45 protein-coding genes (2 of these 45 only partly in view) are annotated in these 57,671 nt (G+C 52.1%); 8 read left to right on the forward strand and 37 right to left on the reverse strand.

The genetic code is table 11. The features are described from left to right. The 33 genes from Q5705_03670 to Q5705_03830 form a co-directional block, all read right to left on the reverse strand. A protein-coding gene (locus Q5705_03670) for a glycosyltransferase family 2 protein (GenBank protein WLI77668.1) crosses the window boundary here: on the reverse strand, positions 1 to 424 show its 5' end (the start). The gene continues 467 nt to the left of window position 1, outside the view; the window shows 424 of its 891 coding nt (coding positions 1-424); the start codon lies at positions 422 to 424; its stop codon lies beyond the left edge, outside the window. Further along, complete coding sequence (locus Q5705_03675; GenBank protein ID WLI77669.1) at positions 387 to 1,475, reverse strand: hypothetical protein; 1,089 nt, start codon at positions 1,473 to 1,475, stop codon at positions 387 to 389. Before Q5705_03675 ends, Q5705_03670 begins: the two co-directional genes overlap by 38 nt. Positions 1,476 to 2,094: 619 nt before the next feature. Further along, positions 2,095 to 3,381: a hypothetical protein gene (locus Q5705_03680; protein WLI77670.1), complete on the reverse strand. Its 1,287-nt coding sequence runs from the start codon at positions 3,379 to 3,381 to the stop codon at positions 2,095 to 2,097. Between the two features lie 92 nt (positions 3,382 to 3,473). Then, positions 3,474 to 4,745, reverse strand: coding sequence for an oligosaccharide flippase family protein (locus tag Q5705_03685; GenBank protein WLI77671.1), 1,272 nt, complete (start codon positions 4,743 to 4,745; stop codon positions 3,474 to 3,476). Further along, complete coding sequence (locus Q5705_03690; GenBank protein ID WLI77672.1) at positions 4,742 to 5,842, reverse strand: DegT/DnrJ/EryC1/StrS family aminotransferase; 1,101 nt, start codon at positions 5,840 to 5,842, stop codon at positions 4,742 to 4,744. The genes Q5705_03685 and Q5705_03690 overlap by 4 nt, the downstream gene beginning before the upstream one ends. Before the next feature lie 3 nt (positions 5,843 to 5,845). Further along, entirely contained in the window at positions 5,846 to 6,424 is a 579-nt protein-coding gene (locus Q5705_03695) for a DapH/DapD/GlmU-related protein (protein WLI77673.1), read from the reverse strand. Positions 6,425 to 6,461: 37 nt separating this feature from the next. Beyond that, complete coding sequence (locus tag Q5705_03700) at positions 6,462 to 7,514, reverse strand: Gfo/Idh/MocA family oxidoreductase (GenBank protein ID WLI77674.1); 1,053 nt, start codon at positions 7,512 to 7,514, stop codon at positions 6,462 to 6,464. A gap of 1 nt (position 7,515) precedes the next feature. Continuing rightward, positions 7,516 to 8,820: a nucleotide sugar dehydrogenase gene (locus Q5705_03705; protein ID WLI77675.1), complete on the reverse strand. Its 1,305-nt coding sequence runs from the start codon at positions 8,818 to 8,820 to the stop codon at positions 7,516 to 7,518. A 58-nt stretch (positions 8,821 to 8,878) separates the two neighbouring features. Further along, on the reverse strand, positions 8,879 to 9,415 hold the full coding sequence (gene rfbC / locus Q5705_03710) for a dTDP-4-dehydrorhamnose 3,5-epimerase (GenBank protein ID WLI77676.1): 537 nt from the start codon (positions 9,413 to 9,415) through the stop codon (positions 8,879 to 8,881). Between the two features lie 2 nt (positions 9,416 to 9,417). Beyond that, positions 9,418 to 10,296, reverse strand: a complete 879-nt coding sequence (gene rfbA / locus Q5705_03715; GenBank protein WLI77677.1) for a glucose-1-phosphate thymidylyltransferase RfbA — start codon at positions 10,294 to 10,296, stop codon at positions 9,418 to 9,420. Between the two features lie 49 nt (positions 10,297 to 10,345). Further along, positions 10,346 to 11,245 carry a dTDP-4-dehydrorhamnose reductase gene (gene rfbD, locus Q5705_03720; GenBank protein WLI77678.1) on the reverse strand — a complete coding sequence of 300 codons (900 nt, stop codon included), beginning with the start codon at positions 11,243 to 11,245 and terminating at the stop codon, positions 10,346 to 10,348. A gap of 2 nt (positions 11,246 to 11,247) precedes the next feature. Continuing rightward, a complete protein-coding gene (rfbB, locus tag Q5705_03725; GenBank protein ID WLI77679.1) occupies positions 11,248 to 12,330 on the reverse strand; it encodes a dTDP-glucose 4,6-dehydratase in 1,083 nt (360 codons plus the stop codon). Between the two features lie 401 nt (positions 12,331 to 12,731). Then, on the reverse strand, positions 12,732 to 13,625 hold the full coding sequence (gene galF / locus Q5705_03730; protein WLI77680.1) for a GalU regulator GalF: 894 nt from the start codon (positions 13,623 to 13,625) through the stop codon (positions 12,732 to 12,734). A gap of 177 nt (positions 13,626 to 13,802) precedes the next feature. Then, entirely contained in the window at positions 13,803 to 15,218 is a 1,416-nt protein-coding gene (wcaM, locus tag Q5705_03735) for a colanic acid biosynthesis protein WcaM (GenBank protein ID WLI77681.1), read from the reverse strand. 11 nt (positions 15,219 to 15,229) lie between these two features. Continuing rightward, a complete protein-coding gene (gene wcaL, locus Q5705_03740) occupies positions 15,230 to 16,450 on the reverse strand; it encodes a colanic acid biosynthesis glycosyltransferase WcaL (GenBank protein WLI77682.1) in 1,221 nt (406 codons plus the stop codon). After that, entirely contained in the window at positions 16,447 to 17,727 is a 1,281-nt protein-coding gene (gene wcaK, locus Q5705_03745) for a colanic acid biosynthesis pyruvyl transferase WcaK (GenBank protein ID WLI77683.1), read from the reverse strand. Before wcaK ends, wcaL begins: the two co-directional genes overlap by 4 nt. 33 nt (positions 17,728 to 17,760) lie before the next feature. Next, positions 17,761 to 19,239, reverse strand: a complete 1,479-nt coding sequence (wzxC, locus tag Q5705_03750; GenBank protein ID WLI77684.1) for a colanic acid undecaprenyl disphosphate flippase WzxC — start codon at positions 19,237 to 19,239, stop codon at positions 17,761 to 17,763. Between the two features lie 9 nt (positions 19,240 to 19,248). Continuing rightward, positions 19,249 to 20,643, reverse strand: coding sequence for an undecaprenyl-phosphate glucose phosphotransferase (gene wcaJ, locus Q5705_03755; GenBank protein WLI77685.1), 1,395 nt, complete (start codon positions 20,641 to 20,643; stop codon positions 19,249 to 19,251). Positions 20,644 to 20,700: 57 nt separating this feature from the next. Further along, the gene (gene cpsG / locus Q5705_03760) at positions 20,701 to 22,071 is read right to left on the reverse strand and encodes a colanic acid biosynthesis phosphomannomutase CpsG (GenBank protein ID WLI78960.1); all 1,371 of its coding nucleotides are present in this window, start codon (positions 22,069 to 22,071) and stop codon (positions 20,701 to 20,703) included. A 107-nt stretch (positions 22,072 to 22,178) separates the two neighbouring features. Continuing rightward, the gene (cpsB, locus tag Q5705_03765) at positions 22,179 to 23,615 is read right to left on the reverse strand and encodes a mannose-1-phosphate guanyltransferase (GenBank protein ID WLI77686.1); all 1,437 of its coding nucleotides are present in this window, start codon (positions 23,613 to 23,615) and stop codon (positions 22,179 to 22,181) included. After that, complete coding sequence (wcaI, locus tag Q5705_03770; GenBank protein WLI77687.1) at positions 23,612 to 24,919, reverse strand: colanic acid biosynthesis fucosyltransferase WcaI; 1,308 nt, start codon at positions 24,917 to 24,919, stop codon at positions 23,612 to 23,614. The genes cpsB and wcaI overlap by 4 nt, the downstream gene beginning before the upstream one ends. Next, complete coding sequence (locus Q5705_03775; protein ID WLI77688.1) at positions 24,916 to 25,389, reverse strand: GDP-mannose mannosyl hydrolase; 474 nt, start codon at positions 25,387 to 25,389, stop codon at positions 24,916 to 24,918. The genes wcaI and Q5705_03775 overlap by 4 nt, the downstream gene beginning before the upstream one ends. 2 nt (positions 25,390 to 25,391) lie before the next feature. Next, positions 25,392 to 26,357, reverse strand: a complete 966-nt coding sequence (locus tag Q5705_03780) for a GDP-L-fucose synthase (protein ID WLI77689.1) — start codon at positions 26,355 to 26,357, stop codon at positions 25,392 to 25,394. Between the two features lie 2 nt (positions 26,358 to 26,359). Beyond that, complete coding sequence (gene gmd, locus Q5705_03785) at positions 26,360 to 27,481, reverse strand: GDP-mannose 4,6-dehydratase (GenBank protein ID WLI77690.1); 1,122 nt, start codon at positions 27,479 to 27,481, stop codon at positions 26,360 to 26,362. A 25-nt stretch (positions 27,482 to 27,506) separates the two neighbouring features. Next, the gene (wcaF, locus tag Q5705_03790) at positions 27,507 to 28,061 is read right to left on the reverse strand and encodes a colanic acid biosynthesis acetyltransferase WcaF (GenBank protein WLI77691.1); all 555 of its coding nucleotides are present in this window, start codon (positions 28,059 to 28,061) and stop codon (positions 27,507 to 27,509) included. A 22-nt stretch (positions 28,062 to 28,083) separates the two neighbouring features. Next, positions 28,084 to 28,830, reverse strand: coding sequence for a colanic acid biosynthesis glycosyltransferase WcaE (gene wcaE / locus Q5705_03795; GenBank protein ID WLI78961.1), 747 nt, complete (start codon positions 28,828 to 28,830; stop codon positions 28,084 to 28,086). Between the two features lie 13 nt (positions 28,831 to 28,843). Next, a complete protein-coding gene (gene wcaD, locus Q5705_03800) occupies positions 28,844 to 30,064 on the reverse strand; it encodes a colanic acid polymerase WcaD (GenBank protein WLI77692.1) in 1,221 nt (406 codons plus the stop codon). Beyond that, entirely contained in the window at positions 30,039 to 31,256 is a 1,218-nt protein-coding gene (wcaC, locus tag Q5705_03805; GenBank protein WLI77693.1) for a colanic acid biosynthesis glycosyltransferase WcaC, read from the reverse strand. Before wcaC ends, wcaD begins: the two co-directional genes overlap by 26 nt. Beyond that, on the reverse strand, positions 31,253 to 31,744 hold the full coding sequence (wcaB, locus tag Q5705_03810) for a colanic acid biosynthesis acetyltransferase WcaB (GenBank protein WLI77694.1): 492 nt from the start codon (positions 31,742 to 31,744) through the stop codon (positions 31,253 to 31,255). The genes wcaC and wcaB overlap by 4 nt, the downstream gene beginning before the upstream one ends. Next, positions 31,744 to 32,589: a colanic acid biosynthesis glycosyltransferase WcaA gene (gene wcaA, locus Q5705_03815; GenBank protein WLI77695.1), complete on the reverse strand. Its 846-nt coding sequence runs from the start codon at positions 32,587 to 32,589 to the stop codon at positions 31,744 to 31,746. Before wcaA ends, wcaB begins: the two co-directional genes overlap by 1 nt. 104 nt (positions 32,590 to 32,693) lie before the next feature. Further along, positions 32,694 to 34,853, reverse strand: a complete 2,160-nt coding sequence (wzc, locus tag Q5705_03820) for a tyrosine-protein kinase Wzc (protein ID WLI77696.1) — start codon at positions 34,851 to 34,853, stop codon at positions 32,694 to 32,696. A 2-nt stretch (positions 34,854 to 34,855) separates the two neighbouring features. Further along, positions 34,856 to 35,299 carry a low molecular weight protein-tyrosine-phosphatase Wzb gene (wzb, locus tag Q5705_03825; GenBank protein WLI77697.1) on the reverse strand — a complete coding sequence of 148 codons (444 nt, stop codon included), beginning with the start codon at positions 35,297 to 35,299 and terminating at the stop codon, positions 34,856 to 34,858. Between the two features lie 5 nt (positions 35,300 to 35,304). Beyond that, a complete protein-coding gene (locus Q5705_03830; GenBank protein WLI77698.1) occupies positions 35,305 to 36,447 on the reverse strand; it encodes a polysaccharide export protein in 1,143 nt (380 codons plus the stop codon). 693 nt (positions 36,448 to 37,140) lie between these two features. On the opposite strand from Q5705_03830, the gene Q5705_03835 reads away from it, so the two are divergent. Further along, positions 37,141 to 38,724 (forward strand): TerC family protein, encoded by a 1,584-nt coding sequence (locus Q5705_03835; GenBank protein WLI77699.1) that lies wholly within the window; start codon positions 37,141 to 37,143, stop codon positions 38,722 to 38,724. Positions 38,725 to 38,772: 48 nt separating this feature from the next. On the opposite strand, the gene asmA is transcribed toward Q5705_03835, so the two are convergent. The 3 genes from asmA to udk all read right to left on the reverse strand — a co-directional run bounded on the left by asmA (position 38,773) and on the right by udk (position 41,950). Then, positions 38,773 to 40,617: an outer membrane assembly protein AsmA gene (gene asmA / locus Q5705_03840; GenBank protein ID WLI77700.1), complete on the reverse strand. Its 1,845-nt coding sequence runs from the start codon at positions 40,615 to 40,617 to the stop codon at positions 38,773 to 38,775. A gap of 25 nt (positions 40,618 to 40,642) precedes the next feature. Further along, positions 40,643 to 41,224 carry a dCTP deaminase gene (dcd, locus tag Q5705_03845; protein ID WLI77701.1) on the reverse strand — a complete coding sequence of 194 codons (582 nt, stop codon included), beginning with the start codon at positions 41,222 to 41,224 and terminating at the stop codon, positions 40,643 to 40,645. Positions 41,225 to 41,308: 84 nt separating this feature from the next. Continuing rightward, the gene (gene udk / locus Q5705_03850; protein ID WLI77702.1) at positions 41,309 to 41,950 is read right to left on the reverse strand and encodes a uridine kinase; all 642 of its coding nucleotides are present in this window, start codon (positions 41,948 to 41,950) and stop codon (positions 41,309 to 41,311) included. Between the two features lie 353 nt (positions 41,951 to 42,303). On the opposite strand from udk, the gene Q5705_03855 reads away from it, so the two are divergent. Further along, on the forward strand, positions 42,304 to 45,633 hold the full coding sequence (locus tag Q5705_03855) for a diguanylate cyclase (protein ID WLI77703.1): 3,330 nt from the start codon (positions 42,304 to 42,306) through the stop codon (positions 45,631 to 45,633). A 31-nt stretch (positions 45,634 to 45,664) separates the two neighbouring features. Here the strand turns inward: Q5705_03855 and alkA are convergent, their stop codons facing one another. Next, positions 45,665 to 46,510 (reverse strand): DNA-3-methyladenine glycosylase 2, encoded by an 846-nt coding sequence (alkA, locus tag Q5705_03860; protein ID WLI77704.1) that lies wholly within the window; start codon positions 46,508 to 46,510, stop codon positions 45,665 to 45,667. 133 nt (positions 46,511 to 46,643) lie between these two features. Here alkA and yegD point away from each other — a divergent pair, with 133 nt between their 5' ends. The 6 genes from yegD to baeS all read left to right on the forward strand — a co-directional run. Continuing rightward, a complete protein-coding gene (gene yegD, locus Q5705_03865) occupies positions 46,644 to 47,996 on the forward strand; it encodes a molecular chaperone (protein ID WLI77705.1) in 1,353 nt (450 codons plus the stop codon). 177 nt (positions 47,997 to 48,173) lie between these two features. Beyond that, a complete protein-coding gene (locus tag Q5705_03870; GenBank protein WLI77706.1) occupies positions 48,174 to 49,400 on the forward strand; it encodes an MdtA/MuxA family multidrug efflux RND transporter periplasmic adaptor subunit in 1,227 nt (408 codons plus the stop codon). Further along, positions 49,400 to 52,522, forward strand: a complete 3,123-nt coding sequence (locus Q5705_03875) for an MdtB/MuxB family multidrug efflux RND transporter permease subunit (GenBank protein ID WLI77707.1) — start codon at positions 49,400 to 49,402, stop codon at positions 52,520 to 52,522. Before Q5705_03870 ends, Q5705_03875 begins: the two co-directional genes overlap by 1 nt. Then, entirely contained in the window at positions 52,523 to 55,600 is a 3,078-nt protein-coding gene (gene mdtC, locus Q5705_03880) for a multidrug efflux RND transporter permease subunit MdtC (protein WLI77708.1), read from the forward strand. Further along, complete coding sequence (locus Q5705_03885) at positions 55,597 to 57,012, forward strand: MFS transporter (GenBank protein WLI77709.1); 1,416 nt, start codon at positions 55,597 to 55,599, stop codon at positions 57,010 to 57,012. Before mdtC ends, Q5705_03885 begins: the two co-directional genes overlap by 4 nt. After that, positions 57,009 to 57,671 carry the 5' portion of a two-component system sensor histidine kinase BaeS gene (gene baeS, locus Q5705_03890; GenBank protein ID WLI77710.1) on the forward strand. The gene runs 786 nt beyond the window's last position, so only the first 663 of its 1,449 coding nucleotides appear in the window; it begins with the start codon at positions 57,009 to 57,011; the stop codon falls past the right edge of the window. Before Q5705_03885 ends, baeS begins: the two co-directional genes overlap by 4 nt.

A 57,671-nucleotide genomic window follows, 5' to 3' on the forward strand; every position in this document is an offset into this window, starting at 1 on the left:
TACATCGGATGTCGGAAATAAAGAGTGTTTCATCCATAATTGCATTGACAGAATCAGCAACTTTATTTGGAAGCCACACGTCATCCTGGTCACAAAACATAACAAAATTTGCTGAAGTATATTTCAATAACTCAGCGAAACTCAAAGACGACCCTAAATTTGCCTCTCCTCGAAAATATATCACTTGTGTTGGATATCGTTGATAGTATTCATTGATGATATCAAGAGAATTATCATTTGACATATCATCACGTATCAGCACGCGGATGTCTTTATATGTTTGGTTAAAAATGGAATCAAGCTGTTCAGCCAAATATTTATGGCCATTATAGACAGGAAGAAGAATCTCTACTAGAAGATCATTGTTCAAAACTATTTCTCTCAAGTCATTTTTTATTTGCAAGAACATGGGAAAAGAATTCATAACGTTTCTTTTCGAGGAACTTTGTATCAAGGAATTCTATTTTACTTGTAGGAACAACCTTATTCTTATTATCTTCGATAAACCTTTTCAAGGCAGCAGCTGCTTCTGGGGTTATATCTTTAGAAGTATCAATAAAATGAACAAAATCTGGTTGCAACTGTTGTTCGATAAAGGCGGTATCCTGATATCCCAAGATAACAGGATAACCATAAGCCAAATACTCCCGTACTTTTAGAGGGCAGGCTTCTACCATGTTTTTGCGGTGAAGTCCTAAAGTACCGATGCAGACCGCGCATTTTGCTAGAATGGCTATATATTCCTGAGTATTTAGATAACCATGATAGTAAAGATTGGGTAAATTATCCCCTTCAATCCCAACCACATGAAAGTCCATTTCAGGTAATTGACGTGCTAACTGTTCAATAATATCAACACCATGCCATGGTTGCCCAGGCGTACCGATAAAAAACAGCCCGGTTCGCAAATTAGAATAAACACTTTGTTTTATTGTTTTGTATGTATCAAGTGCTATTCCGTTTGGAACTACAACGGACGGCTTACCATATTTACTGTTGCTTAGATCGTTTTTTATCTCGTAAGTAACAGAAACGATGCCTGATACTTTTTTAAGAACCAAGCCTCGAAAAAATTTATAAGCAACATAGCGAATTATTGATTTAATATTTTTTTCGAATTTTATTAGCGAATGAAATTCTGATAGGTCAAGGGTATTCAATTCAGCAATGGATGTATATCTGGACATTATCCTGCTGATAGTCGTACTCCACGTATCGTATCGAAAGTAAACAATATCAGGTGAGAATATATTCAGCTCAGATAACAATTCCATATCCGGGAGGATGCGACTTATAATTGCACCCTGCATAATATGCTGATGAGCAGGCAGCATAGAATTACCTTTTTTTGGAACATACGCAAAAATTTTGATGTCTGCGCCCATACGCTCCCATTCCCGAACTTGCCCAAGAATTTTTTTTGTTACACCATCGTTTTTTGTAATATCATGTCTGATTAAATATGCAATTTTCATTAATTACCCATAAAATATGATAAAAAACCAATAACCGCTTACTTCCTAACTTAACGGAGCCAGCAAAAAAGCATCAGAGAGTTGCCAAGAGACGCTATACAATAAACTCACAGGTTTTTCCATTGCCGCAGAAATTAGGCATTCGCTGTAGTTTTGAAAATAAATTAATTTTGTAACAAATATCTACATATACAAAAAATAAAGAAAGAATTTAAAACCAGACCTGTGGATGTTTGGGCAAACATCTATAAAAACCATACCTCATCTAATATCACATCAACACTGAACATGGCAGAAGCATTGGCTTGCGGATTACCAATTATTGACTTCTGTTACCACAGCAACTACAAGTTCGCATAGCTTATTAATATACAATATTTCATCTATTTTTTGCGTCTTAATACTACCAAGTATTGTTAATTATTTCTTAAAATGACACCTCGGCTTTTTTAGAAGAAAGATTTCACAACGGCTATCACTGATTTATTAAATTTAGTCCAAGCATCTGATATTAGTACCGATCCCATATAATAATAGCCATTAGAATTTTTAGCGAGCAAGCCTACAAAATTAAATATACTACTCTATAAAAGCATATGAAAATTTAGCAAATGATGCATCATCTGCCTGACGTAGGATAATGCTTCATCAATAACAGTCCCATGCCTACAGAAATCAAATAAAAAGCCAATAAAATAAAGATTAAAGCAAGCATTACTGAATTATAAAGGTATAAATTTAGTTGGGAGGAAAAATTAGTACCAAAACTGCAATATGTAATGAAAGCCAGGAGTAACGGGGTTTTCCTTTTCGCCATAGTATAATAATATACAACTCCCGTTATTAACCCTACATAGAATGGCGATAATATTACACCAAACCAACCAAAGTTAGCCCACGCTTCACCTATAAACAATGTGCTGAGTAAATTCATTTTACCCTCAGCAACAGCAACTGGAAACGCGTATTCCATAGCTAAGCGAGTCGACGGTTGAATCATATCATTACCAATAAGTTCAGAAATCGTACTTGATAACGAATCGAATCCAATAAATGAATAAATATCCGGAAACATCTGTAACATCAAGTACATACCTGAAACTTGATCAATAAACATTCTGTTTACTAAATAAGCAACCACATCTCCGACTGATTGTTCAGTAATCACAAAAAACATAATTATAAGTAGTATTAATAGCGCAACACTCAAGATAAAAAATCTTAGTACAGGGATCCGGCCAACCATATAAATATGCATAAATAAAAAGAAGGCTAGATAAACAACAAGTGTGGACTTAGAAAGCGAAAAAGTCACAACATAGATAGACATGACAAAAAGAAGAATGAAAATGCATCTATCATAATGTGCCTTCGTAAGTCGATAACATGCATAAGCAACTAATGATAACAACGGCGTTAACTGCTCGAAAAATATGGTCTTTATAAAAAGCAAACCTGGAAAAGCACGTGAATTCATAACCCGGATGCGCAGAATTTCTTCATGAGACAAATGCGACAACAATGAAAGTTGCGGGACGATACCTATCGAAAAAGTCACATAACACAAAGCCATAAAACATACGGTTGTAAGACCTGTAAGCGTCAGACGAGTCAATTTATTATGGCCTGGAATTAATCCTATGAGTGGTTTAGATTGGTAACGTTGGAGAAAACCTACATCACCGATGCGAAAGAATAATAGTTTCGCAATTAAGACGCCTATTGGGAAAGCAATCATTGTATATAAAATCAAATAGAGACCGAGAGTACGACTCTCATTATTGACTTTATCCAAAACAGGATTCGACACGTCTGTATAATATATAAAGATCCCGCCTAATAATGAATTCACTATAATATTATAATAAAATATTACAGATATAATATTAAGTTGTCCAAGCGACATTGATCCTGCCGCAAGCTTAAACAGAAAACAGGATAGCAACACCACTATCAAAATGATCAATATCATAGTATACCGTAATTACAAGTGATATTTTACCGATATTTTTTTGTAAAAAAACCGGCTAGTTTCATAGATATCATAAGGTGCATTATGTAATAAATCACATAGCTGGCAGATATACCAACCACTGCATCAGTAGCATTTGCCCCGTAAAGAAGAGAAAAAGTTACTCCACAGCACAATAAAATCATACAAATCAAATTCCATTTTTGCTTTTGAGCTATATAAATAATAAAACTTAGCGGGCTAACAACGAACCGCATATAAATAGCTGGAATCAAAATCTGACCAAAGACACCAGCTTCATACCATGACTTTCCAAAGAAAAATTTAAAAAGTACAGGAAGAAAAATAAAACCAATAATTGCAGGTATAGTTGATATTGAGAACAGGGCAACGAAAGTTTTTTTATAAATATTTTTTGCATGCCCAAAGCGACTAAATTCTTCGCTTGCCTTTTGTTTAAATACATCAAGAAAAGCTCCTGAAATTAATGTCACAGGTGCCTGCAAAACGCGTTGAGTTAAAAAATAAAAACCTGCATATGATGGTGAGAACAATATCGCAAATAAGATATTGGGCAATTGCGAAGAAAATACATTTAATAGACTTGTCGGGCCATCAATGAGTGGAAAGTTAACATATTCCCTCCCTTGGAATAATACACGGCGCATTGAAACATAGCCTATCAAGCTGCTCCAATCTTGCTTTGCTTTTGCTAATAACCAAATAAAGGAAAACATTTGCCCAATAACAACGCCTGCAACGAGTCCACCAATTCCAAATTGTAATATCCCGGCTAACAACTGAACTGTGCCAGTGATGATACTTTGAAAGACTCGACTAATCGCCAGAACTTTAAATCTCGCTTGCCGATTATGCCAATAATTAATTATTTGATAACCAGCATAAAAAAAAGCGAATATAGGCACCCACGTTAACCATGGCGCAACTAATTCATTCTTTATGGATTGTGCAACTTCCAGACGAAAATAAAGGAAAAAAAACAACCATAATAAGCTCACAAAGATAGTTATCGAAAACGAAAATATTACTATTGAGAGCGCTTTAGTTAGATTTCGTGGTAGCGTGATCGCAAGTTCATAACGACCAGTTGCAATAGTACCGATAATGGTAGCAAGAGTGGTAAAAGTGGCAAATACCCCAAACTCAGTTGGGGTATAAGCACGTGTCAAAACCGGACTAATCAAAATAGGAATAAGCTGCGCAATCGATGTTCCAAACATCAGCGTAAAAACATTCCTAAAAAAGACTGACTTCATTATGTATTGATAACGACTCATAATGCAGAAATGATCTTGGCAAATACTTCTTCTGTCATATATGGATGCATTGGCAGACTTAATACTTGTTTGCTTAATTTTTCAGCAACAGGAAAATTACCTTCCTTATATCCGAGATAGTGAAACGCTTTTTGCAAGTGAAGGCATTTAACATAGTAAACCATTGTTGGAATACCGGCCTCTTTGCATTTAGCCATTACAGCTTCACGATCTTCCAAACAGATAGTGTACTGCGCCCAAGAACTGTAATACCCATCGGCAATAGTAGGAACTTTATATTTATCTGCGAGCACTTTAGAATATCTAGCCGCTAATTTATTCCGAGCAATAAGTTCTTGTGGGAAAACTTTAATTTTTTCAAGAAGAATAGCGGCCTGAATTGTATCAAGCCTACTGTTCATACCAATATTGATATTGTCGTATTTATCATTACCTTTGCCATGAACGCGTAGTGATTGAATTAAAGTCGCGTATTCACTGTTATTCGTAAAAATAGCACCGCCATCACCATAGCAACCTAGCGGCTTCGCTGGGAAAAAACTTGTTGTGGCGATATGGCCAAAAGAACCTGCTTTTTTCGTTTTGAAAGTACCACCAAAGCCCTGAGCGGCATCCTCAATAACGAGTAAATTATATTTCTCTGCAATTGAGTTTATTGCATCGTAGTTAGCTGGCAAGCCAAATAAGTCAACAGAGATTATAACTTTGGGTTTTAGTTTACCTTCTGAGATGGTTTTTTGTATTTTGCTTTCCAGATCGACCGGACAAATATTAAAACTATCCTCTTCAGAGTCAACAAAAACTGGCGTTGCATTTTCAAATGCAATAGCTTCAGCCGTAGCAAAAAAAGTAAAAGTAGGACAAAAAACTGCATCACCCTCTTTTACTCCCATTGCCATCAAAGCTAGTGTTAAAGCATCTGTCCCATTCGCACAGGTAATAGAATGTTTAACACCAACATAACTACTCAATTCATGTTCAAGCCGACTAACTTGCTCACCAGAAATATAATTTCCCTTTCTCAGTACATCATTAATTGCCGAATCAATTTCAGACTTAAGATATTTGTACTGCGCACCTAAATCAATGAACTCCATAATTTACTCCACTAAAGCCACACAATCATCCGTTAACAGATATTTTTCACCTGTATCCGGACAAATAGCTTCTGCTTGGCCAGTCAAAGGAAGATCCAATTTAGCACCATGGCGGCTCATCCACCCAATCTGTCGGGCTGGTACTCCAACCATTATTGCGAAAGGCTTGACGTTTTTATTAACGACGCAACCAGCGCCTATGAATGCATATTCACCAACTTCATTACCACATACAACTGTGGCGTTCGCGCCAATCGTAGCACCTTTTCTAATAATGGTAGGCTTATACTCATTTTTTCTCAGTACATGCGAGCGCGGGTTATACACATTAGTGAATACCATACTCGGACCACAAAATACGTCGTCCTCAAGGTATACGGCATCATAGATAGAAACGTTATTTTGAACTTTAACGTTATTACCTATTTTTACGTCATTGCCTACAAATACATTTTGACCGAAGGAGCAATTTTCCCCAATATGCGCACCACCGCAAATATGAGTCCAATGCCAAACTCGGGTGCCTGCGCCAATAGTTGCACCAGGATCAATTATCGCTGTATCATGAACTGTATATGTCATATAAATCCCAATAAATACGTATGAGGTAAATAATTCATCAAAGATCCAGCGGCAGACCTACGCGTTTTCCATCGCGCGCCGAACGGTAAATTGCAGATAACACTTCCAAAGATTTTAAGCCTTGTCTTCCGTCCGTTTCCGGCTCTGCTGTACCGTTGAGGACATTGATGACGTTGTCATAATAAAGGGGATGCCCAAAACCATATACGCTTGTTGTTTGATAGCTTGCGTCTTTGATGCGTTCGTCCATTGGATGTGGTTCAGCGAATTCCCAATGCTGGATTTCATTGACCGCAACGCCACCAATGCGTACGCTACCTTTCTCACCCAGAATAGTAATAGAACCTTCAAGATTTTTCGGGTACGTAAGCATAGTAACGTTCATACTCCCCATCGCTCCAGAGCGCCATTTTACCGCCACTGATCCGGTATCTTCTGCCTCAATTTTACGCTCCAGTGTACCAGTATAAGCGAACAGGCTCTCAATCGGTCCTATCAACCATTCAAGTAAGTCGACATAGTGGCTTGCTTGATTCATAAAAGCGCCACCGTCATATTCCCAGGTTCCGCGCCAAGAGGAAGCATTGTAATATTCTTGTGGCCGTGTCCAAAATACATTCACATTCACCATATAGATACGGCCGAAACGTCCTTTTACAACTGCATCTTTTAGTAATTGGAGGGTTGCATTACGTCGGTTTTGTTTAACCACAAAGAGACGCCGATTAGCTTCATCCGCCGCCTTTACCATAGCAAGCCCATCTTCCATACGTGTTGCCATCGGCTTTTCAGAAATAACATGAAAACCTTCGGAAAAGGATTTAATTGCCTGTATAGAATGTAAACCTGACGGGGTAGTGAGAATAACCACATCAGCATCCGAGTTTACCAACATGGCATCAATATCTTGGTGCCCTTTAGCACCAGTACTCGACACTGCCTCACTAAGTGCTTTTTTATCAATATCGCAGACATCAACTAATTCGGCGCGATCAGCATGCTTCTCAAGCGATGCAAAGTGGTTTTTTGCGATACGTCCGCATCCAACTAGCGCAAATTTTATCTTTCTATCAGAAATAATATTATTCATTTTACGCCCTAACGACATTGTTGGTTTCTTTATTAAATTTACCACGAGTATCAACGATAAATTTCGAATACATCTGAATCAGCTCGTAGTTGAATTTATCGTGATCGGTAGCGATAACAACGCAATCGAATGTCTTTAAATTTTCTTCAGTAATAGGAAGGCTTTCGAGATCGAAATGATGTTCACGCATTGTAGGGAATGCAGGTACATGCGGATCGCTATAAGATATTTCAGCGCCCAAATCGCGAAGTTTTTCCATAATAAAAACTGATGGACTTTCACGCATATCATCCACATTTTTCTTATATGCAATACCCAAAATAAGTATCCGGCTACCGTTTACAGATTGTTTATTCATATTTAGTGCATGGACAACTTTATCCACAACCCAATCAGGCATAGATGAGTTAACTTCACCCGCAAGTTCGATAAATCGGGTATTGAGGCCGTATTCACGAGCTTTCCATGTCAGATAAAAAGGGTCAATTGGTATACAATGTCCACCTAGACCTGGACCAGGGTAATAAGGAACGAAGCCGAATGGTTTAGTAGCAGCCGCACGGATTACTTCAAAAATATCAATATTCATCTTGTCTGCCACAATCTTCATCTCATTCACAAGACCAATATTGACAGCTCGATGGATGTTTTCTAGCAATTTAGTCATTTCTGCGGCACGAGTACTGGATACCGGAACAACCTGATCAATGACAGAACCATAAAGTGCAAGCCCAATTTCCTGGCAAGCTGCTGTTACACCACCACAAACTTTAGGGATCGTACGAGTTGTAAAGTTTGGATTGCCCGGATCTTCGCGCTCAGGCGAATAGCATAAAAAGATATTATCACCGACTTTGTATCCTCGCGATTCAATACGCGGAAGCAATTCTTCATCAGTGGTACCTGGGTAAGTAGTAGATTCGAGTGAAACAAAATGTCCTTCTCTCAAATAAGGTACTAATGCATCGGTAGTATTGATAACAAATGAAAGATCTGGCTCTCGATATTTATTTAATGGCGTAGGAACACAAAGAATAAGCGTATCAGCCTCACCAGCTCTGGAAAAATCAGACGTTGCCTCAAATCCCCGATGCTTAGCTTCAACAATGCTCTCTGCCTTAATATGTTCAATATAGCTTTTACCAGCATTTAGATCGTCAATTTTCTTCTGATCAATATCGTAACCAATTACTTTGAAACCAACCTCAGCAAACCGCAGCATTAAAGGCAGACCAACATAGCCAAGTCCTACGATCCCAATCACAGCTTTTCTTTCTTGAATTTTTTGTATTAACAAATTTTTCATTACAACCTCGAATGCCTTTGACCCCATTGGCTTCTGCTTAAGGGGCAATTAATATTATTTAGTCTTCACAAAATAGTGCTTGTTTATTATCTTTATCTGACAGCACTGGCTCAAACTCAAGCGGCCATTGAATGTTAAAAGTTGGATCATTCCATATAATCCCTCTATCGCTCTCAGGATGATAATAATTCGTCGTTTTGTAAACAAACTCAGCGGTTTCACTCAAAACAAGAAACCCATGTGCAAACCCCTCCGGGATCCACAATTGACGTTTATTTTCTGCTGACAAGTTAACTCCGACCCATTTTGCAAACGTCGGTGAATCTTTACGAATATCCACCGCAACATCAAAAACCTCGCCCACTACGCAACGTACCAACTTACCCTGTGCATACGGCTCAAGCTGATAATGCAGGCCACGCAATACGCCTTTAGCGGATTTGGAATGATTGTCCTGAACAAATTCAACCTTACGTCCGACAGCTTCTTCGAAAACCTTCTGACTGAAACTTTCAAAGAAAAACCCTCGATCGTCCCCGAACACCTTCGGTTCGAAAATCAATACGTCAGGGATTTCAGTCTTAATTACGTTCATTGTTAATAACCTTTAATCATTTTCAGCAGGTACTGCCCGTAGGCATTTTTTTTCAGAAGTTCTGCCAGTTGCTTGACCTGCTCTGCGTCGATAAATCCTTTACGATATGCGATCTCTTCCGGGCAAGAGACTTTCAGGCCCTGGCGCTCTTCTATCGTCGCAATAAAGTTACTCGCTTCGATCAAACTCTGATGCGTGCCCGTATCCAACCATGCATAGCCACGCCCCATCATGGCGACAGACAAACGACCCTGCTCAAGATAAAGGCAGTTGATGTCAGTAATTTCCAGTTCACCGCGCGCAGAGGGTTTCAATGTTTTTGCCATCGCGACAACATCGTTATCGTAAAAATAGAGCCCAGTTACTGCGTAGTTACTTTTGGGTTCAGCGGGTTTTTCTTCCAGGCTGATTGCCGTGCCGTTTTTATCAAATTCGACCACGCCATAACGCTCAGGATCGTTGACATGATAAGCAAATACTGTCGCACCACTTTCCTGATTAATCGCTCCTTCCAGTTCTTTCGGCAGATCATGACCGTAAAAGATGTTATCGCCGAGCACTAACGCACAATCATCATTGCCAATAAAATCTTCGCCGATGATAAACGCCTGCGCCAGGCCATCCGGACTCGCCTGCACTTTATACTGAAGGTTAATTCCCCATTTACTGCCGTCACCCAGTAATTGTTCAAAGCGCGGTGTATCTTGCGGGGTGCTGATGATGAGAATATCCCTGATCCCTGCCAGCATGAGCGTGGATAACGGATAGTAAATCATCGGCTTATCGTAAATCGGCAGCAATTGTTTGCTGACCGCCATCGTAACAGGATACAGACGTGTTCCCGACCCACCTGCGAGGATTATTCCCTTACGTGTTTTCATTTCATATTCCCGAACGAAAAATGCCTTCCCAGAGGCATTTTAAAATCAATTAAACCGAAGCCGCCGCGAACCATTCAGCCAACATACGTTTTACGCCCCTCTCCCATTCAGGGAGAACAAGGTCAAATTCACGTGCAAATTTCTCTGTATTGAGACGTGAATTATGAGGACGTTTCGCCGGCGTTGGATACGCTTCAGTTGCGATAGCATTAACTTTGTTGACCGCTAACGGGATGCCAGCTTCGCGCGCCTCGGCAAAAACCAGTTGCGCAAATTCATGCCAGCTCGTTGTACCTGATGCAACCAGATGATAAAGCCCGGCCACCTCCGGTTTGTTTAAAGCGGTACGAATCGCATGGGCTGTACAATCTGCCAGCAGCTCAGCACCTGTTGGCGCACCGAACTGATCGCCAATCACAGACAGTTCTTCGCGCTCTTTCGCCAGCCTGAGCATAGTCTTCGCAAAGTTATTGCCTTTCGCTGCATAAACCCAGCTTGTACGGAAAATTAAATGATTGTGGCAATACTGCTGAATTGCCTTTTCACCTGCCAGCTTGGTTTCACCGTACACATTAAGCGGTGCCGGCTCGTCGGTTTCGCGCCAGGGTATTTCGCCGGTCCCCGGGAATACGTAATCCGTCGAATAATGAACCAGCCATGCACCAAGCGCTGCCGCTTCGCGCGCGATCGCCTCGACACTTGTTGCATTAAGTAATTGAGCAAAATCACGTTCGGATTCTGCTTTATCAACAGCGGTATGGGCAGCAGCATTAACAATAACATCAGGGCGGACGCAGCGAACCGTTTCCGACACGCCCTGCGGATTGCTGAAATCACCACATAAATCAGTGGAACGAACATCGACGGCGATAACATTACCCAGCGGTGCCAGGGCGCGCTGTAATTCCCAACCTACCTGCCCGGTTTTACCGAACAACAGAATATTCATGATTAACGTTTCTCGTAGTTCTGTTCAATCCAGCTTTTGTATGCACCGCTTTTAACGTTCTCAACCCAACGCTGATTATCCAGATACCACTGCACTGTTTTACGAATTCCTGAGTCAAAAGTTTCTTGCGGTTTCCACCCCAGCTCACGGCTGATTTTATCTGCGTCGATGGCATAGCGGCGGTCATGGCCTGGACGATCTGTGACATAGGTTAGTTGATCGCGATAAGAGCCTTTCTTCGGCACCATCTCATCAAGCAAATCGCAAATCGTATGCACTACGTCGAGATTCTGCTTTTCGTTATGGCCACCAATATTGTACGTCTCGCCTGCAACACCTCGGGTAACAACGGTATAAAGCGCCCGGGCGTGATCTTCAACATATAACCAGTCGCGTATTTGATCGCCTTTGCCATAAATAGGTAGCGGTTTTCCCTCAAGGGCATTGAGGATCACCAGCGGAATCAATTTTTCCGGGAAATGATAAGGACCGTAGTTATTTGAACAGTTGGTCACCATAGTCGGCATACCATACGTACGCAGCCAGGAACGAACCAGATGGTCACTGGATGCTTTAGACGCAGAATAGGGGCTGCTCGGTGCATAAGCCGTTTTTTCAGTAAAAAGTGGCAGCGCCTCGCCAGTAACGACTTCATCCGGATGCGGCAAATCACCGTAAACTTCATCTGTCGAAATATGGTGAAAGCGAAAAGCTTTTTTGCCAGCATCATCCAGAGCAGACCAATATGCACGCGCCGCTTCGAGTAAAACATAAGTGCCGACAATATTGGTTTCGATAAACGCAGCCGGGCCGGTTATTGAACGATCAACGTGGCTTTCAGCAGCCAGATGCATCACCGCATCGGGTTTATGTTGTGCAAAAATACGCGCCATTTGCGCTGCATCGCAGATATCCGCATGTTCGAAAAAATAACGCTCGTTTGTGCTGACGTCGATAAGAGATTCAAGATTTCCTGCATAGGTTAATTTGTCGACATTAACCACAACATCCTGAGAGTTATTAATGATATGACGAACAACAGCAGACCCAATAAAGCCTGCACCACCGGTGACCAGTATTTTCACGAGAATAATCCGTACTTGCTTTGCAGTGTTTTGAACAAAATGAATAGGTAAAGAGCAGGGCTAAGTAACATTAAGGCACGCTACCGCCCCAGGCTCTCCAGCTACCCGTGTACTGTGTGCGACAGTCGATATTTATGCTGTTAGTGCCCAGCATTGTATTAGTTTTAGTTGCCACCAGGCACAAATTGCTAAGCGGGTATTCTCCGCTGAAACAGCGCTGGAAACAAGGAAAAATCTTCCCGCTAATAGCGCAAAAATCCGATCACCTTACCTTATTTAATTATTGATTTTACAGCAAAAATAACAAAGGACAGTCAGGATAACCCTAAGCTGAATCGCTTAACGGCTACTCTTAGCTGCCCCCTGAAAAAGGTATTAAATTACCTGTCGTTTTTAATTGTTCATTGTGCCAGCAATTTCTGGATGCTTTCGCGGAATTTTTGACCTTCTTTCAGGTTACGCAGCCCATAATTCACAAACGCCTGCATATAACCCATTTTCTTACCGCAATCGTAGCTGTCACCGGTCATCAACATCGCATCGACGGACTGTTTTTCCGCCAGTTGGGCGATGGCATCTGTCAACTGAACCCTTCCCCAGGCACCTGGTTCGGTTTTTTCAAGCTCAGCCCAGATATCCGCAGAGAGCACGTAGCGCCCTACCGCCATCAGATCGGAATCCAGCGTCTGCGGCTGATCCGGTTTCTCGATAAATTGCACGATACGGCTGACTTTCCCTTCGCTGTCCAGCGGCTCTTTGGTCTGAATCACAGAGTATTCAGAGAGATCGCCTTTCATTCGTTTTGCCAGCACCTGGCTGCGCCCTGTTTCACTAAAACGCGCCACCATCGCCGCAAGATTGTAGCGCAGCGGGTCAGCCGTAGCCGTGTCCAGCACGATATCCGGCAGCACCACGATAAACGGGTTATCACCCACCACCGGACGCGCGCACAGAATCGAGTGACCCAGGCCCAGCGGCTGCGCCTGACGCACGTTCATGATAGTCACGCCCGGCGGGCAAATAGATTGCACTTCCGCCAGCAACTGGCGCTTAACACGCTGTTCGAGCAGCGCTTCAAGTTCGTAGGAGGTGTCGAAGTGGTTCTCTACGGCGTTTTTGGACGAGTGAGTCACCAGAACGATTTCTTTGATCCCAGCAGCAACAACTTCGTCAACGATGTATTGAATCATCGGCTTGTCGACGATCGGTAGCATCTCTTTTGGAATAGCTTTAGTGGCGGGAAGCATATGCATTCCCAAACCGGCTACCGGAATAACTGCTTTCAAATTAACCATTATTTCTTCCACCTATAATAATTGGATGAATTATAAACCTTTAACCCATTTTCGCCAGTGAGTTGCAGCGAGTCGTCGTGAAAGAGGTTACGCCTAATGTTCCTGTAAGGCAGTAGATGTAATCCCAACACAGGTATCAAAGCACCAGGATTCGTCGTAAAAGCACACTCCTCAGATTCAGGATCGTTTTGCAGGCAGCCGGAAATTTAAATTATCCACATTCACCACATGCTGATCGACGCGGTCGATATCCACCGAGCTTTGCCCTTTTTCATTGACTGCATGAATGTTCGCCAGCGACAACAAGGTATCTTTCTTCGCCATAAAACGACCGCGCACATCTTTGCGCAGATCAAAGTTGAGTTTCAGCGCCGGCCCCGTTGCTGCGTCCTGCGTGACATGAATATTACGCAGGAAAAGATGCTGTGGCTTGTTATGCAGCTCCAGCGTCGCGCGCTGCATTTTCAGGTTGGTGATGGCAACAAATGACGTCGCATTTCCCGAAGAGATCTGGATGCCGCGCAGTTTATATTTACTGTCGCTGTTATCCTGCTGAATATCGTTGAGTTTGAAGTTTTGCGGAATGGACAAATAATCGCCTTTGATGACGCCATAGCCAATCAGCATCCCGGCACTATTCACCATACTGACATTATCAATAACGAAATTATCACAGCCATAAATCGCCACTGTCGCGTTATCAATCCCCGCTTTTTTACTGAAATCCGGGGTGATATTTTTCGCTTTGATATTGCGAATGACAAAATGCTTGCCGTTTTCCACATGCACTAACTGGCGGCAGTTGCTGCCGGTAATATTCGCCACAACAAAGTTCTTTACTGCCTGATCTTCCGGGTAATTATTGTCGTAAGTGCTTCCCGCCAGCCCAATACCAATGCCCCAGTTTATTTTGCCGTTGGTGCAGTTGATATTGTCGATAACGTGATCGGAAATGAGGATATTGCGGTCATTGATCGCCACATTCCACTCGATGGCGTCGCCTTGTAAATCGCTGAAGCGGCTATTGGTAATGCGTACGCCATCAAGCTGGTTATGAAAACCCTGACGCAGGATGCCATAGTTTGCTTTGCTCACCGTGATGTTATCGATAACCAGATTGCGCATCACGCGCTTCTCTTTGCCACCAATGTAGATTTGCATCACCGGGCCATAGCCGCTCATGCTCACGCCCTGGATAACGCAATCGGAGCCACGCACATCCAGCATCACGTTGTGCAGGCTGCCGCCCTTTTCACCCACCACGCGGCTACCGTCCTGCAACACGATACGTCCGCGTCCGCTGCCCTTCAGCGCACCGCGCACCAGCAGGGTTTTCCCCGCCGGAATAAAAATGCCGGTATTGATATTTTCACAGACCAGACCGGCAGGGATCTCCACCGTTTGCGCCTCCGCAAAAGCCTGTTTGAGCGCGGCGGGCCAGTCATTGCGGTTGTAATCATTGATGTTAACGGTGTCGCTGCGCCCAAGCGCACGGGCAGCAGGCAGGTGCAGCAGAGGAAGGGCCGCCAGCGCAGAGCCGGCAGTGAGAAAGGAACGTCGTGAGAGCGCGGTTGCTCTGTTCTTTGCGGTCATAAAACCTCGCATCAAAGCGTTTGCAGCAGGCTGGCCAGTTGCTGATTAATGATTTTCTGGTTGAAGTCGGTTTCGACTTTTTCCCGCGCGCGGGTTACCACCGGCGTTAAATCGTCACTGGCCATTCCCGCAAAGGACGCCAGACGCTGTGCCAGCGCTTGCGCATCGTTTTCCGGCACCAGCCAGCCAGATTCGCCTGCCTTAATCAGTTCGGGAATGCCGCTATGTACCGTCGAAACCACGGGAATACCGACCGCCATCGCTTCCATCAGCGCAACCGGAATACCTTCCATATCGCCATCGGTGCCGGTAATGGACGGCAGTAAAAAGACATCCGCTTCATCAAGCAGCGCTTTGACTTCATGGCTCGGTTTAAAACCGGGCATCTCAATCACATCGTCAAGCTGGAACTGTTCGATAAGCGTACGCAGACGCCGTTCCCACGGGCCGATGCCAAGAATGCGGTATTTGAACTCCACGCCGCGCTCTTTTAACAATCGGCAAGCTTCGATGGCGACATGCAGCCCTTTTTTCTCCGTCAGGCGCGCCACAGAGATGATTTGCAGCGGGCGGCCGGGTTCTTTTACCGAACGCAGGCTAAAGCGGGTCATATCGACGCCCATACGCGAGACGGCAATTTTGGTTTCCGGGCAGCCCATATTTCTCAGGCGACCTGCCCACAAATCACTGATCGGCAGCATCAAATCGCCGCGCTGGAAGAGTTGCTGATACTCCGGCGTGTAGTGGTTCAGCACGTCGCGGTGGGAGATATCAATGCCGTGGAACACAGTAGCGATTTTGCCTTTCAGCACGCCGAGTTCCCGCAGTTTAGCGGCCGTGACGCCCGCCGGGCCAAAGTGGGCAATAAAGACATCGGCACTGAAAGTACGCGGCGCAAGGCCGCAAATCGCGGGCAGGATCAAGTTGCGCGCCTCGTCGCCGTAGCGGGACATATTCAGCGCTTTCCAGGTCGACGATTTGAAGCCGCCGCGCGCAATGGCCTGAGCACGGTAGCCCAGTTTTGCCAGTTTCCCTTCCGGCTCCGCCAGCAGCCAGTGCGTTTTCTCCGCCAGGTTGTACTCGGTATACGCGGCGTGGGTATTGTTCATATCGCCCTTATGCAGGGCGACAATCTCAACCTCGAATCCCATATTGATAAAGGCAACAATCTGGTTGAGCACAAAAGTTTCAGAAGATAAAGGAAACTTCAGCAAGAAGAAGCTGACTTTCATTTCACCCCCTGCACACGATCAAGCACCGATTTCACCATATTGATGCCGTGTTCGCGTTCGGCCGCGACCGCCGTCGCCAGCCGCGCGTTGATGGCCGGAAGCTGGCCCAGCGTATCAGCCGCCATTGACGCCAGCGAACCGTCGAGCAAGTGGCGAATATCGACCGCCATCTCCGGCATGCCCAGTTGCTGCATGATGCCCGCCGATTTGTGTTCGTAGTTAATGGCAATCGCCGGTGTGCCAAAATTCATTGAGATGATCGCCGAGTGCAGGCGCGTGCCCACGGTTAACTCGCAGGCGGCAAGAATTTTGCCCATCTCCAGATCGTTCAACTCATCCATCACCACGTGGTAACGCGATGGATCGCTAATGTACTGACGCAAGTTCAGCGCCACCATGCGGTCATCTTTGTTGTAGCTGTCGATCCCGGTACAGGTAGAGAGCGCAACCACCTGATAACCGGCGTCAATCACCCGGTTAACCACCTCGGCGAAAGCTTGTTCGTAAGCCTGCTGGGTGGTGCCGAGGCGTTTATCAAACGGGGCCAGTTCACGCAGCGTAATGGCAACGGTTTTGTCTTTCGCCGCCAGATCCAGCCAGTGCTGCACCGCATAACTGGCGGTAAAGTCATCCTCGTGATGCTCCACCAGCCAGGCGGTATCGACGCCCTGCTCCACTTTATCGGTGGTGATGCCGCTCTGTTTCATCAGATTCAGGCTGACGGTTTCACGCAGGATCAGCGCATCGCAATGACCAAAGACATAATTGGCGAGCTGGTTGAAGGCTTCATTCTGGAACGGCCCGACGCTGTGCCCAATCATAAACAGCGGTTTTTTCGCCATAAAGGTACAAAGCGCATGTTCAAACTGCGGCACGCCATACAGATCGACAAAGAACGAGCCGCCGACCTGGATAATGGCGTCATAATCCGCAAGGCGGCGCACAAAATCGGTAAACCCCTGGGCAATAGCGATGTTGCGCAGCTTGCCGGTATCGGTCACGCGGGAGAGCAGCACCTGGTGCTGATAACGGCGGCGCAGCACTTTTTTCACACGCCCCATCAACCCGGCGGCGTTATTGTGCTCCTTCATCTGGCTATAAAGCGGGTCACCCATCACCGGGCGGTTTAACAACCATGAGGAGCTCACCGGGTAGCGGCTCATCACATCCACCTCTGCATCAGGATTCAGGCGGGCGATAGCGTCCAACAATCCACGTAAAATTGCGCTGTCACCACGGTTGCCGCATGTGTGATTGCCAAGGATCAATAATTTCATAACGACCTCTTAAAAGGGGTTCAATAACGTCTCTTATCCTGCGCGAAGCAGTGTTTTCAATTTCTCGTTGCGGCAAAACTGGCGCTTCATCTCCACCACCAGCGCATTGCGCGAGACAATCAGCATTCCCGCAAAGGCGATAACGCCCCCGGCGACCTGAATTGCCAGCATCGCGGCAAGGGGCAGATGCCCGTTCAGCGCCAGTCCCAGCCCATAGCTGATCACCAGTGTCGGCAATGACAGGTAGAACGGCAGCCACAGGCTTAAGATGTACTGGCGATAGCTGGAGCCGAGCACCGGTTTGATCATCACGAAGTAGCTCAGCACGGTGTTGATAATCTGCACCAGCAGGAAGCCCAGCGTCACGCCGATCGCGCCCGCCAGATGGCCGCCGATGATAATCGCCGGGATAAAGAGAAACGTTTTAAAGACATTGAATTTAAAGCTGATATCGACCCGCGCTTTCGCCATCAGCAGCGAACCAATCGGGTTCCCGACCGCGCGCAGCAGGCCCACGATGCACAGCAGTTGCAGGACAGGAATAATGCTGTTCCATTTATCGCCAAACACCAGCGGCACAAAGTTATTCGACACCACCATCAGCCCGAGCAGGATCGGGAAGTTAATGATCCCCACCACGGAAAGCAGCTTGTAGAAGTTAACGCGCAGCTTCGCGGTGTCGTCCTGGATTTTGGCAAAGGCCGGAAACAGCACGCGGGTGATAATCGGGTTGAGCTTCATCGGCGGTACCACCGCCACGTTGTATGCCAGGTTATATCCCCCGGCGACGCTCGCGCCGAGGATACGCGCCAGCACCAGCGTGGAAAGGTTGGTATTAACGTAGTTGATGATGCTGTCCGCCGTCAGCCATGCGCCGAAACGCAGGTTCGAGCTAACGGACGCCAGCGAAAAATGCAGCCCGGGACGGTAAATTTTGCGGCCAAAGTAGCCGAACAGCAGCGTACGTACGGCGCTGTTGACCAGGTAACCGAGAATGGCAGTCATCGCCAATGGCCAGAAAAAGGCGCTGATAACCGTAAAGCTAAAGCCCGCCAGCACCGACAGCGTTTCAATCGCGCCGATTTTGTTGAACTCCAGCTCTTTTTGCATCAATGCCCGAAACTGCTGGCCGTGGGGGATAACCACGAACGCCAGCGACAGGGTTTTGATAAGCGGTTCCAGATCCGGGTTATTCAGCACATCGGCTATCATCCCGCTCAGGGAGAAGACCGCGATGCAGACCACAATCCCCAGCCCGACGTTGAGCCAGTAGAGGGTGGTCAGCTCGAGGTGGCTTATCTCTTTACGCTGGATAATTGAGTTGGCGATACCAAAATCCGACAGCGTATCCGCCAGCGCGATAATCACCAGCGAGACGGTCAAAAGACCGAACTGGTGGCTATCGATAATGCGCGCCAGCACCGTCATCTGCACCAGCCCCAGACCGATAATGGTCAGCGTGGCCATGGCTGACCACTTCGCGCCGCTGATGGTTTTTTCTCTCAGGCTCATGACCTTTCCTTAATACGCCGCTTTATTGACAAAGCCTTTAAAGATGGTCAGAAAAACGATTTTGATATCGAACCACAAGCTCCACTCGCGGATGTATTCGAGATCGAACTCAATACGTTTTTCCATTTTCTCCAGCGTGTCGGTCTCACCGCGCCAGCCGTTGATTTGCGCCCAGCCGGTAATGCCCGGTTTCACTTTATGGCGCAGCATGTAGCCCTCAATCAGCGAGCGGTACTGCTCGTTATGCGCCACCGCATGCGGGCGCGGCCCGACAATCGACATCCCGCCGGTCAGCACATTGATAAACTGCGGCAACTCATCAAGTGAGGTACGGCGCAGGAAGCTGCCCACTTTGGTCACGCGCGGGTCGTTCTGCGTCGCCTGAGTGACCACCTGGTCGTTTTCCATCACCTTCATGGAGCGGAATTTCCACACCTTGATCGGCTTACCATCCATGCCGTAACGCGTCTGGCGGAAGATTATCGGCCCCGGCGAACTCAGTTTCACCGCCACCGAAATCGCAATCAGCACCGGGGAGATGAGCAGCAGGATAAGCGAGGAGAGCACAATATCTTCCAGACGTTTCAGGATGCGGTTAACACCGGAAAGCGGCGTGTCATACAGCGGCACCACCGGCACCCCGTTCACCTCTTCGATACGCGAATGCAGCATATTGAAGGTGAACACATCCGGAATAAGGATCACTGAACAGGTGGTGTCGGCAAGCTGGCGCACCAGCTTTTTGATGCAGGCCGCATCGTTCATCGACATGGCGATATAGACATTGTGGATCTTGCCCGCTTTCGCATCTTCAATCAGTTGCTCGAAATTACCCGCCCAATCGGTGGTAATACCGCCCGGCTTCGGATCGTGGTAAACCCCGACCACATCAAACCCGAGCCACGGTTCGTTGCGAAAACCTTCCAGCAACTCCTGGCCCATCGGCATATCACCGGCCACGGCAACGCGCCGCGTGTTGTAGCCCATGTTACGCAGCCAGCCTGCGCCAAAGCGGATCACGGCCCGGCAAAACATCAGACCCATGCTGGTTAACAGATACCAGGCCAGATAAATGGTGAAGGTGTTGTCAAAATCGGTATTGAATGCCAATAGCCCGGCACTGAAAACCAGGCTCAGCGTCCAGTTCTGCAACAGTAGCGTCAGTTCGGTCATGATTTTGACGCCCCGCCACGAGCGATAAAAATCGGTCATTCCGCCGATCATCTGAAAGACCACCAGCGTAATGAGAGCCATCAAGAGATGCATGTAGAGAAACGGCAGCCCATTGACTTTACACACCAACCACAGCCCACCAAACATAATGGTGATGTCTGAAAATCGCTGCACGATAGAGATTAACGATGCATTCGTTTTGGCCCGGTCGCGTTTTTTTAGATTTGTCATCGTTGTACCTGCCTGTATGCCCTCCTCCCCGGTCCGGGGGAGGAGAACGGCTCATAGTTACTGATTCAACAGCGCCAGAATTTCCTGCGTTCGTGCCTCCATCAACGCGACATCGCGCCGTGACTCCACGTTCAGGCGCACCACCGGTTCGGTGTTGGACGAGCGCAAATTGAAGCGCCAGTCTGCAAACGCAATGCTGATGCCATCGGTGCGGTCGATAGCCAGCGCGCCAGGTGTGAAGTGGTCTTCCACACGTTTAATGGCGGTTGCCGGATCGGCCAGCTTGCTGTTGATCTCCCCGCTGGCCGGGAATGCCACCATCCGGTCGCCTACCAGTTCAGCCAGGGTTTTACCTTTCAGACACAGCAGCTCCGTCACCAACAGCCACGGGATCATGCCGCTGTCGCAATAGGCGAAATCACGAAAGTAGTGATGCGCACTCATCTCGCCGCCGTAAATGGCGTCTTCTTCGCGCATACGCTCTTTAATAAACGCGTGACCGGTTTTCGACATCACCGGAATACCGCCAGCGCGGCCCACGACGTCGACCGTATTCCAGGAGAGACGCGGATCGTGGATGATCTTCGCGCCAGGGTGTTTTTCCAGAAACGCTTCTGCCAGCAGGCCAACAATGTAATAGCCTTCAATAAACTGACCCTTATCGTCGAACAGGAAGCAGCGGTCAAAATCGCCGTCAAAGGCAATGCCCATATCCGCCTGATGTTCGATTACCGCATTACGGGTATCGTCGCGGCACTCCGGCAGCAGCGGGTTAGGAATACCGTGCGGGAAGGTGCCATCCGGCTCGTTATGCACTTTGATAAAGCTCACCGGCACATTCAGCGCCTTAAAACGCGCCTCGATAGCATCAATCACCGGCCCTGCCGCGCCGTTACCGGAGTTAATCACCAGTTTCAGCGGCTTGAGGTTGTTGGTGTTGATATAACCCAGCAGGTGATCGATGTAGGCATCGCGCAGGTTGATTTGCTCGTAGCTGCCGCGTTTTTCCGGGTTAACCGGCGGGAAGTCGTTAGCTTCCGCCAGGCGCTGCACATCGCGCAGGCCGGTATCGCCACTGATCGGGCGCGCGCCTTTACGCACCAGTTTCATGCCGTTGTAATCCATCGGGTTGTGACTGGCGGTCACTTCGATACCGCCATCCACGCCGAGGTGGAAAGTGGCAAAGTAGATCTCTTCGGTGCCGGAAAGCCCGATATCCAGCACATTCACGCCCGCGTCCTGCAACCCTTTCGCCAGCGCCAGCTTCAGTGATTCGCTGGTCTGGCGCACATCGCCGCCGAGCACAATGGTCTGCGGCTTCAGGTATTCCCCATAGGCGCGGCCAATACGCCAGGCTATATCTTCATTCAGTTCTTCGCCCAGCTTTCCGCGAATATCGTAAGCTTTAAAACAGGTTAATTTTTCCATCATTACCTCTTCTTCAGGCAACAGTCAGCCTTGACCGTAACTGGCCATTTTTGTTGTTTGTTTACATGTTCAGGCCGAAGCAGCGCACCGCTTATCGGCATAAGGCGTTAACTACGCCCGTAACGATCCGCAAACCGCACAATATCGTCCTCTTCAAGGTACGAACCAGAGCGCACCTCAATCAGGTCGAGCGGAATTTTTCCTGGGTTTTCCAGACAGTGACGCGCGCCGAGCGGAATATAGATTGATTCGTTTTCGCCCAGCAGTTTCACCTCGTCATTAATGGTGACTTTCGCCGTACCCGCGACCACCACCCAGTGCTCAGCGCGATGGTGATGCATCTGCACGGAAAGCCCTTCGCCTGGCTTGACGGTAATGCGTTTCACCTGGTAGCGATCGCCCGCATCGATAGAGTCATATTTGCCCCACGGACGGTACACTTCGCGGTGAATGTGGTGTTCATGACGCCCGTCGGCTTTGATTTGCTCCACCACTTTCTTCACGTCCTGTACCGCATTACGGTCAGCAATCAGCACCGCATCTTTGGTTTGCACCACCACCAAATCTTTCACACCGACTGTGGTCACCAGGCCAGATTCCGCGTAAACATAGCTGTTTTCGGTTTTATGGCTGATAACGTCGCCGTGATGGACGTTTCCCTCTGGCGTGTGCTGGCTGATTTCCCATAAAGAGGACCAGGAACCGACATCGCTCCAGCCTGCATCCATCGGCACCACCACTGCGTCGGCGGTTTTTTCCATCACCGCGTAATCGACAGATTCTTCCGGGCAGGCGAGGAACGACGCTTCATCAACGCGGATAAAGTCCATATCCGGGTCAGTGGCATCCATCGCTTTCTCACACGCTTCGAGAATATCCGGGCGGTATTTCTGCAACTCTTCCAGGTAACGACCCGCGCGGAACAGGAACATGCCGCTGTTCCAGTAGTATTCACCGCTGGCGACATAACCCTGCGCGGTTTCCAGATTCGGTTTTTCCACGAACTGCGCCACTTCAAAAGCGACGGCGTCAACCTGACCTGGGCTGACTTCACCGCGGCGAATATAGCCGTAACCGGTTTCGGGCAGGTCCGGCACAATACCGAAGGTCACCAGTTTGCCGGCTTCTGCATACGGGATCGCATCACGTACTGAGGCGCGAAACGCCTCTTCATTTTGAATGACGTGGTCGGCTGCCAGCACCAGCATCAGCGGATCGCTGTCCGGGTTGTGGCGTTTTACCGCCTGCGCGGCCAGCGCAATGGCTGGTGCGGTGTTGCGCCCTGCCGGTTCAAGGATGATGTTTTCCGTCAGCTTATTAAGCTGGCGCAACTGTTCTGCCACGATAAAGCGGTGCTGCTCGTTACAAATCACCACCGGGCTTTCGCACTCCACACCGTTCAGGCGACAGACCGTGGTTTGCAGCATGGTGAGATCGCCCTTCAGGCAGAGAAACTGTTTAGGGTAAAGCACGCGGGACAGTGGCCACAGACGGCTGCCGGAGCCTCCGGCCATCACCACCGGATACAGTTGTGTTTGACTCATGATTTATCCCCATTCCCGTCGAGGTTGAGATGGCCTTCATGCTGCGCGTTTTCGCGGGCATACACGGGCGTCTCAACACTCTGCGGGCTGATATCTGCAATAAACTGGCTTAACACGTTCTCTTTTTCGAGCGTGCGTTCGGCATATTCACGTGCCACCGTGTTGTTTTTGGGCAGCGCTAACGCGCGCTCTATCCCAAGGGTCAGCGCCTCAACCGATTCCGGTTCGACGCAAACCGCAATGCCTGGCTCATTCAAACAGAGCTGGCCGAGTTCGGTACTCTCTTCGGCGGTGATCACCGCGTTACCGCCCACTGCCAGAATGTTGGTTAACTTGGACGGCAGCACCGCATCGGCGGCACCGCGCTTTTGAATAACCAGGTGGCAATCACCCAGTTTGAGCAGCGCAGGCAGCGCGTCGTACGGCTGCAACGGAAAGAACTTCACGTTGTTAAGGCCGCGATCGCTGACCATTTTCTCCAGCCGCGCTTTGCCGCCGCCCTGGCCGACAATCACAAACAGCCACGGATGGCTTTGCAGTTGTGCTGCGGCGTCAATGACATTTTCCAGGCCCTGTTTCTCCCCGATATTGCCGGAGTAAAGAATGATTTTTTTGTCATCCGGCAGGCCAAGGTGTTGGCGTAACTGCGCGATGCTTTCAGCGTCGACATCACGGAACCGCGCCACTTCGGACCAGTTTGGAAAGAAGATAATGTTGTCCGTCGCGACGCCTTTCTCCCGGGCTTTGTTCATCATTGAGCGGGAGATGGTCGAGACGTTGTCGACGTTATGCAGATTGCTGCGTTCAAATGCGGTCGCCAGTTTTGCCACCCGGCCACCTTTGCCTTTGCCCGCCATGCCTAAACCAAGCATGGCGTCGACTTCGTAATCCTGAATGTGCAGCAGCGTTTTTGCGCCGCTCAGTTTTGCCAGCAGGCGCATGCCTGGTGTGCAAAACAGCGTCGGAACGACACCGATAATGCGATCCGGTTTCCAGCTACGTTGGGCCATCAGCGGGAAAAAGCTGCTCAGGGCAAAGCTGCCCAGATGCAGTAATCTTTTTAACGTTGAGGGTTGTTTTGGCACATACAGCGGGCAGCGCCAGACGGTGGCCGCGCCCTGCTCTTTGCGCCAGCGCCAGGCGCTGTAGTGTTCACCCACTTTCCATTCCGGGTAGTACGGCGGTGCGGTGATGACGCGAACGTCATGGCCCTGACGGGCCATCCATTCCACCATTTCGCCGGTGTACTTCCCGATCCCGGTCAGCTCCGGCGAATAGTTGATGCCATAAACCAGGATTTTCATAAGCCCGGCACTCCCTGTGCGTCGAGAAAATAGGCGCGGCTGTTGTCATGCACCAGCGGATCGGCAATCAACGCCTCCGGCGATACCCAGCGATAGTCATCGTGCTGGTCGGGCGGCAGCGCGAGGGTTTCCTCGTCCACACGCAGACGAAAACCCAGCACGATGTAGTGGGTAGTGAAATCCGGGCCGGAAAAGTTATCGTCATAGAAGTGCTGCCAGACGCCGTAAAACTCACCTGCCGACATCGGCAGGCGCAGCCCCAGCTCCGCCTGAGTCAGCCGCTCGAAAGCGGCCGCCAGCGGCTCGTCCTTTTGCACGCGTCCGCCCGGCACGAACCAGTATCCCTGGGCCGGACGGTTAGTGCGTTTGCCGAGTAAAAACTCGCCGCGTGAGTTTTCCACGATCAAATCGATGGAAATCAGCGGGGTTGAGCGCACTACCGTGGCAAAATCTTCATGACTTAAAAACATGCCTACCCCCGGAACCGGTGCTGGTTTTCAAGGAACCACTGGTAGGTGCTCGCAAGCCCCGCTTCCAGTGAAATCTCGTGATACCAGCCAAGCTGATGCAGGCGGGTCACATCCAACAGTTTGCGCGGGGTGCCGTCCGGTTTAGTGGCATCGAACACCACGCGACCTTTGTAGCCCACAACGCTCGCCACGGTTTGTGCCAGCTCGCGAATGGTGCAATCGACACCGGTACCGACGTTGATATGCGACAGCATCGGTTCGGTGTTCTCCTGCCACACTTCGCGCGCCAGTTCCTGTACATGAATGCTGGCCGCAGCCATATCATCAACGTGCAGGAATTCACGCATCGGCGTGCCGCTGCCCCACACCACCACATCCGGCGCATTTTGCTGGGTCGCTTCATGGAAGCGGCGCAAAAGCGCAGGGATCACGTGCGAGTTGCTCGGATGGAAATTGTCGTGCGGCCCGTACAGATTGGTCGGCATCACCGAGCGGTAATCGCGGTCGTACTGGCGGTTGTAAGACTCGCATAGCTTGATCCCGGCGATTTTGGCAATCGCGTACGGCTCGTTGGTTGGCTCCAGCGTCCCCTGCAACAATTCACTTTCCGCAATTGGCTGCTTCGCCAGTTTCGGGTAAATGCAAGACGAACCGAGGAACAACAGCTTGTTCACGTCATGCTTGTGTGCGGCGTGAATGATGTTGCTCTCAATCATCATATTTTCGTAGATGAAGTCCGCCGGGTAGGTATTGTTCGCCACAATACCGCCCACTTTCGCTGCCGCCAGGTAAACCTGGTCGATATGCTCGCTGGCGAAAAACGCGTTCACCGCGCCGGCATCGAGCAGGTTCAGTTCCTCGCGGGAACGCAGCACCAGTTCGATATCCGCACGCTGTTCGAGCTGCCTTACGATGGCTGACCCCACCATCCCGCGATGGCCAGCCACAAAAACACGTTGTTTGGTCATGCTCAGGACTCCAGCGCGATGGCAACCTCGTAACCGTGGGCCTTAAGCAGGGAGTGTTTTTTCGCTGCTTCCAGATCTTTTGCCACCATTTCAGAGACCATCTCTTGCAGCGTGGTTTCCGGTTTCCAGCCCAGACGCTCGTGTGCTTTGGTCGGGTCGCCCAGCAGGGTTTCCACTTCAGCAGGACGGAAGTAGCGCGGGTCAACGGCGATGATCACATCGCCCGGTTTCACGCCCGGTGCGTCGTGGCCAGTGACAGATACCACGATGCCTTTCTCGTCTACGCCGGTGCCTTCAAAGCGCAGTTTGATACCCAGTTGCGCCGCCGCAAATTCAACGAACTGGCGCACGGAGTACTGCACGCCGGTGGCGATAACGAAATCTTCCGGTTTGTCCTGTTGCAGCATCATCCACTGCATTTTCACGTAGTCTTTGGCATGGCCCCAGTCACGCAGGGAGTCCATGTTGCCCAGGTACAGGCAAGATTCCAGGCCCTGAGCGATGTTGGCGATAGCGCGGGTGATTTTGCGGGTCACGAAGGTTTCGCCGCGACGCGGAGATTCGTGGTTGAACAGGATGCCGTTGCAGGCGTACATGCCGTAGGATTCACGGTAGTTAACGGTTATCCAGTAAGCGTACAGTTTGGCAACCGCATACGGAGAGCGCGGGTAGAACGGCGTGGTCTCTTTCTGCGGGATTTCCTGCACCAGACCATACAGTTCAGAGGTGGATGCCTGGTAGAAGCGGGTTTTCTTCTCAAGGCCGAGGAAGCGAATCGCTTCCAGCAGACGCAGCGTACCCATGGCGTCAACGTCAGCGGTGTATTCCGGGGATTCGAAGGAGACCGCAACGTGGCTCATCGCACCCAGGTTGTACACTTCATCCGGCTGCACTTCTTGCAGGATACGGGTCAGGTTTGAAGAATCCGTCAGGTCACCGTAGTGCAGGTGGAATTTCGGGTTAGTGGTGTGTGGATCCTGGTAGATATGATCAACACGCTCAGTATTGAAAGAGGAAGCGCGGCGTTTGATGCCGTGTACTTCGTAACCCTTTTCCAGAAGCAGTTCTGCCAGATAAGAGCCATCTTGCCCGGTAACGCCGGTGATGAGAGCGACTTTAGACATAATTTATTTTCCTCAATGTTCCCTGTTAGGGAGTTACCTTTTCAACGCGTTCGCGCGTTACCACTGCGGGATTGCCACGGCAAATCACGTTTGCCGGAAGCGATTTAAAAACACTACTGCGCGCACCGACTACCGTCCCGTCGCCGATGGTGACGCCTGGTGCGACAAACACATCCGTCGCCAGCCAGCACTTGTCACCAATCACGATTGGCGTCGCGTTAATATCAAAATGCGCGCTCGTATAATCGTGACTGCCGGTGCACAAATAACATTTCTGTGAAATCACAGAATTTGCGCCGATAGAAATATCACCCAGCGTATATAACACCGCGTCATCTCCTACCCAGCTGTAATCGCCTAAGGTTAATTTCCACGGGTAGGTGATCTTTACCGATGGACGAATAACCACGCCTTTTCCTACCCTTGCGCCAAATAAACGCAACAAGAAAGCACGCCAGCGATAGAGCACCTGCGGGGACCATGCGAATAATGTTGCCTGCACCGCCCACCACAGTTGAACCTTAATAGCGTTGCCGCCCCGAAAGCCTTTCGGCACGGAGAATCCTTGTAAATCCTGCATATTCTTTCCTTATGTTGGGGCGTTAAGCTTTGTTATATAAGGCCTTTGCTTTGCCCGTCGTCCGTAAACGCAACATATAAGACAACTGCGCCCAGAACCCAGGTACACGCAATATCATGCGCTGCACTTTGCGGGCGTCCTGACATAATTCGAGATTATTGGAAGTGGATACGCCACCCATAGAAAATTCAGATACCAGCCCTTTCAAACGCTTAAACGGAAAACCCGCTTTAAACATTCTGGCTGCTAACGCGTAATCGGAAGAGACTTTAAATTGCAGATCGTAGGGGTAAGTTTTCAGACCATTTACCGGGAAGAAAATGGCCTGATGGCTGGCCGGTAAGCTGTGATAAATATACCAGCCATTTTTTGCGCTACGACGAACTTTAGTGCCGTCACCAAAATCAAGCAGCGCGTCGCCAATATACATTGCGTTTTCCGATGACTCGTCCAGTTGACGAATAACATCCACAATTTCTTCATGGAAAATATCACCGGAATTCAGAAACAACGCAAAGCGTCCCGCGGCCATATCAATACCTTTATTCATGGCATCGTATATGCCTTTATCGCGTTCGCTTATGAAACGTAAATTATATTGTCCGTTGAGGCTTTTCAGAAATTCCTCAGTGCCATCCTGCGAGCCGCCATCAACCACAATCCATTCGAATTCGATATTTTGCGCTTTCGCCAGGTGAGCCAGCGACTGCCAGGTTTTCATCACACCTTCATAATTGCGAAACGCGACAGTAATAACACTTAGCAGCATGTGACCCACCTTTTCATGAATTCACGATATTCAACGCTTTACGCAGAATAAACGGACAAACAATTAAAAACGCATATTCCGGGCTAAAGATAGACCCCGTAAAAAACAACGATATCGGAGTAAACAAGTAAAGTTGAACGCGAAAATTCTGATTATTGCCGAAAGCATTCACCGTCATTTTAGCGACTTTAAACAAGTACCATCCGCTCAGTATTACTGCTAACCATGAAAAATAAATGATCAGCAGATACAACCCATTGTCTATTGTTTTCCCGACATCTGCACCGTTAAAGATTCCGAATGATGCGACATATTCATAAAGTGAGCCGAATCTTACTACGCCATCAATATTGGTCAGTGAATATCCCACCATCACCAGCGGACCGATAATTCGGTAATAAGAAGAAGAGCCTTCCGTCCCTAAATCGCCAATACGTGTCGCGATGTAAGGAAAAGCAAATACGATACCAACAACAAACACGGCAAGTGAAATAATTGCCAACGGTAACTTTTTGCGGATCGCCTCTTTATTCAGATACTGGAATGCCCATTCCAGTAGATAAAAGAGGATAAAGGTCATTACCCCTGAAAACGATCCCGAAAGAACTATCCCTGCCAAAATCATAGCATCGGTTTTCGGCGTTTTGATACCAAACTGTTTGATGCTAAGCCAAATTGAGATTAACGCCAGGGCGAAGAATGCCGGTTCGAAATAGAGCGCCGTGGTTCGCTTCCCCCCGAACTTGATAAAATTCAGTACGTAACTGTTACTGTAAATAAGATATTTTGAAATAGCTTCCATCAAACTACTGCCACCGGTCAGAATTATCTGGGCCATTTCCATTGCCGCCAGCGTGACTATTATCGCCACGACAATATAGAAAAATCGCAAAATCTTACGATAATTATGCGGTGAGATAGTTTTGAAGCGGATGCTCCACACCATGCCAATAATGATCACGATGTAGACAAACAGCATGGTCGAGGTGACATATTTGCTGGCATCCAGCGATTTACCAAAGATAAAGTTAAACAGCGTTAAACCCGCGCCGATACCCAGCGCCAGCATCAACTTTTTCAGGCTGAGGCGCTCAACATAAAGCAGCAACAGCACCGGCAAGAAGGTGACGATGGTTATCGGGAAACTTTCACCCAACTGGAAAAGCTTGACGTTGACCAGCAGGTAAATCACCGGCAGCAGCAGATAGCTACAGATTCTGATAGAACGAGACATATTCCTCCAGCATCTGTTGGCCGCTATACGCCTGGCGGCTGCGCGCGCGAAACGCGTCGAGGCTTTCGCCAAACACCGCCTGGGCAATATCTGCTTTATGGCACTGCACCAGCGGCAGCACCTCCTGTTCACTGAACGTTTTACCGCCAGATTTCTGTAACACTTCCCGCGCCGCATCGCTGTGGGTGGCAATCACCGGTACACCGATCGAGAGTGCTTCGCACAGAATCAATGGGTAGTTATCTACACGGGAACTGAAGACCAGCGCATCCATCTCGTTGAGTTCGCTCATCAATTTGCGCTTGTCTGTCAGAAAACCGTGGTTGACCACATTCGGCGCAGTAAACGGCGAGAACTTGCCGAAGGTATGCAATTCAACGCGGTCTTCCAGCGCCATCATGTCGCGCACCAGTTGTTGATTGGTTTTGCCGTCATAGCGCAAATCGTGAGCCACAACGGCGATTTTCGGTTTGCCCTGCGTCACTTTCACCGGCGCAAGTTCCGCGAGAATCGCTTCGGTCGCCACATCAATGCCGTTATTGATAATGTTGCAACGCCCTGCGCCATACAGGCTGTTAAAGGCATCCGCTACGTGCTGGCTGGGGGAGATAAACTGGCAGCCGAGCGCCAGCATTTCGGTAAATAACTGGCGCTTACGGCCCACTAATTGATGGGCGCGATCGATTTTCACCGGCGGGTAGTTCGCCAGCGTCGGGCATTTTTGGCAGTTGCTTTTCCACCCTTCGCAGCCGTCGGTAAATGCACAGCGGCCGGTCACGCTCCAGTGGTCATGCAGCGTCCAGACCAGCGTCACATCCGGCTTGTGTGCTTTCACTTTCTGGCAGAACGCTACCAGTTCATCAAGGTTCAGCCAGTAGCTGTGCATCACGTGAAAGTGCAGCACCACCGGCCCTTCGGTGCGGGTCACCGTGCGGTAGAGATTGTTCAGATTGCCGAAAACATCGCGGTTAAACAGGCGAAACAGCGCCAGGTTGGCGATAGAGGTCAGACGGGGCGTCTGCTTATAAACGTTGGGGTAATTGTCGTGGCTGACGCTTTTTTGGCCGCCTTTGCCGTAACCATAAATAAAGCGCGACTGAAAACCCTGTTGCAGCGCGCGCTGGTGAAGATCCAGCGCGACGCCCGCAGCGCCGCCTTCAGCGAGGCGAACATTAAACTGCAAAATATTCATTTAATCACCTTCACGCGCGCTTTCTCACCCACCACCAGCGCGTTATCCGGCACACTGTCGAGCACCACACTGCCCGCGCCGATGGTGACATTGTTGCCAATGGTAATTTCGCCGATCATCACCACATTCGCGCCCAATTCGACGTTATTGCCGATAACCGGGCAGGCAAGATTCTCTGCGCCACGGTTACCGATGGTGACGCCGTGACGAATGGTGAAATCATCCCCGGCAACGACATTTTTATTAATCACCACCGCGTAGCCGTGATGAATAGTGAAGCGCCTGCCGATGGTGGCAGCAGCCTGAATCTCATAGCCAAACAGGCACTCGGTCACAAAGCGGTAAAGCAGAATGACCGGCGCGGCCCAAAGATTGTTGATGACATGCTTTTTACGCCACACCGAGCAGAAATGGGCGATGCGGTAAGCCGCAACCATGCAGCACGGGCGCAAGTTCCACTGATTTGCGCGAAAATCTTCCAATCGCATTATTTCCCCCGCAGCCCATCAGCCAGGCGTTTGCCGTTACGCAGTGAAAACAGCGTCAGCAGTGTGCGCCAGTTCATCCGTTTATTGCGGATCTGGTAGAGGGTGAAGAGCTGATATTTCTTGCTGGCACGATCGAACTTGTCTTTGTGCTTACGATAAAAATGGAAGTAGCCGGAGAACTTCTTCGGCGAGGAGGTGATCTGCATTTCCCCATGGTTGATATGCAGGATCTGCGTGGCCTCTTCAATCTTGAACGGCTCGCCGTACTCTTCCACCATGCGCAGGAAAATGTCGTAATCCTGAGCAGCTTTTAATTGGGTATCGAACAGTGACTCTTTGAAACGCCACGCCCAGGTAAAGACCTGGTTGCCCACAATGTTGCGCTTGTAGAACAACTTACGGGAGAAAGGCGATTTCGGATACAGCGGCAGGCTCGCCGGTTGGGCGTAGACTTCCCCCTGGCAGACATAATCATTGGCGTATAAAAACGCGCGCGTATTCAGCAGATGTTTATGTGCCAGAAAAACCGATAGCCGGTTCGGCGTCCACTCATCGTCATCATCGATACCGGTGATGTACTGGCCGGTGGCCTGCAAAATGGCCTGGTTGCGCACCGCGCAGGCCCCGGAGTTAAAGTCGTTACGCGTGTAACTAACACGCGGGTCATCCAGTTCTTCGACAAACTGTTGCAACTGGTCGAAGGACGCGGAGCAGTCATCGACGATGATCATTTCCCAGTGCGGGTAATCCTGACGCAGCACCGATTTAATCGCGCGGATGGCCAGCTGCTGCCGGTTCCAGGTTGGCATATAAATTGAAATTAATGGGTTTGCTGTTGTGCTCATGATGCGATCCCTAATGCGTTCAACATGCCGCTTTTGCCCTCTCTCCTGCCCTCCCCCATAAAGGGAGAGGACGGAGCACGCAGAGGGTAGAGGTGTGAGTCTTGTTATTTCGAATCGGACTTGTATTCGTATTCGTAGTAGCCGTAATCCTGATAGCCGGTCGCGCGGCGGAAAATCGAGTTCAGGATCACGCCTTTCACCTGGATACCGTTCTGCTCAAAGCGGCTCAGGCTGGTCTGCACTTCTTTAAGGGTGTTGACCGCGTAGCGAGCGACCATCAGCGTGGTGCCTGCATGGCGGCCAACCACCGCAGCATCGGTTACCGCGAGGATTGGCGGCGTATCGATCAGCACCAGGTCATAGTTCTTGCTCGCCCATTGCACCAGTTGGGTGAAACGCTCGCTCATCAGTAGCTCAGACGGGTTCGGCGGCACCTGACCACGCGGCACCAGATCGAAGTTGCTGATCGAGGTCGGTTTGGCGCAGTTTTCCACCGGGCCTTTGCCCGCCAGCACATCAGACAGACCGTTAATGTTGTCGGTGCCCAGCAGTTCGTGGGTGTAGCCTTTACGCATATCGCAGTCGATCAGCAGCACACGTTTGTTGGTCTGGCTAATCACCGCCGCCAGGTTGGCGCAGACGAACGTTTTACCAATGGACGGGCTCACCCCGGTCATCATCAGCACGTTATTGGTGGCCTGCATCATGGCGAAGTGGAGACTGGTGCGCAGGCTGCGAACCGCTTCAATCGCCAGATCCGTTGGGTTACCCACCGCCAGCAGTTGGCTCTGCTTGTAGCGTTTGGTCCCTTTGCTGGTTTTGACGGTATCGCGCGCTTTCTGCCATTCAGAGAGCGGGATGCTGGCATAAACGCTGATCCCATGCTCTTCCAGCACCTGCGGGCTTTCGATACCGCGGTTGAACAACGAGCGCAGCAGCACACCCACCACGGAAACAATCAGGCCGAGAATGATGCTGCCGAGGATAATCAGCGCTTTCTTCGGTTTCAGTACGCCAGGCTGCGCAATGGCCGGGTCGACGATACGCACGTCACCGACTGTACTGGCCTGGGTTATCCGCAGCTCTTGCTGTTTGTTCAGCAGTTGCATATAGACCTGCTGACCGGATTCGACATCGCGGGTCAGACGCACAATTTCCTGTTGCGTTTGCGGCATCGCCGTAATGCGGTTGTTCAGTTTCGCTTTCTCATCTTCCAGCGCCTGGCGTTTCTCCAGCAGCGTGCGGTACGCCGGGTGCGCTTTGGTATAGAGCTTGGAAATTTCCGCTTCTTTAAAGGTCAGTTCGTTCAACTGCGCGTCGATATTGACCATCGAGTCGAGAACCGATTTCGCTTCCAGCGGCAAGTCAACGGAGTCCTTGGTCTGGCGATAGGTGTTGAGCTTATCTTCCGCCTCGTCAAGGTTTTGACGCACTTCCGGCAGTTGCTTATCAAGGAAGATCAGGCTCTTCGCCGCTTCTTCTGACTTACGCTCAATGTTCTGCTCAAGGTAGTTACGGGTGATGCTGTTGAGAATGGCGCGGATCTGATCGCGATCTTCACCGGTGTAAGTCAGGCTTAACACGCCGGTATCTTTGCCGTTTTCCATCACCGTCAGGTTGTTCTGCAAATTGTTGATCATGCCAAGGGTAGAGAACTTGGTGACGGTGAATTCGCTGTCGTTCGACGCCTGAATAGCGCTCACCAGCATTGTGACGCCATCTTTACTCAGCAGTTTGCCCACTTCACCGCGCGCTTCAAACCCGGCATCGCTGCTCAACAGATACTGTTTCGGGCCAAGCACTTTGACGGTAAACGTTTGTTCCGCAGCACCTTTCGGCAGGGTAAAGGTGGTGACTTTTACCGTCTCATTCTGGCGGCCCATCAGGCGATCCCAGCCAGCACCAAACAGCGGGAAGGTATTCTTCACCACTGAGATATCGAGATCGAGATCGTCAACGGTTTTGCCCAGCACCAGGCGGGACTGGATCAGCTGGATTTCCGCTTCCGAGGCGGGCGGTTTGTTACTCAGGGCGCTGTTGATATCCTGCACCAGCGAGCTACCGGTGTTTTGCTCAATCTGCACCAGGGCGTCAGCGCTATAGATGGGCGTCGCGAACAGGCAGTATACGAGCGCGACCAGGGCAAATATCGAAGTGATGCCCAGGACCCACCAGCGAGCTTCAATGATTGTGCCGAGCAGGCGGCCAATATCGATTTCGTCATTGCCCACCGCCGGGGCCGAATGGTGTGTTTTCTCTGTCATTATTATCCCTGCTGAGCTTGCAATGCCTGCGCCCAAAGGCGGGCAGACTGGTCAAGTAAGGTGTAAACGGCTTCAAAAGCTTCGCGACTTTTGCGATACGGATCGGGAATTTCCCGTTCGTCATTCCAGTGGCCAAACAACATGACCTTTCCACGCATTTCCGGGGCAATCTCGCACAACCTGGTAATGTGGCGTTTTTCCATGACCAGAATCAGATCGAATTCACGACACAGTCTTCCCGTGATTTGACGCGCGACATGCCCTTCCAGAGAAAGTTGATTATCTGCCGCCACATGTATGGCACTGGCGTCTGCGCTGCGCCCAACCAGCGCACCCAGCCCGGCAGATTCAACCGTCAGCGCGGGCTGGTACTTTTTCAGCAGCCGTTCTGCTGTCGGGGAACGACAAACGTTCCCCACACATACCACCAGAATTTTGTTGAACATGCGCATTACCAGTTGTGGATGTCGCTGGCCGTATCTGTCATGTAGCGAACGCCACTGATTGTTGGCAGCAACTGGTTGATAAGACGGTTCCAGCGCGCGACCGGTGCAGTTGTCACGTAAACCACGTCGTACGGCTGGAGTCGGAAATTGGTCGCCATCACGAGAGACGTGGCATCCGACATATCAAGCTGGTAAATATTGGCAATCTTGTTGCCGCGACCACCCTCTCCGCCTTTCAGCGGACGGATAACGAAGATGCCACTGGCGTTGGAGGTCGTCAGGTCGAGGCCTTCGGCCTGGCCCAGCGCTTCGGTCAGCGTCATGCCACTGAAGTCCATTTTGAGCGTGCTCTGTTTCTTCACTTCGCCCATCACGAACACTTTCAGATCGTCATTACGCGGCACAAACAGAATGTCGCCAGGGTAGAGCAAACGGTTCTGGCTCAGGTCGCCGTTTTGCATCAGCGCTTGCAGGGAAATGCGTTGCTCCTGACCTTTGTGAGTCAGCACAACGTTGCGCCAGTCGGCATTGTCGGTCAGGCCGCCTGCGGCGTTGACCGCATCAAGCACAGTCAGAGGAACGTTGGTGATAGCCTGCTGACCGGATTTGTTGACCTGCCCGGAGACATACACTTTTTGCGAGCGGAAGGCAGCGATATTAACGTCCACCTGCGGGTCGGCGATGTACGTCGCTAAGCGGTTGGTAATATCACTACGGATTTCAGCGAGCGTTTTGCCGACAACACGCACTTTGCCGACGTAGGGGTAGAACATGGTGCCATCCGGCGAAACCCAGTTACCGGTATCGCTTGAACTACGGTACTGACCGGCCGGGGTGGTTAATTCCGGGTGATCCCAAACCGTCACACTGAGCACGTCACCGGGACCGACGCGGTACTCATAAGAGGATATTTCCTGATCCAGTGACATATTCGGTTGTGCCACATTGACGCGAGGACGCAATTGTTCAATCAGACGCGGCGTCAAAGGGTAAACGTTCACCATGCTGTCCAAATCAAAGTCTGCATCCTGCTGTTTAATCACATCCTTTCCCATCGTAGACATATTGCTACCAGGGAAAACGGTGCAGCCACTCATTAAGCTTATGGACACCAATAATGGCATCAATTTCGTTTTGGATTTCATCATTGATTAATTATCACTTTGGCAGAGTAATTATCCTGTGCGATTTAAATAAGCGCTCAAGCTGTACACAGAATCAGAATGCAGTTAATTGAGAAGAAATATAACTAGCATCAGTCCTAAAAAGCATTTATTCAACCACATACGATTACAGAATAATCCAGGCTGATTGTCATGCCGACAGGCACGCTACCGCCCCTGGCTTTCAGTTACCAATCCACTGATCATCGATAAGTCATTGATAGTTATCCTTTACATCCTCGTTTGCCTGCGAAATATTGCGTAACAAACAAAATACGGCGGGTATCGATTTCGGCATTGAATAACAATGCTGAAAATAACGTCGCTGGTATATTTGAACGATGCTGCAAGAATTGTTGCAGCTAAGCGAATAGCAGGCAAGGTAGCACCCTGTGATAAAGGCTTTTTTAAGAATAATATTAAGAGCTAAATTTTAAAGTTTTAGGAATTAAGCCATATTGACAAAACACTTACATAGACTTACCTATGCGATATTTCCTAATTTGGCGGTCAAAATAGCGACAATTAATCACAATAATAATAAGGAAATAGACTTTAAATATATTTTATTTGTCATATTAAATAAGAATAATCGCAGGCTGGCATTGCAATTTACCCCAGCTTTATCCAGGATCGATCTGTGACAATTGTCATATCACATAAGGTGTTACGTTTACGATGGAATGGATTGCCGATCCGTCAATCTGGGCCGGGCTGGTCACGCTGGTAGTGATCGAGTTAGTGCTCGGTATAGATAACCTGGTCTTTATCGCGATTCTGGCGGAAAAATTACCGCCGTCACAGCGCGACCGCGCGCGGGTGACTGGCCTTATCCTCGCGATGTTAATGCGCCTGCTGCTGCTGGCGTCTATCTCATGGTTGGTGACGTTAACCCAGCCGCTGTTTACCGTCCGCGGTTTAAGTTTCAGCGCCCGCGATCTGATCATGCTGGTCGGCGGGTTATTCCTGCTGTTTAAAGCTACTGTCGAGCTAAATGAACGGCTCGAAGGCAAAGACAGTGATAACCCCACACAGCGGCGCGGGGCGAAGTTCTGGGCGGTGGTTACGCAAATTGTGGTGCTCGATGCCGTATTTTCCCTGGATTCAGTGATCACAGCGGTCGGTATGGTTGACCACCTGGCGGTGATGATGGCGGCGGTCGTTATTGCCATCTCGTTAATGCTGCTGGCAAGCAAATCCCTCACCCGCTTTGTTAACAATCACCCGACCATTGTGATCCTCTGCCTCAGCTTCCTGCTAATGATTGGTTTTAGCCTTGTTGCCGACGGCTTTGGTTTCCATATTCCGAAAGGCTATCTCTATGCAGCCATCGGCTTCTCGGTCATGATCGAAGCCCTTAATCAACTGGCTATCTTTAATCGCCGCCGTTTCCTGTTTGCCGACCATACGCTGCGCCAGCGCACCACAGAAGCGGTGATGCGCCTGTTAAGCGGGCGCAAAGAGGATGCCGAACTGGACGCCGATACCGCCTCGATGTTGCGCGATAGCGATGACAGCCAGATTTTTAACCCGCAGGAGCGGCGGATGATCGAGCGTGTGCTGAACCTTAATCAGCGCACGGTGAGCAGTATCATGACCTCACGCCATGATATCGAACATATCGATCTTGACGCGCCGGAGGAGGAAATCCGCGCCCTGCTGGATAAAAACCAGCACACGCGCGTGGTGGTGACGGGCGGTGAAGGTGAAGAAGCGCTGCTGGGCGTGGTGCATATTCTCGATCTGTTGCAGCAGTCGCTGCGCGGCGAGCCGCTGGATTTGCGTGTGCTGGTGCGCCAGCCGCTGGTGTTCCCGGAAGGGTTGCCGCTGTTACAGGCGCTGGAGCAGTTCCGTAATGCCCGCACCCACTTCGCTTTTGTGGTGGATGAGTTTGGTTCCGTTGAGGGCGTGGTCACGCTGAGCGATGTGATGGAGACCATCGCCGGGAATCTGCCAAATGAAGTGGAAGAGATCGACGCCCGCCATGATATTCAGAAAAACAGCGACGGGACCTGGACCGCGAACGGCCATATGCCGCTGGAGGATCTGGTGCAGTATGTGCCGTTGCCGCTTGATGAGAAGCGCGATTATCACACTATTGCCGGGCTGTTGATGGAGTATTTGCAACGGATCCCGACGCCCGGCGAAGAGGTGCAGGTAGGCGATTACCGCCTGAAAACGCTGGAAGTGGAAAGCCACCGGGTACAGAAAGTGCAGTTGATTCCGCTGGAAAGGGAAGACGAACCCGATTACGACGTGTAAAACACACCGTGATTGCCCGATGGCGGATTCGCTTATCGGGCAATCACATTACATCTTCTCGAGCAGCTTCTTCACATCTTTGCTGCTCTGCTTGTCTTTATTGCGATCGGCCCAGTCATTCAGCTTGCGTTTGGCTTCATCCTGCAAATGCTTACGCAACAGCTGATCCACCTGCAAATTATAATTAAGCGCCTGCCACTGCCCGTACACGCGCAGCGGGATTGGCGTACTCTTCAGGAAATCGACAAGCTCGCCTTCCCCTTTCCAGCCGCCCAGCACCAGAATATTAAAGCGGGTATCGGCCTGCTCTTTTATGAGATCCATCGTCCCTTCGCCGGTCAGCGTCATCAGCGGAGAACTTCCCTGCATATCGTGCAGCATCATCTGCCCGTCATTGAGCGACAAATCGCTGCTGAAACTGTCCAGCCTTGTGGCATTGTCATATTTTTCCTGCGCCTGCACATCACTGCTGCGCGCCACCGCCTGCTGGATCAACTGCTGGAAGTTGAGCCCTTCCATACGGCTATTTTTCAGCTCAACATGGGCGTCGCCTTGCCAGCGTCGGCGGAAATCATCCGCATCAATATTCGGGCCGGAAAAATCCCCCGCCATGGTCAGGCTACCGGTCAGGGCAATCGGATAGTTAAATGCTTTGAGAATATTGCCGATTTCGACATTATCCAGACGCGGCTGGAACACCGCGAGGGACCTGGCGCTGCGCACATCCAGCTTGCCAGGCAGTGAAATCTGCCCGTCGCCCATTTTCCCCTGCAAGGTCGGGATCGACAGCAAACCCGCGTCATTTGTGAACTGCCCGCTGACATCGGTAAATTGCATGCCGCGCCAGCGCACACTCTTCGCCGCAATCCCAATCTGGGCCGTGAAGCTGCGCAGACCATTGTACTCGGGCATATCCGGGCTGTTGGCGATGACCGGGCGCGGCAGACGGTTTTGCACCTGTCCCTGCTGTACCGGCGTATCGCTGGCCGTCGGTTGCGGCGGCAACAAATTGTCCAGATTAAGCGTATCGAATTGCAGATCCAGCGCCCACACCGGCACATCGCCCAGCGTTACGCTACCGCTGCCGGTCAGCGCGCTGTCATTGGCGCGCAGATTGAGTGACGAAAGCGTCAGGCGTTGATCGGTGCTTTGCCACTGCGCCTGTAACTGCCCTTCTCCTTCAATCCCCTGCGGAGAAATATCGCCCCCGCGCAGTTGAAACTGCACGTTATCGATAGCGGCGGTGACATTGTGCGGATAATCATGCGCATCGACATTGGCGCTAAGGGAAAGGGTTAAATCCCGTTGATTACGGTTGATGCGCCCGGCGAACTCCAGCGAGGCCTGATGGTGGTCGTCCTGTTCCATTTGCAGATGAATATCACGCACCGTCACCTGCTCATCATTTTCATGCTGGAGCACCAGTACGCTATCTTCCACCTGCAAACGGGCGATATCCCACGACCAGCCACGATCCTCTTCTGCCTGCGGCAGCGTATTTTCATGAGGAGCGACCGGCGCATCCTGCTGCGGCGCCGCTTTGGTGTCGGGAGTCAGTTGGATAACCGCCCCTTTCAACATCACCTCTTTGACATGGAGTTGATGGGAAAGCAGCGGCCAGAGATTGACATCAAGGCGCATATTATCGGCTTTAACGACCGGGGCCTGCGCGCCTGGCGCGGTTAACGTCATGCGCCCGGAAAGAATGCTAAGTTGCGGCCAGACATGCCAGCGCAACGGGCCATCAAGCTGTAATTGATAGCCGCTACGCGCCTCAACCTGACGCACCATATAAGCACGAAAATCGTTGGGGTTGACCAGCAACACCAACGCTGACAGGCCAGCGACCAGCACGACCAGCAGGATCATCAGCGTGGTTAACACTCTTCTCATGGCGTCCTCAGTGGGGGTAAATCACTCAGTCTTTATCGATGCGGCTGGCAACCGCGCCTTGTTGATCGCGGTATTTCGCATCTTCACGGCGGTTATAAGGGCGCTCCGCCGGGCCGGACAACGGCTCGAAACTCAACGCCCCAATCAGCATACCCGGGCGCAATGCCAGCGGCAGTTTGCCGGAATTATAGAACTCCAGCACAATGCAGCCCGACCAACCCGGATCGATACGGTGCGCGGTCACGTGCACCATTAACCCGAGACGCGCAAGGGAAGAACGACCATCCAGCCAGCCCACCAGATCCGCAGGCAGCGTGACCGATTCATAGGTCACCGCCAGCGCCAGTTCGCCAGGATGCAGGAAAAACGCGTCGCCATCCGCCAGCACAATCTCATCGCTCATCACGCGATCAAGGGCGGCGCTCACTTCATGTTTAGGCCCGCTAAGATCGATAAACGCAGCGGTATGCCCACTGAATGTGCGGAATTTGTTGCCAAGACGGACATCCACTGTCGCGCCATTAATACGTTCCACCGGCGGGCGCGGGTTTATTGAGAGTCGGCCCTCATTCATCCAGGCTTCGATATCCCGATCACAAAGACGCATGGCACATTCTCCTTTGGTGCGATACGCCCCTGAAAATATTCAGGGGACAGATAATTAACACTGAGTCTGACAGCCTAACATGTATTACTCAAAAAATTGGCTGATTTTGGCTTTCAGAATATCTATAGCAATGCGGTTCTTACCGCCGCGCGGCACGATAATATCGGCATACTGCTTGGAAGGTTCAATAAATTGCAAAAACATCGGCCGCACGGTTTTTTGGTACTGCGCCATCACGGAATCCATAGAACGGCCGCGCTCGTTAACGTCGCGTTTGATACGGCGCATCAGGCAGATATCCAGCGGGGTATCAACGAAAATCGAGAAATTCATCTCATCGCGCAGGCGTGAATCGGTCAGCAACAGGATCCCTTCCAGGATGATGACTTTTTTGGCTTCAATACGAATAGTTTCTTGTGTACGGGTATGTTCCACATAGCTGTACACCGGTAATTCAATGGCTTCGCCGCGTTTAAGTGACTGTAAATGCTGAAATAACAGACTATGATCCATCGCACTCGGATGGTCGTAGTTGGTTTTCACACGTTCTTCCATCGACAGATGGCTTTGATCTTTGTAGTAGCTGTCTTCTGGAATAACGCCAATATGTTCATCACCTACCTGCTCGCGCAACTCGCGGTAAAGCGTACTGGCAATAAGACTTTTACCTGAAGCAGATGCGCCGGCGATGCCGATAATGACGCACTGATGAGACTGATCAGTCATAAATTTAGCGACCTGATTAACCTGGATGTAAAGGAAGGACGACGCCTGAGCGTCAAACGCGGCAATTATAGGGATTTCGCCGCCGTGATACCAGTCGAATAGACCAGACGCCACGGCATGCTAAAAAGTGGGCGATTTTCGTAAACCGCGCTGACTCTTCGCAAATTTCGGCCTGTAAAAACGGCACCTCACCAGCCTTTTGCGACGTCACTAAGTATTTAATAACCCTGCGATGTCAATTTATGAGCGCACGGCATAGGAATTGTAAATTGTTTGTACTAGCATAATCCGACACCCAAATTTCACTCGTCGGACCCGGCTGTACACGCCACACGTTCGCGGATAAAGCGGTAATGAAAAAACAATCCCAGCGCGTTTTAGTTACCACACCCCACCCCGGACTGCGGCTCCTCAGTTTAGGGCTTCTCTCGTTTATCTTTACCCTCTTCTCGCTGGAACTGATTCGTTTTGGCACCATCATCGCGCCGTTGTGGTTCCCCACTGCGATCATCACCGTGGCGTTTTACCGCCATGCCGGACGGATGTGGCCGGGCATTGCGTTTGCCTGCGCGCTCGGCAACGTGGCCGCCACCGCGTTCCTCTTTTCATTCTCATTTGTCGATCTGCGCTACACGGCGGTGAATATTGTTGAAGCCGCCGTGGGTGCGATCCTGCTGCGTAAGCTGCTGCCCTGGTATAACCCGCTGCAAAACCTGGCCGACTGGGTGCGCCTCGCCATCGGCAGCGCGCTGATCCCGCCGCTGGTCGGCGGTGTGCTTATCTGCCTGCTGGTGCCGACAGACACGATGCTGCGCACGTTTATTGTCTGGGTGTTGTCCGAAGCCATCGGCGCGCTGGCGCTGGTGCCGCTCGGGCTGCTGTTTAAACCCCATTACCTGTTACGCCACCGCCAGCCGCAACTGCTGCTGGAGTTCCTCGCCACACTCGCGCTCACATTGGTGCTCAGTTGGCTCTCATTACACTATTTGCCGTGGCCTTTCACCGCCATCATTGTGCTGTTGATGTGGAGCGCGGTGCGCCTGCCGCGCATGGAAGCGTTTCTTATCTTTCTTGCCACCGTAATGATGGTGTCGCTGGTACTGGCCGTCGATCCGGGTCTTATCACGCCGCCGAAAAACAGCGTGGTGATGAACGCCCCCTGGCTGCCGTTTTTGATGATCCTGCTGCCGGTGCATGTGATGACCATGGTGATGTATGCCTTTCGCGCCGAGCGCAAACACATCACCGAAAGTGAAGCGCGTTTTCGCAACGCGATGGAGTATTCCGCCATCGGCATGGCGTTGGTCGGCACCGAAGGCCAGTGGCTGCAAACCAACAAAGCGCTGTGCCAGTTTCTCGGCTACAGCCAGGAAGAGTTGCGGTTGATGACCTTCCAGCAGCTTACCTGCCCGGAAGATTTACATAGCGACCTTGAGCAGCTCGGGCAACTGGTGCGCGGCGATATCCCCAGCTATTCAATGGAAAAGCGCTATTACCGACGCAATGGCGATCTGGTGTGGGCTTTACTGGCGGTGTCGGTGGTGCGCCATGCCAACGGCACACCGCTCTACTTTATTGCGCAAATTGAAGACATCAACGATCTGAAACAGACCGAGTGGGTGAATAAGCGCCTGATGGAGCGCATCACCCTCGCCAATGAAGCGGGCGGGATCGGCATCTGGGAGTGGGAACTGGAGCCGGACATTATCAGTTGGGATAAGCGCATGTTCGAGATGTACGAAGTCCCTTTGCATCTCAAACCCACCTGGCAGTTGTGGTACCAACGCGTGCTGCCGGAAGACCGGGCAGAAGCCGAGCGGGTGGTCCGCGATGCGCTGGCCTCGCGCCAACCGTTTAAGCTGGAGTTTCGCATTGCCGTGAAAGATGGCATTCGCCATATCCGCTCGCTGGCGAACCGGGTGTTGAATAAAAACGGCGACGTTGAGCGCCTGCTTGGCGTCAATATGGATATGACCGAAGTGAAGCAGCTTAACGACGCGCTGTTTCAGGAAAAAGAGCGTCTGCACATCACGCTGGATTCCATCGGCGAAGCGGTGCTCTGTACCGATGTCGAAATGAACGTCACCTTTATGAACCCGGTGGCGGAAAAAATGAGTGGCTGGTCGCAAGAAAATGCCATCGGCCAACCGTTGATGACGGTGCTGCGCATCACCTTCGGTGAACACGGCCCGGCAATTGAAAACATTCATAGCGGCGCGATGTCCCGCACGGCGATTGAGCAGGATCTGGTGTTGCACTGCCGTTCCGGCGGCAGTTTCGATATTCACTACACCATTACGCCGCTCAGCACGCTGGACGGGCAGAATATCGGCTCGGTGCTGGTTATCCAGGATGTCACCGAATCACGTAAAATGCTGCGCCAGCTCAGCTACAGCGCATCACACGATGCGCTCACCCACCTGGCGAACCGCGTCAGTTTTGAAAACCACCTCAAGCGCCTGCTGTTAACAGTGCAGGAGTTCCACCAGCGTCATGCGCTGGTATTTATCGATCTCGACAGGTTTAAAGCGGTAAACGATACCGCCGGTCACGCCGCCGGTGACACGCTGTTGCGCGAGATTTCAACGCTGATGCTCACCCTGTTGCGCTCAACGGATATTCTTGCCCGCCTCGGCGGCGATGAGTTTGGGTTGCTGCTCCCGGATTGCAACGTCGAAAGCGCGCGCTACATTTCGGGCCGCATCATTGAAGCGATTAATGACTACCACTTTACGTGGGAGGGGCGTTTGCATCGCATCGGGGCCAGCGCCGGGATCACCATTATTGATGAATATAACTGCCAGGCATCTGAAGTAATGTCGCAGGCGGATATCGCCTGTTATGCGTCGAAGAATAACGGGCGCGGCACGGTTACCGTTTACGAGCCGCAGCAGGCGATGATGCAGCATGAACACACAATGATGTCGCTGGATGAGCAGTGGCATATGATCAAAGACAATCACCTGCTGCTGATTGCGCGCGGTGTTGCCTCCCCGCGCGTGCCGGAAGCCTGCAACTTCTGGCTGCTCTCTTTGCGCTTATGGACCAGCGAAGGCGAAGTGGTGGAAGAACACGCGTTTCGTGCCAGCCTGCATGAGCCAGAATTGCTTCGCGCCCTCGACCGGCGCGTGTTTCATGAATTTTTCCGCCAGCACGCAACCGCCGTCACCGGCAAAGGGCTTGGTGTTGCCCTGCCCCTTTCCGTTGCCGGGCTGGCAAGTGCTCAGCTGGTGGATGAACTGCTGCTGATGCTGGAAAGCGGCCCGATGCCGGGGCGTTTGCTGCATGTTGTTATTCAGGCTGAAGCCCTGATGCGCGAAGGCAATACCGTTGTTGATAATCTGCAACGGCTGCGCCAGGCGGGCTGCCGCATTATTCTCAGCCATATCGGGCGCGATCTGGACGTGTTCGACCACCTCGCGCCGAATATAGCCGATTACCTGCTGCTGGAGCCGGAGCTGGTCAGCAATGTCCACGGTAATTTGATGGATGAAATGATGGTGACCATTATTCAGGGGCACGCCCAGCGCCTCGGTCTGAAAACTATCGCCGGGCCGACCAACCAGCCGATGATGATGGATACCCTTTCCGGCATTGGTATCGATATGATTTACGGCGATATTATTTCCCAGCCGCAGCCGCTTGATTTAATGCTGAATACTCATTATTTCGGCATCAACTAATCGCCAGATGGCGGCGTTGCCTTATCCGCCATTACGCTTCGGGCACCCACTCCGGGGTATACCAAATATGCAATAACGCATACGACCGCCACGGCTGCCAGCGCTCGGCGTAACGCCGCGTCTGCGCGGGCGTCATCCCGGCGAAACGCTGCTTAATCGCATAATCGTCCGGTAAAAACACATCTTTTGCCTGCCAGCCGCGCAGGGCGAAATAATTGGCCGTCCAGCGCCCAATCCCCGGAAAGGTTTGTAACGTTTTCACGCCCTGCTCCACATCCTCTGGCAATGTCAGCGGAAATCGCCCTTCGCACACCGCGTCGGCAACCGCAATCAGCGCCTGCCCGCGTTTAAGCGGCATGCCCAGGGTTTTGAGTTCCTCCGCGTCTGCCACTGCCAGTTGCTCCGCCGTGGGAAAGCAGATAAACCCCGGCGCGTCTTCCAGCACATCCCCATAGCGGTGGGCAACTTTCGCGGTGAGTTTTGCCGCCATCGCCACGCTCACCAGTTGGCCTAATATCGCGCGGACTGCCTGCTCGAACGGGTCAACACTGCCCGGCAAACGTAAACCAGGACGCGCCGCGCCTACATCCCCCAGCGCGGCATTAATAATGTGCGGATCGCTATGCAAATCAAACAGGCGCACGAGACGCTGCAAACAGTGCTCTGCAATCGGCTCCAGCCCTTCGCTTAACGTCACCTTTAGCGCCGCACTGGCCTCATCCGGCTCGGCGGTGATCACCCCGCGATGCCCGGCAAACGCATAGCTGCGCACATAGCGCGTTTCACTGACCTCTTCCACGCCCGTCACGGCACGTGCACGTAAAAAACCCAACATCCATGCCCAGTCGTAGGGCGGCTGCCAGCGCAGTGTGTACATAAGCTCTCCTGAATAGTGACGCTAAAAGCATAACAACTCAGGCCATTTTCGCCTTGCTTTCATATTCCGGTTGTCGCCTGTCACGCATTCGGCTAAAGTCGCCCCCCTTCTTCACCGGCATGGGGATAGACAGGTGTTTATTGGTTTTGACTACGGTACGGCAAACTGCTCAGTGGCGGTGATGCGCGATAACGCGCCGCAGCTGCTGACCATGGAAAATAACAGTACCTTACTGCCGTCGATGCTCTGTGCACCGACGCGCGAAGCGGTCAGCGAATGGCTGTATCGCCATCATCAGGTTCCGGCCACGGGCAGCGAAACCCAGGCGCTGCTCAGGCGCGCGATGAGCTTTAACCGCGAGGAAGATATCGAGGTTAACGCCGCCAGCGTGCAGTTTGGCCTCGCCTCGCTGCGCCAGTATGTGAGCGACCCGGAAGAGGTCTACTTCGTTAAATCGCCTAAATCCTTTCTCGGCGCGAGCGGGTTAAAACCGCAGCAAATCGCCCTGTTTGAAGATCTGGTCTGCGCCATGATGTTGCATATCCGCAAACAAGCGGAAACACAGCTTCCCGAAAGCATCACCCAGGCGGTAATTGGCCGCCCGATTAACTTCCAGGGGCTCGGCGGTGATGACGCCAACGCCCAGGCGCAGGGTATTCTTGAGCGCGCGGCAAAACGCGCAGGCTTTGCCGATGTGGTGTTCCAGTTCGAACCGGTCGCCGCAGGGCTGGATTTTGAAGCCACCCTGAATGATGAGAAACGCGTGCTGGTGGTCGATATCGGCGGCGGCACCACCGACTGTTCGCTGATCCTGATGGGGCCGCAGTGGCGCGAAAAACAGGAGCGCACCGCCAGCCTGCTCGGGCACAGTGGCTGTCGCGTCGGCGGTAACGATTTAGACATTGCGCTGGCGTTCAAAAGCCTGATGCCGCTGCTCGGCATGGGCGGGCAGACGGAAAAAGGCATTGCGCTGCCCATTTTGCCGTGGTGGAACGCGGTGGCAATTAACGATGTCCCGGCGCAAACCGAGTTTTACAGCGCGGCGAATGGTCGCTTGCTGAATGATTTGCTGCGCGATGCGCGCGAGGCAGACAAAGTCGCCCTGCTGCGCAAAGTGTGGCAACAGCGGCTGAGCTACCGGCTGGTGCGCAGTGCGGAAGAGAGCAAAATCGCCCTGTCCGACACGCAACAAGTCAACACGGCGTTGCCGTTTATCAGCGAAACGCTGGCGACGGCTATCGATCAGGATGGCCTGGAAAACGCGCTTAACCAGCCGTTGCAGCGCATTATCGAGCAGGTGCAACTGGCGCTGGCAAGCAGCAATGACACGCCGGAAGTGATTTATCTGACCGGCGGCAGCGCCCGCTCGCCGATTATCAAAAAAGCGCTGGCGCAAACCCTGCCGGGCATTCCGATTGCCGGTGGCGATGATTTTGGCTCGGTCACCGCCGGGCTGGCCCGCTGGGCGCAGGTAGTATTCCGCTGATTATTTGCCGGGTGGCGGCACCCGGCGTTATTTTCTTCTACAAAATCGCCCTAACGCAAATTACCTGCCACTCATACGTTTCCAGACAGTGTTTCATTTTTCCTCCATTTTTCTACGGCATACGCTTACTAAACTAGTATTATTCCGCCATTGGATTTTTATGAGATACGCATAACGATGAAAGGCAGTGTTACGTTTCGCCGCACGGTTGTCGCGGTAGTGGTTATCGCGGTAGCGGGCGTCGCCTGGTATCAATTTGGTCATAAAGAGTCTTCTTCCACGGCGAGCGGGCAACCCCAGGGTCAGGGAAGCGGTCGTCATGGTATGCGCGGTGGTGCACTGCCGCCGGTGCAGGCGGCCACGGCGACCAGTGAATCCGTTCCGCGTTATCTCTCCGGGCTGGGTACTATTACCGCGACGAATACTGTCACCGTTCGCAGCCGCGTCTCCGGGCAGTTAAAAGCGCTCCACTTCCAGGAAGGTCAGCAGGTGAAAGCGGGCGATCTGCTGGCAGAGATAGACCCCAGCGAGTTCAACGTCGCGCTGGCGCAGGCCCAGGGGCAACTGGCTAAAGATAAAGCGACGCTTGCCAATGCCCGCCGCGATCTGGCCCGCTATCAGCAACTGGCAAAAACCAGCCTCGTTTCCCGCCAGGATTTAGATGCCCAGCAGGCGCTGGTCAGCGAATCCGAAGGGACGGTCAAAGCCGATGAAGCCTCCGTTGCCAGCGCACAATTACAGCTCGACTGGAGCCGTATCACCGCGCCGATTTCCGGTCGCGTCGGGTTAAAGCAGGTTGATATCGGCAACCAAATCTCCAGCAGCGATACCACCGGCATCGTGGTGCTGACGCAAACCCATCCCATCGATTTAGTCTTTACCCTGCCAGAAAGCGAGATTGCCACGGTCGTACAGGCACAAAAAGCGGGCCAGCAACTGGTGGTGGAAGCCTGGGATCGCACCAACAAGCAGAAACTGAGCAGCGGCACGTTATTGAGCCTCGACAACCAGATTGATGCCACCACCGGCACCATCAAGCTGAAAGCGCGTTTTGACAACCAGGACGACGCGCTGTTCCCGAACCAGTTCGTTAACGCCCGTATGCTGGTTGCCACCCAGCAGGATGCGGTGGTCATTCCCGCCGCCGCGCTGCAAATGGGCAATGAAGGTAATTTTGTCTGGGTACTGAACGACAAAAACCAGGTCAGCAAACACACCGTCACGCCGGGCATTCAGGACAGCCAGAAAGTGGTAATTAGCGCCGGGCTGTCGGCGGGCGATCGGGTGGTTACGGACGGTATCGACCGTCTGACCGAGGGGGCGAAAGTGGAAGTGGTGGATGCCACTCGCTCAGAAGCAACACCGGCAAAGCGTGAAACCCCGGCGAAAGGAGCACACTCCTGATGCAGCTGCTACCGCCGGGCCGAACGGGCGGCCCTTCCCGGCTGTTTATCCTGCGCCCGGTCGCCACCACGCTTCTGATGGTGGCTATCCTGCTGGCCGGGATCATCGGTTACCGCTTCCTGCCCGTTTCCGCCCTGCCGGAAGTGGATTACCCCACCATTCAGGTGGTAACGCTCTATCCGGGAGCCAGCCCGGACGTGGTCACTTCCGCCATTACCGCGCCGCTGGAGCGCCAGTTCGGCCAGATGTCGGGCTTAAAACAGATGTCGTCGCAAAGCTCCGGCGGCGCATCGGTAGTGACGCTCCAGTTCCAGCTTAGCCTGCCGCTGGATGTCGCCGAGCAGGAAGTGCAGGCGGCCATGAACGCTGCCAATAGCCTGCTGCCCTCAGATCTGCCTAACCCGCCGGTTTACAGCAAAGTGAACCCCGCCGACCCGCCAATCATGACGCTGGCGGTTACCTCGTCCGCCATGCCGATGACGCAGGTGGAAGATATGGTGGAAACCCGCGTCGCGCAGAAAATTTCGCAGGTCTCCGGCGTCGGCCTGGTGACCCTTTCCGGCGGCCAGCGCCCCGCCGTGCGTGTCAAACTCAACGCGCAGGCGATTGCCGGACTTGGGCTGACCAGCGAAACCATTCGCACCGCCATCAGTAACGCTAACGTCAACTCGGCAAAAGGCAGCCTCGATGGCCCGACCCGCGCGGTTACGCTTTCCGCCAACGATCAGATGCAGTCCGCCGAGGAGTATCGCAAGCTGATTATCGCTTATCAGAACGGCGCGCCCATTCGGCTGGGTGATATCGCGACCGTTGAGCAAGGGGCGGAAAATAGCTGGCTGGGGGCGTGGGCCAACAAGCAGCAAGCCATTGTGATGAATGTCCAGCGCCAGCCGGGCGCGAACATTATTGACACCGCAGACAATATCCATGCCCTGCTGCCGCAGTTAACGGAAAGTCTGCCGAAGTCAGTCAGCGTCAAAGTGTTGTCAGATCGCACCAATAATATCCGCGCGTCAGTCAGCGATACCCAGTTTGAATTGATGCTGGCGATTGCGCTGGTGGTGATGATTATCTACCTGTTTTTGCGCAATATTCCGGCGACGATCATTCCCGGCGTGGCGGTGCCGCTGTCGCTGGTCGGCACGTTCGCCGCGATGGTGTTTCTCGATTTCTCTATCAACAATCTGACGTTAATGGCTCTGACCATCGCCACCGGTTTCGTGGTCGATGACGCGATTGTGGTGATTGAGAACATCTCGCGCTATATCGAAAAAGGCGAGAAACCGCTCACCGCCGCACTAAAAGGCGCGGGCGAAATCGGCTTTACCATCATTTCACTGACCTTCTCGCTGATTGCGGTGCTGATCCCGCTGCTGTTTATGGGCGATATTGTCGGGCGCTTGTTTCGCGAGTTTGCCGTCACGCTGGCAATCGCGATTTTGATTTCCGCCGTGGTGTCACTGACGCTAACACCAATGATGTGCGCGCGCATGTTAAGCGCTGAATCCCTGCGTAAGCAAAACCGCTTCTCCCGCGCCTCGGAGCGTTTCTTCGAGCGGGTGATTGCCGGTTACGGGCGCTGGCTGAGTAAAGTGCTCAATCATCCGTGGCTGACGCTGAGTGTTGCCATCGGCACGTTACTGCTGTCGGTGATGCTGTGGGTTTTCATCCCGAAAGGCTTCTTCCCGGTGCAGGACAACGGCATTATCCAGGGCACGCTACAGGCACCGCAATCCGCCTCGTTTGCCAGCATGGCGGAGCGCCAGCGTCAGGTGGCAGATATTATTTTGCGCGACCCGGCAGTGGAAAGCCTGACCTCGTTTGTTGGCGTCGATGGCACTAACCCGTCGCTGAACAGCGCGCGGTTACAAATCAACCTGAAACCGCTGGAAGACCGCGACGATCGCGTCCAGCCGGTAATCGAACGTTTGCAGCAGGCGGCGGCGAAAGTGCCAGGTCTCGCGCTCTATCTGCAACCGACCCAGGATCTGACCATCGATACCACCGTCAGTCGCACGCAATATCAGTTCACCTTGCAGGCCAACTCGCTGGATGCGCTCAGCACCTGGGTGCCGCAACTGGTGACGACATTACAGGCGCAGCCGCAACTTGCGGATGTCAGCAGTGACTGGCAGGACAAAGGGTTGGTGGCGTATGTCAATGTTGACCGCGACAGTGCCAGCCGCCTCGGCATCAGCATGTCGGATGTCGATAACGCCCTGTATAACGCCTTCGGTCAGCGGTTGATTTCGACCATTTATACTCAGGCGAATCAGTACCGCGTGGTGCTCGAGCATGATACGGCGCAAACGCCGGGGCTGACGGCGCTGGATAATATTCGCCTGACCAGCACCGATGGCGGTGTTGTACCGCTGTCGTCGATTGCCAAAATCGAGCAGCGCTATGCGCCGTTGAGCATTAACCATCTCGACCAGTTCCCGTCGACCACCATCTCTTTTAACGTCGCCGACGGCTCCTCGCTGGGCGATGCAGTAGATGCGGTGCTGGATAGCGAAAAAACGCTCAACTTCCCGGGCAGCATCACGACCCAATTCCAGGGCAGCACGCTGGCGTTTCAGGCGGCACTCGGCAGCACAGTCTGGCTGATTGTCGCAGCGGTCGCGGCAATGTATATCGTGCTTGGCGTGCTGTATGAGAGCTTTATCCACCCGATAACCATTCTCTCGACGCTGCCAACGGCGGGCGTCGGCGCGCTGCTGGCGCTGATGGTGTCCGGTAGCGAACTGGATGTGATTGCCATTATCGGCATCATTTTGCTGATCGGCATCGTGAAGAAAAACGCCATCATGATGATCGACTTTGCCCTCGCCGCCGAGCGCGAAGAGGGTCTGTCGCCGCGCGATGCCATTTTCCAGGCCTGTCTGCTGCGTTTTCGCCCGATCCTGATGACCACGCTGGCCGCCCTGCTCGGCGCGCTGCCGCTGATGCTCAGCACCGGCGTGGGCGCAGAGCTGCGCCGCCCGCTGGGGATCGGCATGGTCGGCGGTTTGCTGGTAAGCCAGGTGCTGACGCTGTTTACCACGCCGGTGATTTACCTGCTGTTCGACCGTCTGGCGCTGGCAACGAAAAAACGTTTCCCGCGTCGTGAAGAGGAGGCGTAAGTGAAGTTTTTCGCCCTCTTCATTTACCGCCCGGTGGCGACGATTTTGATCTCGCTCGCCATTACCCTGTGCGGCGTGCTCGGCTTTCGGCTGTTGCCGGTTGCCCCGCTGCCGCAGGTCGATTTCCCGGTGATTATGGTCAGCGCCTCGCTGCCTGGCGCGTCGCCGGAAACCATGGCCTCGTCGGTTGCCACGCCCCTTGAGCGCTCGCTCGGGCGCATTGCAGGGGTCAGCGAAATGACCTCGTCCAGTTCGCTTGGCAGCACGCGCATTATTCTCGAGTTTAATTTCGATCGCGATATCAACGGCGCGGCGCGCGATGTGCAGGCGGCCATTAACGCCGCGCAAAGCTTGCTGCCAAGCGGGATGCCGAGCCGCCCGACCTATCGCAAAGCGAACCCGTCCGATGCGCCGATCATGATCCTCACCCTCACCTCGGATACCTATTCCCAGGGTGAGTTATACGATTTTGCGTCGACTCAACTGGCACAGACCATTGCGCAAATCGAAGGCGTCGGCGATGTCGATGTCGGCGGCAGTTCCCTGCCCGCCGTGCGGGTCGATCTCAATCCGCAGGCGCTGTTTAACCAGGGCGTGTCGCTGGATTCGGTGCGCACGGCCATCAGTAACGCCAACGTGCGCAAACCGCAGGGCGCGGTGGAAGATGGCGCGCACCGCTGGCAAATACAGACCAACGATGAACTGAAAACCGCCGCTGAATATCAACCGCTGATTATCCATTACAACAACGGCGCTGCGGTGCGCTTAAGCGATGTCGCCACCGTCCACGACTCGGTGCAGGATGTGCGCAACGCCGGGATGACCAACGCCAAACCGGCGATTTTGCTGATGATCCGCAAACTGCCGGAAGCCAATATTATCCAGACGGTGGACAGCATCCGCGCGCGCCTGCCGGAGTTGCAGAAAACCATTCCTGCCGCCATTGATTTGCAAATCGCCCAGGATCGCTCGCCGACCATTCGCGCGTCGCTCGAAGAGGTCGAGCAAACGCTGGTGATTTCCGTGGCGCTGGTGATCCTGGTGGTGTTTCTGTTCCTGCGCTCTGGCCGGGCGACGTTTATTCCGGCGGTCGCGGTGCCGGTGTCGCTGGTCGGCACCTTTGCCGCCATGTATCTGTGCGGCTTTAGTCTTAATAACCTGTCATTGATGGCGCTGACCATCGCCACCGGCTTTGTGGTCGATGACGCGATTGTGGTGCTGGAGAATATCTCCCGCCATATTGAAGCGGGGATGAAACCGCTTCAGGCGGCGCTGCAAGGCACGCGGGAAGTCGGTTTTACCGTGTTGTCGATGAGCCTGTCGCTGGTGGCGGTGTTCCTGCCGCTGCTGTTAATGGCCGGGTTGCCGGGGCGTTTGCTGCGCGAGTTCGCCGTCACGCTGTCGGTGGCGATCGGCATTTCGCTGCTGGTGTCGCTGACGCTGACGCCAATGATGTGCGGCTGGCTGCTAAAGGCGCAAAAACCGCGCACCCGCAACCGCGAAAAAGGCGTCGGTCGCCTGCTGGTGGGCTTACAGCGGCAGTATGCCCGCTCGCTGAAATGGGTGCTCAACCACGCGCGGCTGGTCGGGCTGGTGCTGCTGGGCACCATCGCACTCAATATCTGGCTCTATATTGCGATTCCAAAAACCTTCTTCCCGGAGCAGGATACCGGCGTGCTGATGGGCGGTATTCAGGCGGATCAGAGCATCTCGTTCCAGGCGATGCGCGGCAAATTGCAGGACTTTATGAAAATCATCCGTGACGATCCGGCCGTGGATAATGTCACCGGGTTTACCGGCGGCTCGCGGGTTAACAGCGGCATGATGTTTATTACCCTCAAATCCCGCGACGAGCGCCATGAAACCGCCCAGCAGGTTATCGACCGGCTACGCGGTAAGCTGGCGAAAGAGCCGGGTGCGAGCCTGTTTTTGATGGCCGTACAGGATATTCGCGTCGGCGGGCGTCAGGCCAATGCCAGCTACCAGTTTGCGCTGTTATCTGACGATCTTGCCGCGCTGCGCGAGTGGGAGCCGAAGATCCGCAAAGCCCTGGCTGCGCTGCCGGAGCTGGCAGATGTTAACTCGGATCAGCAGGATAACGGCGCAGAGATGAACCTGGTCTATGATCGCGAAACCATGACCCGGCTTGGCATCAATGTCAGTGCGGCAAACAGTTTGCTGAATAACGCTTTCGGGCAGCGGCAGATCTCCACCATCTACCAGCCACTGAACCAGTACAAAGTGGTGATGGAAGTCGATCCGCGTTACACCCAGGATGTCAGCGCGCTGGATAAAATGTATGTGATTAATGACGATGGCAAATCCATTCCCCTCTCTTACTTTGCCCACTGGCAGCCCGCGAATGCGCCGCTGTCGGTGAACCATCAGGGGCTGTCGGCGGCATCGACCATTGCGTTTAACTTGCCGACCGGCACGTCGTTATCCCAGGCCAGCGAGGCGATTAACCGCGCCATGACGCAACTCGGCGTGCCGTCGAGCGTGCGCGGCAGTTTTGCCGGTACGGCGCAGGTGTTCCAGGAGACGATGAATTCGCAGGTGATCCTGATTCTGGCGGCCATTGCCACGGTCTATATCGTGCTGGGGATTTTGTATGAGAGCTATGTTCACCCACTGACCATTCTCTCCACCCTGCCTTCGGCGGGCGTGGGGGCGCTGCTGGCGCTGGAGTTGTTTGGCGCGCCGTTTAGCCTGATCGCGCTGATTGGCATTATGCTGCTGATAGGTATTGTGAAGAAAAATGCCATTATGATGGTCGACTTCGCCCTTGACGCGCAGCGTCAGGGAAATATCAGCGCTGAAGAGGCGATTTTCCAGGCCTGTTTGCTGCGTTTTCGCCCGATTATGATGACCACGCTGGCGGCGCTGTTTGGCGCCGTGCCGCTGGTTATCTCCGGCGGTGACGGCTCTGAGCTGCGCCAGCCGCTCGGGATTACGATTGTTGGCGGACTGGTGATGAGCCAGCTTCTGACGTTGTACACCACGCCGGTGGTCTATCTCTTCTTTGACCGCCTGCGTACGCGTTTTAGCCGCAAAGCAAGAGAACCCATTAGTGAATGAATGAGTTACCTAAACATATCCGCTGGCAGTTATGGATAGTCGCCTTCGGCTTCTTTATGCAGTCGCTGGATACGACCATTGTTAACACCGCCCTGCCCTCAATGGCGAAAAGCCTCGGGGAAAGCCCGCTGCACATGCATATGGTGGTGGTCTCCTATGTGTTAACGGTGGCGGTGATGCTGCCCGCCAGTGGCTGGCTGGCGGATCGGGTTGGCGTGCGCAACATCTTCTTTGTGGCGATTGTGCTGTTCACCACCGGCTCACTGTTTTGCGCCATGGCCGCAACGCTCGATCAACTGGTAATGGCACGCGTGCTGCAAGGGGTCGGCGGCGCGATGATGGTGCCGGTCGGCAGGCTCACGGTGATGAAAATCGTCCCGCGCGATCAATATATGGCGGCGATGACCTTTGTGACGTTGCCGGGGCAGATTGGCCCGCTGCTCGGCCCGGCGCTCGGCGGGGTGCTGGTGGAGTACGCCTCCTGGCACTGGATCTTTTTGATTAACCTGCCGGTGGGGATTATTGGCGCGATTGCCACCCTGACCCTGATGCCGAATTACAAACTGCAAACCCGCCGTTTTGACTTCGCGGGTTTTGTGCTGTTGGCGGGCGGCATGGCAACCCTGACGCTGGCGCTTGACGGCAACCGCGGGCTGGGGCTGTCGGTCTGGCAACTCGGGGCGTTGGTGGCGGCAGGCGCTGCGGCCATGCTCTTCTATCTGCTGCATGCCAGGGGCAACGACGGCGCGCTGTTTAACCTGCGGCTGTTTCGCACCCGTACCTTTTCGCTGGGGCTGGCCGGGAGTTTCGCCGGGCGCGTCGGCAGCGGCATGTTGCCGTTTATGACGCCGGTGTTTTTGCAGATTGGCCTCGGCTTTTCGCCGTTTCATGCGGGTTTAATGATGATCCCGATGGTGCTCGGCAGTATGGGCATGAAGCGTATTGTCGTGCAGGTGGTGAACCACTTTGGCTATCGCCGGACGCTGGTGGCGTCCACGATAGGCCTGGCGCTGGTGAGCCTGCTGTTTATGGCGACCGCCCTGCTCGGCTGGTATTACGTGCTGCCGGTAGTGCTGTTCTGCCAGGGGATGATCAACTCGATGCGCTTCTCCTCCATGAACACCCTGACGCTAAAAGATCTGCCGGATGAACTGGCGAGCGGCGGCAACAGTTTGCTGTCGATGATCATGCAGCTCTCAATGAGTATCGGCGTCAGCGTTGCCGGGTTGTTGCTCGGCCTGTTCGGCCAGCAACATCTGTCGGCGGACAGCGGCGTGGCGCACCACGTTTTTCTTTACACTTACCTCAGTATGGCGGTGATTATTGCCCTTCCGGCGTTGCTTTTCGCCCGCGTCCCGAATGACGCCAGCCGCAACGTTGTGCTTGCCCGTCGCCGCAGGAGAAAACCATGACGTTCTGGCGGCCAGGTATCACGGCCAAACTCTTTCTCGCCATCTTAACCACCTGTATCGTTTTGCTGATCACCATGCACTGGGCGGTGCGCATCAGTTTTGAACGTGGCTTTATTGATTACATCAAACGCGGTAATGAGCAGCGCCTGCAAATGCTCAGCGATTCGCTGGCCGATCAATATTCCCAGCACGGCAACTGGCAGTTTTTACGCAATAACGACCGGGTGATTTTCCAGATCCTGCGCTCTTTTGAGCGCGATAACGATCATCCTGAAGGGCGTCCCGGCGGCCCGGATGATGAACCGCGTTTTCCGGGGCCACCGGGGCCTCCACCGCCGCCGCACGGCTGGCGTACCCAGTTCTGGGTGGTCGATCAAAACTCGAAAGTGTTGGTTGGCCCGCGCGCGCCGGTGCCGTCAGACGGTACGCGGCGGGCGATCATTGTGGATAACGCCAAAGTCGGCTGGGTGATTGCTTCCCCGGTCGAGCGGCTGACACGTAATACCGATATCAATTTTGAGCGCCAGCAACGGCGCACCAGTTGGATCATCGTTGCCCTTGCAACCCTGCTGGCGGCTATCGCCACGTTCCCGCTAGCGCGCGGCCTGCTGGCACCGGTTAAACGGCTGGTCGACGGCACGCACAAACTCGCCTCCGGG

This window comes from Kosakonia sp. H02, assembly GCA_030704225.1.
In the GTDB taxonomy this organism is placed as follows: Bacteria; Pseudomonadota; Gammaproteobacteria; order Enterobacterales; family Enterobacteriaceae; genus Kosakonia.

Bases quoted from the DNA above. Each gene is read 5' to 3' on its own strand.
- wcaB (WLI77694.1), bottom strand. From the start codon at position 31,744: ATGCGATTGGAAGATTTTCGCGCAAATCAGTGGAACTTGCGCCCGTGC.
- Q5705_03675 (WLI77669.1), bottom strand. From the start codon at position 1,475: ATGAAAATTGCATATTTAATCAGACATGATATTACAAAAAACGATGGT.
- wcaE (WLI78961.1), bottom strand. From the start codon at position 28,830: ATGCTGCTAAGTGTTATTACTGTCGCGTTTCGCAATTATGAAGGTGTG.
- wzb (WLI77697.1), bottom strand. From the start codon at position 35,299: ATGTTCAACAAAATTCTGGTGGTATGTGTGGGGAACGTTTGTCGTTCC.
- Q5705_03875 (WLI77707.1), top strand. From the start codon at position 49,400: ATGCAGCTGCTACCGCCGGGCCGAACGGGCGGCCCTTCCCGGCTGTTT.
- wcaL (WLI77682.1), bottom strand. From the start codon at position 16,450: ATGAAAGTCAGCTTCTTCTTGCTGAAGTTTCCTTTATCTTCTGAAACT.
- Q5705_03775 (WLI77688.1), bottom strand. From the start codon at position 25,389: ATGTTTTTAAGTCATGAAGATTTTGCCACGGTAGTGCGCTCAACCCCG.
- Q5705_03870 (WLI77706.1), top strand. From the start codon at position 48,174: ATGAAAGGCAGTGTTACGTTTCGCCGCACGGTTGTCGCGGTAGTGGTT.
- Q5705_03700 (WLI77674.1), bottom strand. From the start codon at position 7,514: ATGAATAATATTATTTCTGATAGAAAGATAAAATTTGCGCTAGTTGGA.
- alkA (WLI77704.1), bottom strand. From the start codon at position 46,510: ATGTACACACTGCGCTGGCAGCCGCCCTACGACTGGGCATGGATGTTG.
- Q5705_03780 (WLI77689.1), bottom strand. From the start codon at position 26,357: ATGACCAAACAACGTGTTTTTGTGGCTGGCCATCGCGGGATGGTGGGG.
- wcaA (WLI77695.1), bottom strand. From the start codon at position 32,589: ATGAGCACAACAGCAAACCCATTAATTTCAATTTATATGCCAACCTGG.
- Q5705_03680 (WLI77670.1), bottom strand. From the start codon at position 3,381: ATGTCGCTTGGACAACTTAATATTATATCTGTAATATTTTATTATAAT.
- dcd (WLI77701.1), bottom strand. From the start codon at position 41,224: ATGCGTCTTTGTGATCGGGATATCGAAGCCTGGATGAATGAGGGCCGA.
- Q5705_03705 (WLI77675.1), bottom strand. From the start codon at position 8,820: ATGAAAAATTTGTTAATACAAAAAATTCAAGAAAGAAAAGCTGTGATT.
- wzc (WLI77696.1), bottom strand. From the start codon at position 34,853: ATGACAGAGAAAACACACCATTCGGCCCCGGCGGTGGGCAATGACGAA.
- Q5705_03685 (WLI77671.1), bottom strand. From the start codon at position 4,745: ATGAGTCGTTATCAATACATAATGAAGTCAGTCTTTTTTAGGAATGTT.
- wcaI (WLI77687.1), bottom strand. From the start codon at position 24,919: ATGAAAATCCTGGTTTATGGCATCAACTATTCGCCGGAGCTGACCGGG.
- wcaM (WLI77681.1), bottom strand. From the start codon at position 15,218: ATGACCGCAAAGAACAGAGCAACCGCGCTCTCACGACGTTCCTTTCTC.
- wcaD (WLI77692.1), bottom strand. From the start codon at position 30,064: ATGTCTCGTTCTATCAGAATCTGTAGCTATCTGCTGCTGCCGGTGATT.
- wcaC (WLI77693.1), bottom strand. From the start codon at position 31,256: ATGAATATTTTGCAGTTTAATGTTCGCCTCGCTGAAGGCGGCGCTGCG.
- wcaJ (WLI77685.1), bottom strand. From the start codon at position 20,643: ATGACAAATCTAAAAAAACGCGACCGGGCCAAAACGAATGCATCGTTA.
- cpsG (WLI78960.1), bottom strand. From the start codon at position 22,071: ATGGAAAAATTAACCTGTTTTAAAGCTTACGATATTCGCGGAAAGCTG.
- rfbD (WLI77678.1), bottom strand. From the start codon at position 11,245: ATGAATATTCTGTTGTTCGGTAAAACCGGGCAGGTAGGTTGGGAATTA.
- cpsB (WLI77686.1), bottom strand. From the start codon at position 23,615: ATGAGTCAAACACAACTGTATCCGGTGGTGATGGCCGGAGGCTCCGGC.
- wcaF (WLI77691.1), bottom strand. From the start codon at position 28,061: ATGCAGGATTTACAAGGATTCTCCGTGCCGAAAGGCTTTCGGGGCGGC.
- rfbC (WLI77676.1), bottom strand. From the start codon at position 9,415: ATGAACGTAATTAAGACTGAAATCCCTGACGTATTGATTTTCGAACCG.
- Q5705_03855 (WLI77703.1), top strand. From the start codon at position 42,304: ATGAAAAAACAATCCCAGCGCGTTTTAGTTACCACACCCCACCCCGGA.
- wzxC (WLI77684.1), bottom strand. From the start codon at position 19,239: ATGAGCCTGAGAGAAAAAACCATCAGCGGCGCGAAGTGGTCAGCCATG.
- Q5705_03835 (WLI77699.1), top strand. From the start codon at position 37,141: ATGGAATGGATTGCCGATCCGTCAATCTGGGCCGGGCTGGTCACGCTG.
- galF (WLI77680.1), bottom strand. From the start codon at position 13,625: ATGGTTAATTTGAAAGCAGTTATTCCGGTAGCCGGTTTGGGAATGCAT.
- rfbA (WLI77677.1), bottom strand. From the start codon at position 10,296: ATGAAAACACGTAAGGGAATAATCCTCGCAGGTGGGTCGGGAACACGT.
- Q5705_03690 (WLI77672.1), bottom strand. From the start codon at position 5,842: ATGGAGTTCATTGATTTAGGTGCGCAGTACAAATATCTTAAGTCTGAA.
- asmA (WLI77700.1), bottom strand. From the start codon at position 40,617: ATGAGAAGAGTGTTAACCACGCTGATGATCCTGCTGGTCGTGCTGGTC.
- wcaK (WLI77683.1), bottom strand. From the start codon at position 17,727: ATGAAATTATTGATCCTTGGCAATCACACATGCGGCAACCGTGGTGAC.
- udk (WLI77702.1), bottom strand. From the start codon at position 41,950: ATGACTGATCAGTCTCATCAGTGCGTCATTATCGGCATCGCCGGCGCA.
- Q5705_03830 (WLI77698.1), bottom strand. From the start codon at position 36,447: ATGATGAAATCCAAAACGAAATTGATGCCATTATTGGTGTCCATAAGC.
- Q5705_03885 (WLI77709.1), top strand. From the start codon at position 55,597: ATGAATGAGTTACCTAAACATATCCGCTGGCAGTTATGGATAGTCGCC.
- gmd (WLI77690.1), bottom strand. From the start codon at position 27,481: ATGTCTAAAGTCGCTCTCATCACCGGCGTTACCGGGCAAGATGGCTCT.
- Q5705_03695 (WLI77673.1), bottom strand. From the start codon at position 6,424: ATGACATATACAGTTCATGATACAGCGATAATTGATCCTGGTGCAACT.